This is a genomic window from Alkalithermobacter paradoxus, from assembly GCA_002029295.1.
Lineage (GTDB): Bacteria > Bacillota > Clostridia > Peptostreptococcales > Peptostreptococcaceae > Alkalithermobacter > Alkalithermobacter paradoxus.
This window is the reverse complement of sequence record MZGW01000011.1, coordinates 1-47,247: the sequence shown is the minus strand read 5'-3', so window position 1 is coordinate 47,247 and position 47,247 is coordinate 1. Positions and strand designations below refer to the sequence as shown.

Below are 47,247 nucleotides of genomic sequence, written 5' to 3'. Positions count from 1 at the left end.
TTAGGCACGCCGCCAGCGTTCATCCTGAGCCAGGATCAAACTCTCAAAAATAATTTGGCTCATATGAGCTGACTTTATGGTTAATTGAATTACTATTCGTCTGCTGTTTAGTTTTCAAAGTTCATTTCGTTTGTCTTAGCGACAAGTAATAATATATCATTTATTTTTCTTAATGTCAACAAGTTTTTTCTCAATGTTTTGTTTTTTTCTTGTCTCTCGTCAACATGTAATACTATATCATTTCATTTTATTATTGTCAACAGTTTGTCCTAAAAATTATTTTGCAATCTTATATTCTTCATAATAGTTAGGTGTGCTAACCCTTCTAGTTCTAATAGTTTTCTTAACTTTAAAATCTGATACCGCACTCACATAGAAAAACATCATAAGCTGTGCAACAAGTAGCAGTATTGAAATTAAACATATCCAATTTAGTATCATTTTAAATAGTTCCCCCTAATTTTTGTAAATTGCCCCTACTACAAATTATAAACGGTTTTGAATAAAAGTCAATTAATTTCATTTTAACCAATATATATATTATTTTGTATTCTACTTTATACCTATTTTATCCTTTTTTATTTTCACAATATTTAAAAAGAACCTAGAGATATCTCTAGGTTCCTATATTTAATCTTCTTTATTATCAACAATAGGTTTCATAGTAGGGAAAAGTATTACATCTCTTATAGATGGCGAGTCAGTTAAAAGCATCATAACTCTATCCATACCTATTCCAAGTCCTCCCGTTGGCGGAAGTCCTACTTCTAATGCATTTAGGAAGTCCTCGTCAAGCATTTGAGCTTCTTCATCTCCTAGTTCTCTTTGTCTTAATTGGTCCATAAATCTTCCTTTTTGGTCTATTGGATCATTAAGCTCAGAGAATGCATTAGCTATCTCCCAAGTATTTACAAATGCCTCAAATCTATTAGTTATACTTGGGTCATCTGGATTACGCTTAGCAAGAGGAGATACTTCCACTGGATGATGTGTTATAAATGTTGGCTGAACAAGATGCTTTTCTGCATATTCTTCAAATAAAGCATTTATAACATGCCCTCTTTTCATTTCAGGAGTTATTTCTATATGTTTTTGCTTTGCAACTTCTAATGCTTCTTCATCAGTTTTTATATTATCGAAATCTACTCCTGCATATTCCTTAACAGCTTCTTGCATGCTCATTCTCTTCCATGGAGGAGTAAGATCTATTTCTTTTCCTTGATATGTTATTTTCGTAGTTCCTAACGCCTTTTCTGCCATATATGCAACTACATTTTCAGTAATTTTCATCATTTCTTCATAGTCAGCGTATGCTTGATAAAGTTCTATAGCAGTATATTCTGGGTTATGTTTTATTGACATTCCTTCATTCCTAAACATTCTTCCCATTTCATACACTTTATCAAATCCACCAACTATAAGTCTTTTTAGGTATAACTCATTTGCTATTCTAAGATACATATCTATATCTAGTGTATTATGGTGAGTTATAAATGGCCTTGCCGAAGCTCCACCAGCTATTGTATTTAGTATCGGTGTATCAACTTCTAAGAATCCTCTTTCATCTAGATACTCTCTTATAGCTTTTATAGCTTTATTTCTTATAATAAATGCTTTCTTAACTTCTGGATTTACTATAAGGTCAACATATCTTTGTCTATATCTTAAATCTTGATCTTTAAGTCCATGCCATTTCTCTGGTAAGATTTGAAGTGATTTAGTAAGCAGTGTAACTTCGTTAGCTTTTACAGATATCTCACCTTTTTGAGTTTTGAAAACCTCTCCTTTAATACCTACTATATCTCCTATATCATATGTAACAAATAAATTGTAATCTTCTTCATTTAATCTATCTTTTCTAACATATGATTGTATTCTTCCTTCTTGGTCCTGAACATCTATAAATCCAGCTTTACCTTGAATTCTTTTGCTCATTATACGTCCAGCTATAGATACTTCTTTTCCTTCTAAATCTTCAAAGTTTTGTTTTATATCTTGGCTATAATGAGATACATCATATTTTTCAATTTTGAAAGGGTCCTTTCCCATTTCTTGAAGTTTAGCAAGTTTTTCTCTTCTTATCCTCAACATCTCATTGAGGTTTAATTCTTCGTTTATCATTTCGTACCTCCAGATTGTCTTCTTATATCTAATATCTCAAATTTAGCAATTCCATCTGGAACTTGAACTTCAACTATATCTCCAGCTTTTCTTCCAAGTAATGCTTTTCCTACAGGAGATTCATTTGAAATTTTAAATTCGTATGGATCTGCTTCTGCTGCACCAACCATAGTGTATTCTAACTCTTCATCGTAATCTAAGTCCTTAACTTTAACTATAGAACCTATCATAACAACGCTTGCATCTATGTTACTTTCATCTATTATAACCGCGTTTCTTAACATATTTTCAAGCTTTATTATTCTTTCTTCAAGTTGTGCTTGCTCATTTTTAGCTTCATCATACTCTGCATTCTCAGATATATCCCCGAAAGATATAGCAACTTTAATTCTTTCTGCAACTTCTTTTCTTCTTACTGTTTTTAGAAATTCAAGTTCATTTTCTATCTTCTTATAACCTTCTTCAGTTAATAGTATTTGCTTTTTATTTTCCATTCCCACATCGCTCCTCTAAAAATTATACAAAAATTTTTATCTAATTTTGTTCGCTATATTATAAATTACTATTCAGACTCTGTCAAGGACTCTTTCAAATAAGTATTAAGCTTTTGTAGTACTTCATTATAATCTGTTATTCTATTTATCTCATCTCTAACTTTTGAAGATCCCTTGAGCCCTTTTAAATACCAACCAATATGCTTTCTCATTTCTCTTATACCTACATACTCACCTTTTTCTTTTATATCCATATTTAAGTGCCTAATAGCCATTGTAACTCTTTCTTCTAATGTAGGTTTAGGTAGTAATTCATTGTTTTTTAGAAAATGAGCAACTCTTTTAAATATCCAAGGATTTCCCTGTGATCCTCTTCCTATCATTACAGCATCACAATTAGTTTCTTTTATCATGTCTAGTGCATCTTCAGCTTCAAATATATCCCCATTTCCTATTACAGGTATACTTACTGCTTCTTTTACTTTTCTTATTATATCCCAATCTGCTTTTCCTGAGTAAAATTGCTCTCTTGTTCTTCCATGTATGGCTATAGCACTTACTCCACAGTCCTGTGCTATTTTTGCAATTTCTACTGCATTTACGTTATTTTCGTCCCAGCCTTTTCTTATTTTTACACTTACAGGCTTTTGAGAATTCTTTACAACTTCTTTTAGTATTTCTTCTACAAGCTTAGGATTTTTCATTAGGGCTGATCCATCTCCATTTTTTACTACCTTAGGAGCAGGACATCCCATATTTATATCTAGTATTTCATTTTTATAATCGTTTAATATATATGCAGCCTTTGCCATAAATTCTACTTCAGATCCAAATATCTGTACAGATACAGGATGCTCTCTTTCATCTATTTTAAGCATAGATTTTGTTTTTTCATCATCGTAACAAAGAGCTTTTGCATTTATCATTTCAGTATACAAAAGTCCGCATCCCATTTCCTTGCATAGTAATCTGAAGGAAAGGTCTGTAACTCCTGCCATAGGAGCTAAAAATACATTGTTTTCAAGTCTTACATTTCCAATATTCATGCAATCACCTTCCATAATACAAAAGCCAGGTTTCCCCTGGCTTTATTCTTTATTCATATCGTGAATAAGTCTTAGTCCTTCTAGTGTCAAATCTTTATCTACATAATCTATGGATTTACTTTCACTAAATATAAGACTTGCTAGTCCCCCTGTTGCAATAACTTTAACGTTTTTGTTTTTTAGTTCTTTTTTCATCATATTGACTATATTGTCTACAAGTCCTGCATATCCATATATTATACCTGCTTGCATAGCAGATACTGTGTTTTTACATATTACCATTTCAGGTTTTATAAGTTCAACTCTCGGAAGTTTAGATGCTTTTTGAAACAGTGCTTCACTAGAAATCTTTATACCCGGTGATATTGTTCCACCTAGATACTCTCCGTTTTGAGATATCGCACAAAATGTAGTAGCTGTTCCAAAATCAACAACTATAATAGGGCCTCCATATTTATCGTATGCAGCTACAGCATTTACTATTCTATCTGCTCCTACTTGTTTTGGATTGTCATATTTGATGTTTATTCCTGTTTTTATTCCAGGTCCTACTACCATAGGCTCTTTGCCGCAATATTTTCTAGCAAAGTTTTCTAAAGAATGCATTACATTTGGAACTACAGATGATATTATAACGTCATCTATTAATTCTAATTCTAGATTTTCATATCTAAATAACTGTCTTATAAGCATTCCATATTCATCAGATGTTTTGTCTTTGTCAGTACTGATTCTCCAGTCTTTTATAAGTTTTTTTCCATCATAAACGCCTACCACAATATTTGTATTTCCGACATCAAACACTAATAACATATTTTTACCTTCTTTCTATCTTTTAGTAAGTTTAAGTCCCCTTACTACACCTGTAACAATTATTGTTGCAACTATCATTTCTGGTATACCGTTAGTTATTCCTATTCCTAATATTATTTTTCCGGCACTTGTAGGATCTGCTCCTATTTTCTCAACAAATCTAGCTCCATATAACATATATATCATAGAAAGTACACCTACAGTATTTGTAAGCGTTCCTAATGCAGCTGCAGACGCTATTGATACAGTTTCATTTTTTGTAGTTTTTCTTAAAGCAGTATAAGCATAATACGAAGTAATTCCTATAAGTATCCTTGGAAGTATAGAAACTAAAGGATTCCAGAACACAAACGAAACCGGAGTAGGCGTTGTTATACTTCTTATTAAACTAAACACACCAAATATCAAACCTACCATAATTCCTGCAATTGGCCCTTCTAGTATCGCCCCAATTATAACAGGTATATGCATTATCGTTGCGTTTACAGCTCCAACAGGTATAATTCCAAGTGGAGTCATTCCTAATATCGCAGATATTGCCCCTAACATTCCTATAGTTGTAATTTTCCTAATTCCAAAAGCTTTTCTTGATTCAATCATAATTGCACCTCCGCTCCAGCTCACTAGGATGCTGGTCATTAAAATTATATATTCTCGTTTGCAATAGTCAGGCTCTGTCTGATGCCAGCTACAACGATTTTATTTTAGCAATATTATATATAAGTTTCAACTAAATTTTTGTACACAATACTCATTATGTTTCTTATGAAACGTTATAATTTTCTGAAAATGTCTTTGTACGAAAGTATATCTTGCACACTCTCACTATTTTTAACAGCACTTATTATACTTTTTTCTACAACATCTGCTGCAAGTGTTCCTAGTAAATTTATGTCACATTCTACTTTACCTGTTGCTAAAGTGAATATAGTATCTCCATCGTACATTGTGTGTATTGGAGATATTGCTCTTGCATATCCATCATGTGCCATTTGAGATACTTTAGTAGCTTCAGTTTTATTTATTTTTGCATTGGTTATGACTATTCCTATTGTTGTATTAGTTATTTCAAATCCTCCAGATTTTATTCCTTTTTTCATTACTTCATTAGTATTAGCAAAGCTCTTTTTATCACTTGTAAGAGCCCCTGCTATTATATTCCCATTTTCATATATGTCTCCAAATGGATTTGCAGCTACCAACGCACCTACAATAAGTCCGTTTTCTAAACTTATACAATAGCTTCCTATTCCTGATTTTGTAGCATTTAAAGGTCCATTTATTTTGCCAGCAGTAGCTCCACACCCGGCACCATAATTACCTAAATTTAAAATATCTTTATTTGCCAGTTTGCAAGCGTTGTATCCCATATCAAAATCAGGTCTTACTCTATAATCTCCTATATGAAGATCAAATAGTACTGCACTTGCAACTATAGGTACTTTAGTTACTCCAACGTCAAATCCTATATTATTTTCTTCTAGGTATTTCATAACACCACAAGATGCATCAAGTCCAAATGCAGATCCACCTGATAATACTACAGCATGAACTTTATCAACTAAGTTTAGTGGATTTAGAAGATCTGTTTCCCTAGTTCCTGGGGCTGAACCTCTAATATCAACTCCGCAAACAGCTCCATTTTCACAAATTACAACAGTACATCCTGTAAGTGCATTCGTATCTTGTGCTTGTCCAATCTTTATTCCTTCAATATCTAATATACTTTTATTACACATAGCCATTTTCTCCTCTTATAGATACTTCTCCAGATACTAGTTCTTCACTAGACCCGTCTTCATATTCAACTATTAGATTTCCATTTTTATTTATATCTATTCCCCTTGCTTTTCTTCTTTTATCACCTTTTATTACATAAATATCCTTTCCTATTATTGCTGAATATGTTTTGCACATGTTAGCTATTTTTTCTATGTCGTTATTGCTTACATAATCTGTATAAAATTCTTCAAACTTTTCTAGTATACGGCTTAATATATCTAATCTATTTAAGCTATATCCTTCTTTTAAAATAGATGTAGCCATATTTTCTATATCATTTGGAAAGTCTAAAGTCTTAACGTTCATTCCTATACCTACTACTATGTGATCTATTCTATCTATCTCAATACTCATTTCTGTTAGTATTCCACATATTTTTTTATTATTTATAAGTATATCATTAGGCCACTTTATAGAAGATTTAACACCTAATTCATTTAGTGCAATTACAACGCTCAATCCTGCTATTTGAGTTATTATAGGTGCATGATATGGAGGAATATCTGGCTTTAGTATAATACTTAGCCATATCCCATCTCCTTTTATAGAGTGCCATACCTTGCCCATCCTACCTCTTCCTTTTGTTTGTTCTTCTGATAGGATTATTGTTCCTTCTTCACTTTCTTTAGCTATTTTCTTTGCATGATCATTGGTTGATCCTATAGTTTCAAAACATAAAATTTTCTTACCTATTATATTTGTATTTAATTTACTTTTTATTACTTCAGATACAAATAGATCTGGATATTGATTAAGTCTATAGCCTTTTTTAGTTACTGATTCTATCTCATAACCTTCCTCTTTTATACTTTTAATGTGCTTCCACACAGCACTTCTAGATATTCCAAGTTTTTCTGATATATATTCTCCTGATATAAATTCTCCTTTTGCTTCTAAAAGAAGTTTTAGTATTTTATCTTTCAATGCAATCCCTCTTTCACAGTTTTATATATCTTTAATATATCAAAAAAAGACGGCTAATGCCGTCTTTTTTATCCGAATAATGCTAAAAGTACTCCTGCTGCTACTGCTGAACCTATAACTCCTGCAACGTTAGGTCCCATAGCGTGCATTAATAAGAAGTTTGATGGATTAGCTTCTTGTCCTACTTTACTAGCAACCCTAGCTGCCATAGGAACTGCAGAAACCCCTGCTGCACCCATTAATGGATTTATTGGGTCTTTTAAGAACTTGTTTAATACTTTGGCAAGTACTACTCCAGATCCTGTTCCTACTCCGAATGCAACAATTCCAAGTACTATTATTTTAAGTGTTTCAGATACTAAGAAGTATTCCGCTTTAGCTGTAGCTCCAACAGATACCCCTAAGAATATAGTTACTATATTTATAAGCTCATTTGTAGCTGTCTTTGATAGTCTATCAGTTACTCCCGATTCCTTAAATAAGTTTCCAAGCATTAGCATACCTATTAAAGTAGCTGCTGAAGGAAGTAGTAATGATACTAATATTGTAACAAGTATAGGGAACACTATCTTCTCTTTCTTTGAAACAACTCTTAACTGCTTCATTACTATTTGTCTTTCTTTTTCCGTTGTAAGTGCCTTCATTATAGGAGGCTGTATTATAGGTACAAGTGCCATATAAGAGTATGCTGCAACAGCTATAGGTCCAAGTAATTCAGGCTTTAGCTGTGTAGTTAAAAATATAGCTGTAGGACCATCAGCTCCTCCTATTATACCTATAGCAGATGCTGCCTGAGCATCAAATCCTAAAAGTATAGCCCCTAAGAATGTGAAGAATATTCCAAACTGTGCTGCTGCACCAAGTAATAAACTCTTTGGATTTGCAATTAAAGGACCAAAGTCTGTCATAGCCCCTACCCCTAAGAATATAAGAGGTGGGAATATACCAAGCTTATTTCCTTGGTATAGGTAGTGAATTAATCCTCCAGGAATATTAGTTATATATCTTGCATTAAACAATCCGTTTTGTGCATTTATGGCTGCTTCCTGTGTTTGTATAGCTTGAAACTGAAGTGAAGTATCTGGATAATCCATAACCCCCGCTAAAGGAAGATTAGTAAGAAGCATTCCAAATGCTATCGGAACCAATAGTAATGGTTCAAATCCTCTACCTATAGCTAGGTAAAGAAGTATGCACGAAACTATTATCATCACTAGCTGCTGCCATGTCATCGCAGCAAATCCGGTATTTTGTAAAAACTCAACTATAATTTGTCCCATGGGTGCATCACCTTTCCTTTATTTTGTTTAGCTTAAAGATACTAGTACGTCTCCTGCATTTACTGATGCACCTTTAGTAACATTTACAGAAGCTACTACTCCATCTTGAGAAGCCATTATCTCATTTTCCATTTTCATCGCTTCAAGTATAACTAAAACTTGTCCTTTTGTAACTTTGTCTCCTTCTTTTACTCTTACATCATTTATAGTTCCAGGCATTGGAGCTGTTATTGTAGTTGCTCCTGCAGGCGCCGCTTTTGGTGCTGCTGGTGCTGCCTTTGGTGCAGGTGCCGCTTTTGGTGCTGCTGGTGCAGGTGCTGTAGGTCTTGGAGTAGCTACCCCTCCTTCTTTTATTTCCTCAACTTCAACATCATAAGTAACTCCATTTACTGTAACATTAAACTTTTTAATCATGGTATTATCCTCCTAGTATTAGTGTATATTTTTCATCTGTTCTATTCTTCCAGCTTTTGCCCAAGCTGGATCTACTGAATTAGTTCTTATTATATTTCTCACTATTATGTTGCTAGTAGAAGTTCCCAAAGATTCTGCTATTGCACTACTTATAACAGCTATAAGCTCTTTGTCATCAGCTTCTTCTACCACTTCTTCTACTTGTTGTGTAACTACTTCATTAACTTTAACAGTTTCTTTTTCTGCTAACATTTTAGTCATGAGATTAACCGTAAACAATAACAAAATAAGAACTACTGCAACTATAACCATAGCAAGAACTGTCGCTACTAGTCCCCCAGTAAGTCTTTCCATCCAACTTAGGGAAGCTATATCAGTACTCATTCTTTCTAACAAAGTTGATAAATCCATATATTTTCACTCCCTTAGGCCTATAGAGGTATGTTTCCGTGCTTCTTAGATGGTCTGCTGTCACGTTTAGACTGAAGCATATCAAGTGCATCGCAAAGTCTAATTCTAGTAAGTGCTGGCTCTATAACATCATCAACAAATCCTCTTTCTGCTGCTTTATATGGAGTTGCAAATTCAGATTTGTACTCTTCTATTTTCTGAGCTCTCATTGCTTGAGGATCCTCTGCATCTTTGATTTCATTTCTAAATATTATGTTTGCAGCTCCTTCAGGACCCATAACTGCAATTTCTGCACTTGGCCATGCATACACCATATCTGCTCCTAAATCTTTAGAGCACATCGCAAGGTAAGCTCCACCATATGCCTTTCTAGTTATTAATGTTATTTTAGGAACTGTAGCCTCGCTATAAGCATAAAGCATTTTAGCTCCATGTCTTATAATACCGCCATATTCTTGTGAAGTCCCTGGTAAGAATCCTGGAACGTCAACAAAGTTTATTATAGGTATATTGAATGCATCACAAGTTCTAATAAATCTAGATGATTTATCAGATGCATTTATATCTAAACATCCAGCCATAAACATAGGTTGGTTTGCTATTATTCCAACAGATTGTCCATTTATTCTAGCAAATCCTGTTATGATATTTTTTGCAAAGTGTGGTTGAACTTCGAAAAAGTCAGCATTATCAACTATACTTTCTATAACTTTCTTCATATCATAAGGTTTGTTAGACCCTTCTGGAATTATAGTGTTTAAATCTTCTATTATTTTGTTTGCATCATCTTCGCTATCAAATAAAGGTGCTTTTTCCATATTATTTGATGGTAAGAAGCTTATAAGTCTTCTAATGTCAGCTATACACTCCTCGTCATTTGAAGATATGAACTGAGCAACTCCTGATGTAGTATTGTGAGTCATTGCTCCACCAAGGTCTTCAGCTGAAACTTCTTCCCCAGTAACTGTTTTTATAACTTGTGGTCCTGTTATAAACATTTGACTTGTTTTATCAACCATGAATATGAAATCTGTAAGAGCTGGAGAGTATACTGCTCCTCCTGCACAAGGTCCCATTATAGCTGATATTTGAGGTATTACCCCTGATGATATTGTGTTTTTGTAGAATATTCTACCGTATCCTGATAATGCATCTACTGCTTCTTGGATTCTAGCTCCACCTGAATCATTAAGACCAACTATTGGTGCACCCATAGTTAAAGCAAGGTCCATAACTTTTTCTATTTTCTTTGCATGCATTTCACCTAAAGACCCACCAACAACTGTAAAGTCTTGTGCGAATGCATAAACTAATCTTCCATCTACTTTACCGTATCCAGTAACAACACCTTCAGCTGGTGCGTCAACTTTCTCCATTCCAAAGTTTGTACATCTGTGCTTAACAAATGCATCTATTTCTACAAAAGTACTTTCATCAAATAGAAGGTTTAACCTTTCTCTTGCTGTAAGTTTTCCTGCGCTATGTTGCTTTTCTATTCTTTTTTGACCACCGCCAAGTTCTATAGCTTTTCTTTTTTCCCTTAGTGCTTCTAATTTTTCTAAAGACATATTTGCTACCTCCTATTTTCTTTCGCTCAGTTCTAGAAGTATACCACTTGTACTCTTTGGATGACAGAAAGCAATTTTTGCATTTCCAGCTCCATATCTTGGTTTTTCATCAATCATTTTTATTCCTTTTTCTTTCATTTCTTCTATAGCATTTTCTATATTATCTACTCTTAAAGCTATATGCTGTATTCCTTCACCTTTTTTCTCAATGAATTTCGCTATTGGACCATCTTCTGATGTAGATTCTAAAAGTTCTATTTCTGTATCTCCAACTGGTAAGAAAGCAACCTTAACTTTTTGTTCCTCAACAACTTCAGTTCCCTCACATTTTATTCCAAGAACTTCTTCATAAAACTTTAGAGCTTCATCTAAGTTTTTAACTGCAATTCCTATATGATCTACTTTAGTAACATTCATTTTCTACATCTCCTTTACTAATTTTTTAATTATATTTTCACTTATTGTGTACGGGTCCATTTCTTTTGTCATTGTCTTTTGTAATAATTCTTCCATTTGAGACGATTCTTCTATGTATTTTATTTTTTTCTGTATTTGTCTATATACAATCTCATTTATTTCAATTTTATTTCTTTCAAGTCTTCTTTGGTATAAACTCCCAGTACTTTCTAGGTGTTTTCTATGTTTTTTTATATTTTCTATAAGCTCATCTATTCCTTTATTTTCTTGGGCTATAGCCATACTTACAGGTGGTCTAAAATCCCAGTCTTTCTTAAAGTCTAATGTCATCTCTATTTCAAGAGCAGTTCTTTTCGCTCCATCTTTATCAGCTTTATTAACAACAAATATATCTCCTATTTCCATAACACCGGCTTTTATAGCTTGTATATCGTCTCCAAGACCCGGAACCATAGTCATTACTGTAGTGTCAGCACTTTTAACTATATCTACTTCAGACTGTCCTACTCCAACAGTCTCTACTAATATATAATCACATCCGAAAGCATCAAGTACTTTTATAGCTCCTTGAGTTGCCTTTGATAATCCCCCAAGATGACCTCTAGTACCCATAGATCTTATGAATACTCCTTTATCGAGCATTATATCTGACATTCTTATTCTATCTCCAAGTATTGCACCTTTTGTGAAAGGGCTTGTTGGATCTATAGCTATTACCCCGACCTTATTGCCTTCTTTTCTCAAGGCTTTTACTATCTGATTTGTAAGTGTAGATTTTCCAGCACCTGGTGGTCCTGTTATTCCGACTACATACGCTCTTTGAGTATATTTATAGATACTTCTTAATAGATCTAAATATCCTTCTTCTTCATTTTCTATAAGTGTTATAGCTCTAGCGCAAGCTCTTTTATTTCCATTTAATAGGCTTTCTATTATATCCATATTATCCCGCCTTAGAAACTATTAGTTAGAACAAATTCTTTCCTTAGAAATGTATTCCTTGCCCCTTAGGGCAAGGTATTATTTTCTTTTTATATTTGCTTTAATAAACTCTATAGTGTCTCCAGTAGGTGTTCCTGGCGTAAATATTTCTGCTATTCCATTTTCCTTTAAGAAAGGTATATCATCATCTGGAATAACTCCTCCACCTATTATAAGGATATCATCAGCAACACCTTCTTCTTTTAGAAGCTGCACAACTTTCGGAAGTAAAGTGTTGTGCGCACCTGATAATATACTCATAGCTACAACGTCAACATCCTCTTGTACTGCTGCTGCAACTATTTGTTCTGGAGTTTGTCTAAGCCCTGTATAAATAACTTCCATTCCTGCATCTCTTAAGGCTCTAGCAATTACCTTAGCTCCTCTGTCATGACCATCAAGGCCAGGCTTTGCAACTAATACTCTTATAGGTCTATCCATTATATTTCCTCCTCAATTAGATGGATTTTAACTTTTGTTTTTTTTATAATTGTACAGATTGTTTGTATTCACCAAATACTTCTCTCATTACTCCACAGATTTCTCCAAGTGTAGCATAAGACTTAACTGCATCTAATATATATGGCATTAAGTTTTCATCTGATTGACAAGCTTTTCTTAACTTCTCAAGGTTTTCGTTAACTAAGTTGTTATCTCTTTCAGCTCTTAACTTAGCTAATTTTTGTTTTTGTAGTTCTCCAACAGATGGATCAACTTTTAATAGGCCTTTCGGTGCTTCTTCTTGTATTTGGAACTTATTCATACCAACTATTATTCTCTTATTGTCTTCGATTTCTCTTTGGTATTTGTAAGCTGCATCCATTATTTCTTGTTGGATATATCCTTTATCTATAGCTTTTGGAGCTCCACCCATTTCATCGATCTTTTTGATGTACTCCATAGCTTTTTCTTCTATTTCTTTTGTCTTAGCTTCAATATAGTATGATCCTGCTAGTGGGTCTACAGTATCTGCAACTCCACTTTCATAAGCTACTATTTGTTGAGTTCTAAGAGCTATTCTAACTGATTCTTCTGTTGGAAGAGCAAGTGCTTCATCTTTTGAGTTAGTGTGAAGTGATTGAGTTCCTCCAAGTACAGCTGCAAGCGTTTGTATAGCAACACGAACTATGTTGTTGTCTGGCTGCTGAGCTGTTAGTGTAGATCCTCCTGTTTGAGTATGGAATTTAAGTGCCATAGATTTAGGATCTTTAGCTTTGAATCTTTCTTTCATTATTCTTGCCCAAAGTCTTCTTGCGGCTCTATATTTTGCTACTTCTTCTAAAAGGTCATTATGTGCATTAAAGAAGAATGAAAGTCTAGGAGCAAATACGTCAACATCAAGTCCTGCTTTGATTGCAGCTTCAACGTATGCTATACCATCAGCTAATGTAAATCCTACCTCTTGAGCAGCTGTTGATCCTGCTTCTCTGATGTGGTATCCAGAAATACTTATTGTATTCCATTGTGGAACTTCTTTTGAACAGTATTCAAATATATTAGTTATAAGTCTCATAGATGGCTCTGTTGGGAATATATATGTTCCACGAGCTATGTATTCTTTTAATATGTCATTTTGAATAGTACCTCTTAACTTATCTGCACTTACACCTTGCTTTTCTGCAACTGCTATGTACATAGCAAGAAGTACTGCTGCTGGTGCATTTATAGTCATAGATGTAGAAACTTTATCAAGTGGTATACCATCAAATAATATTTCCATATCTGCAAGAGAGTCTATTGCAACCCCTACTTTTCCAACTTCACCTTCTGCTAGTGGATGATCTGAGTCATATCCTATTTGTGTTGGAAGGTCCATTGCAACTGAAAGTCCCATAGATCCTTGCTCTATTAAGTATTTGTAACGCTTATTTGATTCTTCAGCCGTTGCAAATCCAGCGTACATTCTCATTGTCCAAAGTCTACCTCTGTACATATTAGGTTGAACTCCTCTTGTGTAAGGGTAGCTTCCTGGCATTCCTAAGTCATTCATATAATCAAAGTTTTCAATATCAAGTGGTGTGTAAAGGGCATTTACAGTTTCTCCTGATCCACTTTCAAATACATCTTTTCTTTCTGGACGTTTCTCAAGTGATCTTTGCATCTTTTCATTGTACTTTTCTACGTTTTCTTGAATTGCACTTAACTTTTCCTTTTCAAACATGTAAAGTTTCCTCCCTAATTTAGAATCTCATCTTTTGAAGCTAACAGATTGGATTTCGTTTTATGAAATTTACATTTCAAAAAATTTCATTTTTGACATTAAAGTTGCATATATTCCTTTTCTACATTTTTGGTGAAAATCCTTCTTTATTTTTGTATTTTTTAAATTTTCATTTTTTTCTCCAACCTTGAATATTTTCCATACTATTATAACACTTTTGGTATAATTTATCTAGAAAACGTTTTTACAGTATATAAAAAAGTCTTTCTTTGAAAGATTAAATTCATAACGGAAATTATAAAAAAAGACTGAGAATTTCTTCTCAGTCTTAGCTTAGTTCATCATCTTGTTTTGTTATTGCTTCTTCCTCTAAAGGAAGTTCTCCTTTGAATGCCTTCTCAAATTGATCAGCATCTAGTGTTTCATATTTTAGTAGAGCTTTAGCTACTAAGTGTAAGCTAGTTATATTATCTTGTAGCAATTTTGTAGCCATTTCATAAGCTTCATCTACTATTCTTTTTATTTCTTTATCTATTTGAGATGCTACTTCTTCTGAGTAGTTTCTCTTTGTTGTTAAATCTCTTCCTAAGAATACTTCATCAGAAGAATCACCAAATGTCATAGGCCCAAGTCTACTCATTCCATATTTTGTTACCATAGCTCTAGCTGTATGTGATACTCTTTCAAGGTCATTTTGTGCTCCTGTTGATATATCTTCAAGAACAAGTTCTTCAGCTATTCTACCACCAAGAAGTACTATTAGATTTTCTTTCATTTGAGTCTTTGTAGCATAGTACTTATCTTCTTTAGGAAGCTGCATAGTAAATCCTCCTGCTCTTCCTCTTGGTATTATAGTAACTTGATGTACTGGATCTGCAGTAGGTAAAAGTTTAGCAGCTACAGCGTGACCCGCTTCGTGATATGCTGTTAACTTTCTTTCTTTTTCACTAATAACTCTAGACTTTTTAGCAGGTCCTGCTATCACCTTAGTTATAGCTTCCTCTATAGTATCCATTTCTATTTTATTCTGTCTTTTTCTAGCCGTAAGTATAGCAGCTTCATTCATAAGATTTTCTATATCTGCTGGAGTAAATCCAGGAGTTCTTCTTGCTAATACTTTTAAATCAACATCTGGAGATAGTGGTTTTGATTTTGAGTGAACTTTAAGTATTTGTTCTCTTCCTTTTACATCAGGAGGTCCAACAGTTACTTCTCTATCAAATCTACCTGGACGTAAAAGTGCTGGATCTAGAATGTCTGGTCTGTTTGTTGCAGCCATTATTATAATGCCTTCATTAACTCCAAAACCATCCATTTCAACAAGCAATTGGTTTAGAGTTTGCTCTCTTTCATCATGTCCTCCACCAAGACCTGCTCCTCTTTTTCTACCTACAGCATCAATCTCATCTATAAATATTATACATGGTGCGTTTTTCTTTGCTTGTTCGAATAAATCTCTTACCCTAGATGCTCCAACTCCTACGAACATCTCAACAAAGTCTGAACCACTTATACTAAAAAATGGTACTCCTGCTTCTCCAGCTACAGCTTTTGAAAGATATGTCTTTCCTGTTCCTGGAGGTCCTACCATTAGAATTCCCTTAGGGATTCTAGCTCCAAGCTCTATATATTTCTTAGGATTTTTAAGAAAATCTACAACTTCTTGAAGTTCTTCTTTTTCTTCATTTAATCCTGCAACATCGTCAAATGTAACTTTATTTTTTTCATCTCCTTTATGCATTTTGGCTCTTGATTTACCAAAATTCATAACTCTACTTCCTCCACCTTGTGATTGTTGCATAAACACAAACCAAAATACTATAAATATAAGTATCATGAATATAGATGGAAGTATCTCAAAGAACCAAGGAGTTGCAGGTTCTGGATCACCACTTAAAACTAATTTTCCTTTCGAAACTTGCTCTAGTAAAAGGTCTGAAATATTTTCCTTACTTACTGGATAAGGAAGATAAGATCTGAAGTTTTGTCCTGTACTTTTTATTTTTCCTTCAATAACCTCGTTAGTAAAGTGAATTTCGGCTACGTCCTCTTGCTCTATTTTTTGATAAACTTGAGAAAAATCAAGCTGTATAACCTCCTGTGCAGGCTTTCCATAGAACTGGACAATAGACACTATTATTATGAATATTAATAAGTAAAAACTTGCTCCTCTAAAAAATTTCTTCAAAAAGAGTCCTCCTCTCTCGGCTGAATATATTATTTTATTTTATCATACATGTCAACACGGCACAACAAGCTACAACTTCTTAATACTTATCCTCAATACTTTCTTAGTATTAGTATCGATTTTATAATCTTCGCTCATTCTATACCCAACAACCCACATTATACCTTTTTGATCACATAAAATAGGTACTTTATCTCTTTCTTCTTTGCTAACCTTAAAATCAATAAAAATGTCTTTTAACTTTTTAGTCCCCCCTAACCCTAATGCTTTTATTTTATCTCCATTTCTTCTATTTCTAATTTCAAGTTCCCCTGAAATTTTATCGAGATCAAAATACTTTGTATATTTATCATCTGAGCATAAATTAATATCTTCTTTATTTAATATTTTAGTCTCAACTAATGTATTCAATTCTTTTATTTTTATGTATCCACTCTTTGGTATTTTATATGTGTAATTTATAGACTCACTTTTAATTTCTTCATCTGTAAATATTATACTACTGTTCTTTTTATACAGTATTAATCCTTTTGGAAGATTTATTTTTAGATCATTTTTTTCTGTATGAATTAATGCCATAACATCTTCTATATGCTTTTGCTCTATTCCCTTTAAATCTCCAATTACAAAACTAATACATTTTCTTATTATTCTATTTTTAATGGCATTATGAATATGACTAAATGTTTGCGTGTTTATTTTTATAGTTCTTTCGCTTTCTTTCTCGCATAAATTATCGAATGCTTTATTCGCTTCATTATCTATAAAGTCACTATCATCTCTTAATAAGTTTGCCATTCTACATACAGATTCCTTTAAATTAGGATTAAAATTTTCCTCCATATAAGGTATAAGTTTTAGTCTTATTTTGTTTCTTGTATATATATCCTCTAGATTTGTATAATCTATTCTTGGGTTTAGATTGTTATCATAACAATATTTTTCTATTTCTTCTCTTTTTATATCTAGAAGTGGTCTTATTATTGTATTGTCTCTTTTGTATTCTATTCCTTTTAGTCCATCTAGTCCTGTACCTCTCATAATTCTCATAACTACAGTCTCAGCTTGGTCGTCTAAGTTGTGTGCTACTGCTATTTTAGTTGCATTTACTTTTTCTTTTATTTCAAAGAACATATTATATCTTAAAATCCTTGCACCTTCTTCTATAGATAGTCCATTTTCTTGACAGTATTTAGGTACATCTATAGCTCTTATAAAACAAGGGATTTTCATATCATCGCATAAATCTGCACAGTAAATTGCATCTTTTTGTGCCTCTATTCCTCTTATTTTGTGATTAAGGTGAGCTGCATATATTTTTAGAGAATATTCTTCTTTTAGCTCATTTAGCACGTGTAAAAGACAAACTGAATCAGGTCCTCCCGATATCCCTAGAACAATAGTGTCATTATAATCTATTAATTTATGTTTTGTTATAGTTTGTTTTACTTTTTCTAATAGCATATTTTTACCTCTTATAATATAGATTTTAGGTAATAAGTGTATATTTTCTTGTATTTATTTAGGTTCTGTATAGCATTTGTAGAAAATTCACTTCTATATGTACTATTTCTTCTTAGATATTCCACCGTTTCATAGTATCCCATATTATACTCTGTGAATAATCTATGTAAATCACTTTGATACCTTTGACTTAGGTAGTTAAAGTAAAGACCTCTTATGTATGTATTTTTGTATTCTTGACTTTTATTGCTAAGATTTGTATTTATATTTTCTTTATATTCACTGAGTATAATCTTTGTTATATCAGATTCATTTATAAATGTGTGCAAACTCTCAGTAAGTATAGCACAGAGAAAGTAATCATATCTAAAGTGAAAATCATTCATTAAATCTATTATAGCTTGTATCTGTCCATGATTTATATTGCCCATTTTCATCATTTTATAATAAAGTATTTTGTTATCACGACTTAGATTAGATATATAACTTGATGAACTTTCATCAAATATACTCAAATAAGGAATTTCTCTGATTTCTTCTTTAATTTCTTCTATTCTTTTATGGTTTTCATTATATCTTGTTTCGATTTTGAAATTTCTAAATAAATTCGTAAAACTATCTTCTCCATGAAAATTAAGAATTAACACCAATGAAGATGCTATTATAAGCATACTGATAATAGTATTCAAAATTATAAATACTTTCAGTTTGTTTTCACTTATAACCAATTTATCACCTCAAATATCTAAGATACATTATTATCCATATTAAATATAATAACAAATAAAAATTATAAAAGGTAGTGAAAGTTCACTACCTACAAAAATAATTCTGCTATTTTGCTTCCTATCAAAACTCCTAATATACCTACAACTCCTGGAAAGACAGGTGGTGCAGGCAAAGGTAATTTCATTTTTTGAAATATAGCTCCAAGTATAGCTCCTGCAACAGTTGCTTTAATCGCTAACATGATGTCCATTTTTTCACCTTCTTTAATTTATTTTATAAACTTACTTACAATTGCAGCTCCACTCCATACTCCGAATATACCCATGAACGCTTCAAAAGTTGGAGGTGCTGGTAGAGGAAAGTTTAATACTGTAAATATTATTCCAACTATAATTCCTGTAAGCAGCGATGCAAGTACTATTTTTGTGTTTTCCATTTTAGTCACTTCCTTTAATTAACTGTAATATTCATTATATTTTTTCCTTCAAACAGACCTGATATGTTTATATCGTAATTTATATTCACTTCTATTTTCTTTAAATCTTCTTGTACATTTATTTCTATATGTTGAGTTACTATCTCCATCTTTAGATCACCATATGCTGTTTTATATTTAGTTGTGAATCTTTTTCCTTTTTCAAATACCATTTGTGAATTATTATTCCCAAATCTCTTCATAATAACAGATTGATTACCTATCTTAAGTGTTGTAGTAGTTCCATTCATTCCTGATAATTCTGTTTCTTCGTAGGTTATATATATATGTTCATTTTTTAAGAATATTTTGCCTTCAGTTACAAGCTCTATTTCTTCTTGTTCTCCTTTTGAATCTATTTGGATCGTTTTGATTTTTATTATTCTTTTATTATCCATAGCTCCACCTCTTTTGAAAATCCATTTCAAAAAAAATTAGACTACCAACTACGGTAATCTAATTTTTATGTGTGATTATTCTATCATTAATATTTATGAATTTCAACAAGATTTATATTATCTATTTCTTTTTTGAGGAAGTTCTCACCTATTTGTTTAAATTTATCAGGTCCGTCTGATACGTAATACTCATATTTAGGATTATCATTTTGATCTCTAAGTAAATTCTCTTTCATAAGAACATTTTTTAGATCTTTAGCTGTTTCTCTTGCTGGGTTAACAAGTGTTACACTGCTGCCCATCACTTTAGATATAGTATTCATAAGAAGTGGATAGTGTGTGCATCCAAGAACTAAAGCATCTATATTCTTATCTTTCAAGTCATTTAGATATCTACTTGCTGCCATATAAGATATATCTGTATCAGCCCACCCTTCCTCAACTATCGGAACGAATAGCGGACATGGCTTCCCAATTGTATTTATATTAGAATCTATCTTTCCTATTTCAGTTTCATAAGCTTTTGAATTTATAGTTCCTTCAGTACCTATAACCCCTACTCGCTTATTTTTCGTAACATTAACTGCAGTTTTTGCTCCTGCTTCAACAACTCCTATTATCGGCACATCGTATTTTTCCTGTGCTAGCTTTAAACTTCTAGCAGTTGCTGTATTACAAGCTATTACTATAGCTTTTATATTCTTTGTTAACAAGAAATTTATGCACTGAAAAGTATACTTTGTAACTGTTTCTTTTGACCTAGGTCCATAAGGAACTCTAGCAGTATCTCCAAAATAAACTATGTCTTCATTAGGAAGTACTTCCATTATTTCCTTTAGTACAGTAAGTCCTCCTATACCTGAATCGAAGACTCCTATTGGTTTGTTCTCCAATGTTTACACCTCTTTGTTCTTTTTTTGCTCAAATTTTTCTACAGCAAGAGTTATAAGTTTATCTATTAAATCTTTATATTCTATTCCTGATGCTTCCCAAAGTTTTGGATACATACTTATATTAGTGAACCCTGGCATAGTATTTATTTCATTTATATATATTTCAGTAGTATCTTTATCTATAAAGAAATCTACTCTTGCAAGTCCACATCCATCTATTCCTTTGAATGCTTTTATAGCCATATCCTGAACTTTCTTAATAATATCATCGTCTATAGGAGCTGGTATAAGCAATTTTGAAGAAGCATTTATATATTTTGCTTCATAATCATAAAACTCCTTAGCAGGTATTATTTCTCCTACTATAGAAGCTGATACATCTTCATTTCCAAGTACTGATACTTCTATTTCTCTTGCATTTATACCTTCTTCTATAATTACTCTATAATCATATCTAAGAGCTTCATTTATTGCAAGTATAAGTTCGTCTTTATTTTTAGCTTTAGATATTCCAACGCTAGACCCAAGATTTGCAGGTTTTACAAACATTGGGTAATTTATATTTCTTTCTATATTATTTATAGAGTCTTGTACATTTTTAACAAATTCATATCTAGTAACATATTCAAACTTAACTTGCGAAAGTCCCATTTCTTTGAATATTTTTTTGCATATAATTTTATCCATTCCTACACTAGATGATAATACTCCACATCCAACATACGGAATATTACTTATTTCAAATAATCCTTGTATAGAGCCATCTTCTCCATAAGGACCATGAAGAACAGGAAATATTATATCTATCTCATGAAAAACTCCATTTGAAAGACTTATACCTATTTTTTCCCCTTGCGTAGGTATTAAATTTATTTTAGCATCTTTATTTGCTAACTCTACCCATTTTCCATTTTTTATATTTTCACAGCTTCCTTCATAATATAGCCAATTTCCTTCTTTTGTTATCCCTATAGTATATACATTGTATTTTTCCTTATCTATATGATTGTATATAGAAGAAGCAGAAGATAAAGAAACTTCATGTTCTCCAGACTTTCCACCGAATATAATAGCTATATTCTTTTTCATAAATGCACCTTCTCTCAAGATATATTAATTTATATTATATGAAATTTTCACTTTATTGATTATATTCCATTTCAAAAAAAAAATAAAGAAGCACGATGCTTCTTTATATAGTTAATGTTCCATTTTTATTTCTAATAAGCTCTAGTATTTTCATTTGTTTTCCAGTATTAGCATCAACGTATATAAGGAAATCCTTTCCTTCGTATTGAACCTGATATTCGTAGCATAATCTTTCACTTTTACCTTCTGTAGGAATTATCACAAGCTTTGTCTTTGTGATTTTAGATCCCTCAATTATGCTCTTAGCACCTTCTTCTTTAGATATCTTAGGTTTTTCTATATTTCTTTTATAGTGGCTTGTCAAATACCCTCTAGATTCAAAACCTACTATTTCTCCATTATCTAGTGCAACTTTAACTTTTATAAGATCTGGATAAACCGTAACATTTCCTTGCTTATAAGCAAAGTTTATCGTTGTTTCTCCACCTACAGTTAAAGCATACGTAGGAGTCATATTTTTGTATCCCTTTTTTTCTAGGAATTCTTTGGCTTTTTTTAATCCTTCCTGTCTAGAGAGTTTAGGCTCTTTTATTTCTCTTGAATCTATCATTAATTCTACTTTCCCAGCTTTTTCAGTTATAGTTATACTCACTGTTCCCTTTGTGAATACATAACCTGGGATACTTGTATTTTTTATTTTTCCACTATAAACTAAGTCAGATATATTTTTTTCTTTCAGAAACTCTAGTGCTAAACTTTTAGCCTTGTCCTTGTCTACTGTTTCTCCTTCTAATCTAGGCTTTATTTTTCCTATATGTTCTGAGAAAGGACCATCATATATAAGCTCAGGATATTCCTGCATTCTTTCTTCTATCCTTGCAGCGGTTGTTGCTATCATATCGTTATTAACTTTTTTTATTCCTCTTTTTGCCTTTTTAGCTACCTCAAAAGGACTAATCTTTCCTGATGATACATTCTGTGCTAACTCTTGAAGTTCTACTCCTAATTCTTCTGCGTGTGTCTGCAGCTTATATAGCTTTTGTCTTTCTTCATCAGATAGTGCTTTATTGTCTATAGCATTTTTAGCTAGAGCTGTTGCATAGTCTCCAACCTGATTTAAGAATTTTTCTGTCTTGCTAAGTGTCATATGTTCAAATGGAAGCTGTGACATCTTTTCTTGAGCCCAATAACACTGTCCAGTAGTGCTTGTTAAAAGCATTACATTTTGTCTTGTAGATGTACTTACATTTATTTTTGCTAAATCTGCTTGAATATTTTCTACATGACCTACTAAATCAAAGAACATTCTTTGATACTGATTATCTAATTGAGTTCTGTATTCTATCTTTTGTGAATACTCATTTATTCCCCACAAAAGAGATACTATTAAAATTCCAAGTATTATATTAAATCTAGTTTTTGCACTCAAAGTATCACCCCTTTAGTACGGACCTACTGCAAACCAGTGCTTTCCTATCTTCAAAGTAGGTTTTAATCTCCAAATCCATTGACTTGTTGATGTTGCTGGATTCCAAAAATACAATGCTCCTCCAGTTGGATCCCATCCATTGAGTGCATCTCTTGCAGCTCTCATGCAAGACTCTACTGGTTCCATGTTTATTTGTCCATCTGCAACAGCAGTAAATGCTCCTGGCTGATATATAACTGATGCTATTGAATTTGGGAATCTTGAATCTCTTACTCTGTTTAGTATTACAGCTCCTACTGCTACTTGTCCTGTATAAGGCTCTCCTCTTGCTTCTCCTGTTATTGCTCTTGCAAGTAAGTAAACATCATCTGATCTACTTATTCCTCTAGACGCTGGTTGGCTTACAACCATACCTAGAGCTTTTCTAGTTTGTGGTCCTACTATTCCATCTACTTGTAGTCCATTTTTACTTTGGAAGCTTCTAACAGCTAAAAATGTTCTGTATCCATATATTCCGTCTACACTTCCATCGTAATATCCCCATCTTTTTAATTTATCTTGAACTACTCTTACTTCTTCACCTCGTGAACCCCAAAATATATTACCTTGTGCATACGCTATATAATCACTTACAAATATAGTGACTACAGAAAAGCACAGTATGAAAAATATAGATACTACTATAAAGGCTTTTCTCATCTATATTCCTCCTCATTTGATAGTCTTATCTTTCATTTAATGTCACCTGAAAAGCACTATTTCTAACTGCCTCTATTATTTCAACTATTTTGAACTTAAGCTTAACTTCATTTGTATCAACTACAATCATGTTATATTCTTCTTCTGAAAGTACATTTTTAAGATTTTCTTCCGTTTTTTTGTCAGTTATTCCACGGTTTATATCTATGAAGCAAAGTGGAGGAAACATAACGCACCACCAGTTTTGACCAGTACCTTCTCCTACTATAATTTTTAGTGTTTGATAGTTTCCTGCTGGAAGTACTATATTTGAATATCTTCTTGTTGGAAAATTGCTATATCCAAGCTGTGCTCTTACTTTGTACTCCATATTGTTATTTAAAATTTCTTGTCTAGATATCTCTTCTATCTTGTCAATATTGCTTTCTATTATATTTTTGGTTTCTTCTATGCTTTTAGATTCTTCTAGCATAGGCGATAGATACTCTATAACTTTATCTCTTATTTTAAGTTTTAGATCTTGATCTTCTTTAGAATCGCTGTTTGCAATCACGTGAAATCTTATAAGCTTTACTTGGTAGCTGTCCTTGTTTGCGTATATATCTCTTAGATACATTCCTAAAGATGCAAACATTAATATAGGTATAATGATAATAAGTACACTTTTTTTCATAAATTATTCCCCCCTGAATTGTGTTATATTATCATTATTTCCTATTTTTATCTAACTATACCTATTCTTCTAATTTTAGCATCGATTTTTATATTTACTTTCATAGAGCTATAGTACTCATCAAAATCATCAGCTATTTTTTTATAGAGCTTTGGATTAAATTTTCTTATATATCTTTTAACTCCAAATACATCTACTCCATATTCTTTTTGAAGCTTTTCAACTACCGACTCTAATCTACTCATAAGCTTTTTTTCAATCATTTTTTCCATTTCTTTTATTGCTTCATCATCAAGTGTGAATCCTCTTATTCCTATCTTGTGCTGAACTATATCTCCTTCTGACTCAAGCTCTATATTCAAAATTAAATTATCGTTTTTTTCTTCTACTGATAGTTTTTGTTTTGTATTATAAACTTCATAAGAAACCAATGTACCTTTGTATATTATATCTACATCTCCTAATTCTTTGTTTCCTTTTATCATTGAATTGAATCTTGATACTTCTCTATTATCTAGACTTCCCATTAGTTTATTATCTTTTAGTACATATGCTCCTGCAAGCTCTGCACCAGTATTATCTTTATTAGCCTTTATATATGGCCATATAGATGATCCATCTTCATGTATTTGATACATTATTCTGTTGAGTGTTCCATCTACAGCTCTTCCATCTCTCATTTCAAGATCTAATATTCCTTTAAGATACATTCCTATTAGTGGGTACTCTTTAGGCTCTATCTTTACAATTTGAGATGCATCTTCATGTGCTCCTAAAAGAAGTACTTTTCTTGAAAAACTACTTTCTCTTTCTATAGCGTCTAAAGCTTCTCTTACAAGATTGCAATCTTCTAGAAGGCTTTTCCCAAATACTATTACCTTTGTATGATCAAGTGTTATACTAAATGGAGCTTTAGATGTTATTCTTTCTATTATTGATGCAAGATTTGATCCTTTTTCTTCATAATAAAAGCTAGTTTCTGTAACTAGTGGACTTTTTCCTGATATAAGCCCAACATTTGGAACTCTAGTTGAAACCTTTATTCTATCAAGTTCATTTTCTTTTTCATCACCTTCTAATTTATCTATGCCTATTATTAAAGGAAAGCCCCTCTCGTTTATTTCCATCTTATCCCAGCATCCAGTTAGTAGCTGTGTACTTAAAATTATAAAAATCAATAGCATAGCTTTTCTTTTCATATCTTTTTCACCCTCTTTTTTATAAGAAAAACTAAATACAACAAAGTAGGGGTAGCAATTATGAGTATACTTTCTCCTATAACAGCTATTGGGTGAGAAAACATATCATAAACCTGAGCTAAATTACTAGGATAAAGAGCTATAAAATATATTATAGGTGCAAGCAAAAGAACTATGAAATTAGCTTCTCTTAAGCTGAACATATCACATATTAACAAATTTGAACTATACATAGTTAAAACTATACTCATAAATATAAGAATAACCCAAGAAGCCATAACTATTGCATCTAAGTTCTGCATAAATGCCCCTGGAACGTCTACTAACTTTACTAAAGTTAAGGTGGGCCAAACTGTATGAGAAGTTTCAACTTGACCAAACAGGCCAATAGTTACTATAAATATAAATATATAAAGCAAACCAACAGGAATTAGTGTTTTATATTGAATTTCAAATCCTCTAGATGGCCTTGATAAAAATACTCCTATAAGTATCATTATTTCAAATCCTGCAAATGAAAATAAAGTGCTTTGAATTGATGGTATTATCTTAGAAGGATCTGTCTGAAATAATGGAAGTAAATTTGTAATATCAACATGCCTCATTTCAGGAATTAATACTAATACTATAGGAATTATGCTAAGTGGAATAAATATTTGAGATAATCTTGCTATAGATTCTATACCACTTCTTATTGCATATATACAAACTATTAACATAGTTATTATTATAACTTCTGTAGGTGTATTTCTTAGCATATACATCTTTGTAACTTCTGCTAATATCCTGAATATCAATCCACCTAGCAATGTATATTGCATAGTTAATATAATCGCTAGTATATACGCTATTGGCTTAGTCAGGAGTATAGATGATATTTCCATAAAGCTTCTGTTTGGAAAGTAACTTACAACCTTATACAGAAAATATCCTAATATTATACTTAATAGTGTAGATATAATCAGGATAAATAAACCATCTCCACCAACTTCATCTACTAAGTTTCTTGGAAGAGTTAGTGTTCCAGCTCCAATTATGCATATCATAAGAAATGTAATGGCTTGTGATGTCGTTATTTTTTCTTTACTGGAAATCATCTATCGATATCATCCTCTCCGTATTGTTCTTTTCTTTTATCATTTAATCTATTTAGGTTCTTAATTCCAAATGACTTTGGTCTAAGCTTCATAGATTGTGTAGGTGCTCTAAATATTGTATCTTTAAGGTCAGTAAAGTGCTCACCCATGGCAGTAAATGGCTCAAGATATGGAATTCCAAAACTCTTTAGATTAGCTAAATGAATTGATATAGCTAAAAAACCAAGCATTATACCGTATAATCCAAGTATAGATGCTAAAATCATAAATATAAATCTTAATATCCTAAATCCTATTGCCATATTATAGCTAGGAGTCGCAAATGATGATATTGCAGTAATTGCAACTATTATAACCATAAGTGGACTTACAATACCTGCCTCAACTGCTGCCTGACCTATTACAAGACCTCCTACTATACCAATAGTAGATCCTATTGGACCTGGAAGTCTTATTCCTGCTTCTCTTAAAAGTTCTAGTGTTCCTTCCATTAATAGTGCTTCTGTAAATGCTGGAAAAGGAACTCCCATTCTAGTTCCTGCAACGTAAAGTGCAAGTCCTGTTGGCATCATTCCCGGGTGATAAGAGGTTACTGCTATATAAAGTGCAGGAAGAAAAAGTGATGCAGTTGTTGCAAATACTCTAAGAGCCCTTATTATTGTAGATATTATCCATCTTTCGTAGTAATCTTCTGGAGATTGTAAAAATGTGTTAAGAGTACTTGGCACAATAAGTGCAAATGGAGTATTATCAACCATTATAGCAACTCTTCCTTCATATAATGCTGCTGCTACAACGTCAGGTCTTTCTGTATTTTGTATCTGAGGAAATAAGCTAAGCCAGTTATCTTCTATAAGCTGCTCAACATCTCCACTTTCTTTTATTGATGTTACGTCTATAGTATTTAGTCTATCTTCTACTCTTTTTAGCACTCTTTCATTTACCAAGTCCTCTATATACATTATTACTGTATCTGTCTTAGATCTTTCTCCTAGAGATATCGTCTTTATCTTAAGATTAGTATCTCTAATTCTTCTTCTTACTAAAGATGTATTTACTCTCAAAGTTTCTGTAAATCCATCTCTTGGACCTCTTATAACAGTTTCTGTTTGAGGCTCTGAAACAGATCTACTAGGCCAACCTCTTGAAGCTATAACTATCATTTCTTTTACTTTATCTATCAAAAGAACTGTTTCACCAGATAGTATGTTGTCTATTGCTTCATTTATATCTTCTATTTCTTTTATGTCTGTTATTGCTATTGTCTTGTTTTTTATAAGTTCTTTTATATCTTCTTTTATTTCATTTGGCTGTGCAATTCTAGAGTCTATTATCAGATTACTAAGTGTAAAGTCGCTTATAGATAATCTGTCAGCAAGTCCATCTATGTAAATTAGTGCCATCTTACATTCTTTATCTACACCTACTTCAAACTCTCTTACAACTAAATCAGAACAGTCTTTAAATTTATCTTTTATAAATTCTATCTTAGAACTTATTGGCTCTGATTCTTTAATTATTCTCAACTAAATCACCTCCAAAAGCTTGTATATATTAAATATCCAATAGCTCCAATAGAATATGTTATTCCAAGGACTTTGGCTATCTTGTACTCTTTACTTAATCCTTTCTTTTTTAGTGAGTTTGCATCCCAAAAGTATAAAAATAAACCACTGAACAAAATAAGGAAAAAACTATACATATTTATCATCTCCATACTAAATAAATCCTTTTGTATACTTAATTTTCCCAAATTATCTTTTATTATGAATATAAATTTATGCAAAAAAATAAGGCCTAAATTAAGGACCTTATTTTTTTCTTCTAAATCTTTCTATTATGAAGTTTTGTGCATTCTCTATATGGTGCATAGCATGTCTCATAGCCCCTTCAGAATCTCTTTTTATTATTGATTCTAATATCTGTCTATGTTCTTCTCCTAGTGCCTTTGATGTGTCAAAATCAGATATATAAGTAATTCTAAATCTATGAACTTGTTCTCTTAAAGAGTTATTTATTTGTATAAGCTTTTGGTTATTAGTGGATTTAAATATAAGATCGTGAAAATCCACATCTCTTTGAATTACCCCTTCTGTATCTTGTTTTTCTAGGCTTTTCTTAAATTCGTATGATATTACTTCAAGCTTTTCTATATCCTCATCACTCATTCTATCAGCTGCAAGAGAAGCTGCAAGACCTTCAAGGGCTGATCTAATTTCTAATACATCTATTATATCTTTTAGTGATACATCTGCAACATAAGCACCCTTTCTTGGAATCATTACAACAAGTCCTTCAAGTTCTAACTTTCTTATAGTTTCTCTTACAGGAGTTCTACTTACCCCTAACTGCTCTGCAAGTTGCACTTCCATAAGTCTTTGTCCTGGTTCTAATTTTCCACTTAATATAGCTTCTCTTAAATATTCAAATACTATTTCTCTCAAAGGTTTATAATTTTCAAGTTTTAATTTTTCAAGTTTATCGTTCAATTTCAATTCCTCCCCCATAAGGCTTAACTAAATATGTTTCTTCATGTATTAATTTTAGATTTTCTTTTGCGTACTGTCCCTTCTCATAGTCATCAAATATTCCAAACACAGTAGGTCCACTTCCGCTCATCATACTTCCCAAAGCTTTATACTTTATCATCTTATTTTTTATCTCTGATATTACAGGATACTTTTTCTCTGTAACACTTTCTAATACATTCTCCATATTAGTGCATAAACCTTTTATATCTTCTTTATTTATATAATCTAGTAGCATCTGTGTATCTGGTCTTTTTCTAACTTTTGACATATCAAGATTTGTGTATACATCTTTGGTTGAAACGAATATATTCGGTTTACATATAAGTATATGAGTATCTTTAAGCCCTTTTATTTTTGTTAGCTTTTCACCTATACCTTGTGCAAGAGCTGCTCCTCCCATTATACAAAATGGTACATCAGCACCTAGACTTAGTCCTAAATCCATAAGTTCATCTTCTCTTAAATTTAAATTCCAAATATTATTAAGACCAACTAAAACTGCAGCACCATTAGAACTTCCTCCAGCCATTCCAGCAGCCACTGGTATATTTTTATGGAGATTTATTTTAACTCCAGTTTTTATGTTAAACTTTTGTTTAACTAAACTAGCAGCTTTATACATTATATTACTTTCATCTAATGGTACATTTTTGTTTTCACTTTGTATTATTATTTTATCTTCTTTTATTTCTTCTATTTGAATGTTGTCATAAAGATCTATGCTTTGCATTATCATTTCTACTAAATGATATCCATCTTCTCTTTTTCCAACCACATCTATACTTAAATTTATTTTTGCCCTAGACTTTAATTTGATCACCATAATGCCTCCTTATATCGTATCACATTATATTATACTATAAATCAAAAAAAAATATAGGGCAAAGCCCTATATTTCACAAACTACTTTCTTTTCGATTATCAAACATTGACCTTCTTTTAATACAGCATCAACTGATAATTCGTTAGTGCTAGCTATTTCTTCTAAAGTTGCATTGTATCTTTTAGCAACATCCCAAAGAGTTTCTCCCTCTCTACTTATATATATAGTTATACTAGCTCTTTTGCTCGGATCTACAGTTTCTTGAAGCTCTCCATTTACTAAGAATCTATATTTTTTATCTTCTTGTATTTCATATGAGCAAAATCCTTTTATTTGAACTTCTATTTCGTCTTTTGATATGCTATAACTTAAACTACTTACTTGAACCTTGTTATTAGCTCTCATTCCTTCTTTGCACTTTTCTATATCTATAATGTGTTTGAAAGGAATTTCTTCATGCATACTATAAATAGGTCTTAATCCTTCTTCAGGTATATAATCTATATTTAATGATGTAACTCCTTCTATTATGTTTTTTCCATCTAAAACTAAATTACCTGTAACTAGTATATCGCATTGTAAATTTACAATTTCCTTAATTTGAATATCTTCTCTATCTTTTACTACTGTTTCTTTTATTAGGAAGTTGTCTGTTCCTGTAGATACTAGCGTATTTAATGCTATATCCTTTTGCTCTAGCTTAATTCCTCTATGTGGGCAATAAGCATCTTGCAAAATTTCTTTAATTACTGTTTCTGATATTTTAGTTTTTGATCTTACAGAAGCTTCAATTTCTAGTGCAGATATCTTTCCTTCCTCATTTCCTCTTAAATTGAAGTTAAATTCTGTTAGATTAACTACTGTATCTTCTCTCATTCCATCGTAAGCCCCTGGAACTTCTATGAACTGAGTAAAGTCTATATTACTTTTATTTAGCTTTATTACATTTCCATCAGTAGATAAAAATACAGGAGCAACTTCAAGTACGCCACCTAATATAACTTTGTTATCTGAAATTCTTGTTTCTCTTAAAACAACCCTAGGACTTAATGATACTACATCGCTTATATCTCCTATATTTTGATCTATGTGTATAGTTTCTTTAACTGTGCTTTCTCCAGATTCTATTCCAACTATATTTTCATACTCTATATCTTTTCTGTAGCTTTGAACGTCTTCTAAATCGCTTATTTGTCTTATAATGTCTATTTTTTCTCTTTCAAATAATGCTCCTTTTACATTTGCTACAGCTGCTAATTTTAATTTTCTTTCATTTGATATATTACAATCTATGTGTTCTATTTCTGTATCTAGTAAGCTTCTCATTCCAATCTTTACATATTCCTTTTCTATAGCTTGATTAAAATCGGTTTTTCCCATCAAGCTTACTACTTTTCTACTTTGAGTTAAATATACTATGTTGTAATTTAAGTCTCCTCTTAGTATTATCTTCCCTTCCATTATATCTTCTTTCTTTAAAGATATGTATCCTTCTGCTTTAACTATCTCAAATACATCATCCTTTGAGTCTGGAACCACTACATCCCACTCTAAAAAAGTCTTGTGTGTTCCAAAGTCAACTCTATTGTCTACTTTTATAGTATCTTTAATTAATTCCATGTATATCCCCCCCTATAATATATATATTAACTCATGTTACATTTTATTTTAGAAAGTAAAAAAAAATTCCACCAAATTAAATGGCAGAATTTTTATGATACATTACTATTGTTGTGATTTTTGTAAAGTTGTAATTTTACTGTAGAAGTTAATACATCTGAATAGCTATATGAAACTCTAGTCGGGTTATTATTTGAATCGTCAATTCTTACTACAAAAATACTTGGATAAGTATTTTCTATTACTCCTTGCCTTATTACAATTTTCTTTCTACCTTTGTTAGCCTTTAGAATTATTCTTTCTCCTAAATGCTTTTCGATGTTTTTTCTTATTCTGTCTAAAGTATGTTTGGTAGCCAAAAAAATCACCTTCTTCTTTGTGATATGTTTACATAATATCACATTTTGACTCTTTTGTAAATATATAAATGTATTATTTTATACATTTTTAACACTCATGTCAACATTTTATTGCAATAATATTTCAAAATACCTTCGCATATTGATTCTGATAATTTTTGTATAAATTCATCATTAGATAAATTTGATTTTTCACTTTCATTGGATAAATATCCTATTTCAAAATATAATCCACTTATTCTGCATTCTCTTAGTATATAAAAATTCCCCTCTTTTACACCTCTATTTTTTATACCTGTAGTTTTTGATATAGAATCCATTATAACTTTCCCTAAATTTTCTGCATTTGTATCTCCCCAGTAACAAAAAGCTTCTGCACCATTTATACTTTCAAATTTTGATTTGTTTACATGTATACTTATAAGTATCTCGTGTTTATCTTCCTTAGATTTTTTTATTCTTTCATCTAAAGATAAATACTCATCATTTTCTCTACTAAGGTTTGCTATCATACCGTATTTTTTAAGTTCATTTCTTAGCTTTATACTAAGATTTAAGGTAATATCTTTTTCTCTTAATCCATCTTCTGTACAGTTTCCACTGTCATGTCCTCCGTGCCCTGGGTCTATAAATATTTTTTTACCCTTTAGTGGAAATTTGGAATTAAATTCTTCTACTGTACATATATTTATATTAGTGTAGTAGTAGTTTAAAATTTGATCAAAATTCCAATTGTTCTTTGCCTTTTCATTTGCTCCATATTGGCATAACCCAAGACCGTTTCCTGATCCTTTGATATATAGTGTTATTTGAGAAGGCCTAAATCCGAATCTAGTACAATCTAAATTTAGAATATTTATAAAATCTACAGGATCTATACTATTTCCAAAAACCTCCAAAACCTCTATTCTATCGCTATCATCTTTTTTAATAACTTTTAATACCTTATCTATATTAAATACAGTTATTTTATCTAATGGTAGTGAATATCCGAATTTTTGTGCTAATTCTTCTATGTGTAAGTTAATTTGCGTAGTGAAAGTTTCACATCTTTTACACTCTTCACAAGTTACTTTTCTTAAATAGTCTATCTTTCTATTTAATACGCTTTCACTATTTTGGGTACTTCCTCCACACGATATATGGTAATGAGCTATTATAGGATTATCTTTAATCATAATAATTAAGTTTTGAGTATCCTCTACTGCTTTATAGGCTTTAGGGTGTATATCTTCTTTATCTACGTTGTTGTATATATGTTCTCCATCTTTTATTTTTCTAAATAGTATTGTTCTTTCTATTATAGCTTGACACTTTAAGGCTTCTTCATGGTAGTCTAAAGGAATATTTCTAGAAACCATATACGCTATCAAATCTTTATATATACTATCCATAGACTCACTTTTAATCATATGGAGATTTTGGCATTCCCATTCTGTATTTTCCTCTAGTTTCTAGCCCACCTACCCCTTTAGTTCCAGTTATTGTACTTTCTAATATTTCCTTAAGTGATAATACAGTATTTATTCTTGAATATGCTATTTTTTCTACCACAAATACAGGATCTAAACAATGTATAAGTATCCTGTGTGGTGAACTTGCAAAATTTGCTCCATTTTTTAGTAATGCCTCAAAGTGCGATTGACAAGCCCCTGCAAATATTACTAAATCGTCCATATGTGGTTCATACTTTCTAGCTTCTTGAACAGCTTTTATAAAGTTTTGTGAGTTTCTATAATTTGATACATCTTTGAAATCTCCGGAAAAATTTAGTATAGAATCATGGCCTGTAACAACTAATATATCAGGTGAATGCTCATTCAAAAGAGATTTTATAACTTTATGCTGATCTCCTTCTGCAACTACCATTCCTACTGCCTGTATTTGAAGCTTTTGGTATGCTTCAAGACATATCTTCATATACTCAGCATCTCCATCTAAGTGGAGTACTTTCCCGGGATTACCAAACCCTTCAGTATTTCTACTATATCTTCTATTTCTATCTGTTCTCTCCTTTATCACCTTTTCAAATAGTGCTTCTATTCTTTTGCTAAAAACGTAGTTTCCCGCTTCATCCTCTCTTACTTCTTCTAAGTCATCTATAGGAGAGTCTGCTAGTAATCTAAAGTTAATCCCTTTCAGTACTACATTTCTTCTTCCTTTTTCATCTTCTAAAACATCTATTATACGAAATAATACGTCTTTTCCATGCGATTTTCTAACAACTAAGTCCCCTTTTTTCACTATTTATCCCCCCTTTTTTGTGGATTAATATATGTTATGTTCAAAAAAAAATAATGTTCCCTACTAAGGGAACATTAAATTTATATTTTTCATATAAGATTAATCCATTATTAAAGTTCCTGTTTCTCCTTTTATTCCTTTAGCTGCTTTTTCTAAAGAAGTTATTAATGCTTTTCTTCCTTTCTTTGAACTTGCAAACTTTACAGCTGCTTGAACTTTTGGAAGCATAGATCCAGGGGCAAAGTGTCCTTCTTCTATATATGCATTAGCTTCATCTACTGTTAATGTATCTAGCCATTTTTCATTTTCTTTTCCAAAGTTTATGGCTACTTTCTCAACAGCAGTAAGTATTATTAGATAGTCAGCATCCAAAATCTCTGCTATTTTTTCACTAGCAAAGTCTTTATCTATAACAGCAGGAACTCCTATAAGAGAGTTATTTTCTTTTATTACAGGTATTCCACCTCCACCTACTGTTATTACTATATGATTATTATCAACTAAAGTTTTCACAATTTCTTTTTCTGCTACATCTATAGGTATTGGAGAAGGAACAACTCGTCTATATCCTCTTCCAGCATCTTCTTTCATTACATATCCTTTTTCTATCTCTAGCCTCTTTGCTTCTTCTTCACTATAAAATGCTCCTATAGGTTTTGTAGGGTTGTTAAATGCATCATCATTTTTGTCTACTATAACTTGAGTTACTACAGTAGCTACTTGCATTTCTAGATTTCTATTCAATAGTTCCTCTCTTATTGCATTCTGAAGATGATACCCTATGTATCCTTGACTCATTGCTCCACATTCCGGAAATGGCATCTCTGGAGTTTTTGAATTGCACCTTGATGCGGTTTCCATACTTAGGTTTATCATGCCAACTTGTGGTCCATTGCCGTGAGCTATTATTACCTGATTTCCTTCTTCTATTAAATCAACTATAGGCTTTGCAGTATTCTTTACTAATTCTAATTGTTCCTTAGGTGAATTACCTAAAGCATTTCCCCCTAATGCTACAACAATCTTATTTTTCATTTTTTCATCCCCCACTATATATTTCCAATAGTTGCAACCATAACAGCTTTTATTGTATGCATTCTATTTTCTGCCTCATCAAATACAACAGAGTGTTTAGATCTAAATACTTCATCTGTAACTTCCATTTCTTTAAGTCCAAACTTTTCGTATATTTCTTTGCCTACTTTAGTTTCAAGGTCGTGGAAAGATGGTAGACAGTGCATAAATATTACATCTTCATTTTCAGTTTTTTGTATCATTTCCATATTAACTTGATATGGTTTTAGCATATTTATTCTTTCTTCAAATTTATCTTCTTCTCCCATAGATACCCAAACATCTGTATATATTACATCTGCTCCTTTAACATCATTTATATCTTCTGTTAAGGTAATGCTTCCTCCAGTTGTTTTTGCAACCTCTCTCATTTCATTTACTAATTTCTCATCTGGGAATAATTCCTTAGGAGCAAGTGCAACAAAATCCATTCCCATCTTTGCAGATCCTATCATTAAAGAGTTACCCATATTGTTTCTAGCATCTCCAACATAAACAAACTTAACTTTATTTAAAGACTTGTTAACATGCTCTGTTATAGTCAAAAAGTCTGCAAGTATCTGAGTTGGATGATACATATCTGTAAGACCATTCCATACAGGCACGCCTGCATTTCTTGCTAAATTCTCAACTGTTTCTTGTTTAAATCCTCTAAACTCTATACCATCATAGTATCTTCCTAGAACTTTTGCTGTATCTTCTATAGATTCTTTTTTTCCCATTTGGCTATCATTAGATCCTAAGAAAGTAACGTGAGCACCTTCATCGAGTGCTGCTACTTCAAATGCACACCTAGTTCTTGTTGAAGTTTTCTCAAATAAAAGCACTATGTTTTTTCCTTCTAATAAATTCCCTTTTATTCCTGCTCTTTTTTTATTTTTAAGATCTTTAGATAAGTCAAGTAGATATTTTATCTCCTCTGGTGTGAAATCTTTAAGTGTTAAAAAACTTCTTCCTCTTAAATTTACTGGCATTTTAATCCCCCCACATTATTTTAGATTTTCTCTTACAAGTGGCATAGACATACATCTTGGACCACCACGTCCACGAGATAGTTCTGAAGATGGCATTATATGCAGCTTTATTCCATTTTCCTCTAAAATCTTATTGGTTACATGATTTCGTGAATAAACTATAACTTCCCCTGGTGCTATAGCAAGAGTATTTGAACCATCATTCCACTGTTCTCTACCTGCATGCACTGTATCTCCATTGCCGCACCTAATTAGTTTTATATTTTCTACTTCTAGATATTTCTCTAGTATTTGTTCTAATTGCATAGTCTCTTTTTCTATAATTAATTCTTTCTCGGATCCTTTTCTTATGGAATAAAGTGTAAGAGGTCCTTCTATCTCTGGATGTATTGTGAATTTGTCATAGTCAACCATTGTAAATACAGTATCAAGATGCATAAATGCCCTTTTTTTCGGTATATCAAAAGCAAGTATTGTTTCAAAACTTTCATCACTTTTGAATATATTTTTTGCAAATATTTCTATTGCTAGTGGATCTGTTCTTTCTGATATACCTATAGCTATTAATTTATCACTTAAAACTAATATATCCCCACCTTCTATAGGGCAGCTTTCTTCTCTTTTGTACCAAAGCGGAATATAACTATCTCTGAATGCATGATGATACTTAAATATGTACTTAGCAAATAGAGTTTCTCTATTTCGTGTAACTGTTTTCATTTTATTTAAAGATATACCTTTTCCTATAGTTGCAAACGGGTCTCTAGCGAAATAAAGATTAGGCATAGGGTCTATTATGAATGGATGATCACAGTCTATAATATCTATCAAAGAGGTCTTTTTATAATCTTTTATTTCTTCTTTTCTTATTCCTTCTATCATCTTATCTATCATTTGTCTGTTGTCATGAAATTCTAGTAGGTATTCTTTTATTAACTCTATCTTCTTTTGGCTTTGTACATTTGCTTCATTGATAAAATCATCTAAAAACATGTTCTTAACTTCATTATCAGTCATACATTCTGAAATTAGGTCTTCTACATATAAAACTTCAACTCCATTATTTCTGAATATATTTGCAAATGAGTCATGTTCTTCTCTTGCAACTTTCAAATAAGGTATGTCATCGAATAGCAGTCGTCCCATAAGGTCAGGTGTTAAATTTTCTATTTCTTTTCCTGGCCTATGAAGTAATACAGTTTTTAGTTTTCCTATTTCTGAATAGACATTCATACTTTTCCTATCCATTTAACTCCCCCTTTGTCCGCTTTTAATACTATGATATGAGATTATACCTGTAATAATGACAGATAAGATATATTCTTTGTGAAAACGTATTCAAGCTTGAAAAGTTCATAATAATTTTATATGATATAAAAAGGAGTTTTTATGAGTAAATATAAAAATATAAAGGGGGATGAAAGATGGATTTCAAGAAAAGAATCGATGAATTAAAAGATGAGATGATATCGTCTATACAGGAATTAGTTAGAATTCCTAGTGTGCTTTCAGATGGATGTGAACAGTTTCCATTTGGAGAAAATATAGATAAAGCTTTGAGATATACTCTATCACTTTGTGAGTCTTTAGGATTTAGAACATTCTATGGAAATGGATATTATGGATACGCTGAAATTGGACAAGGTGATGAAATGATAGGTATATTAGGTCATCTTGATGTTGTTCCTGAAGGTGAGATAGAAAGCTGGATATATCCTCCTTTTGATGCTGTAATTGATGATGGTAAAATATACGGTAGAGGAACTCAAGATGATAAGGCTCCAACTTTAGCTGCTATATATGCAGTAAAAGCACTTATGGACTTAGGTTTTGAGTTTAATAAAAGGGTTAGATTCATATTTGGAACTGATGAAGAAAATCTATGGAGAGATATGACTAAATATCTCGAGAATGAGGAAATTCCATCTTACGGATTTACTCCAGATTCTACATTCCCTATGATAAATGCAGAAAAGGGACTTCTTCAAGTTATATTAAGATCTAATAATTCATCTGAAATAACTTTCTCTGGAGGAACTGCTTTCAATTCTGTTCCAGATAAAGTAACTTACTCTGATGTAAAAATTGATGAATTATGTAAGGAACTTGACAGATTAGGATTTGAATACGATTCAAACAAAGAAAGCGTAACTGTTATAGGAAAGGCTTCTCACGCTGCAAAGCCTGAATATGGAATAAATGCTATCTCAAGACTACTTATAGCACTTAACAACCTTGGAATAAAATCTAACGTTGTTAAATTTGTTGCACAGGTTCTTAAAGAAACTTATAACGGAGAAACTATAATTCCAAATTGTGAAGATAGTGCCTCTGGAAAATTAACTATTAATGTAGGAAAAGTAAATATTAATAAAGATATGGAAGAAGTTGGATTAGATGTAAGAATTCCTGTTACTTTTGATAAGAAAGTAATAGAAGATGCTATAAAAGAAAAAGCAAGTGCTTACAATCTTGAGTACATAGAGCACGACTTCCTAAAATCAATATATCTTCCTGAAGATCATGTGCTTATAAAAACATTAAAAGAAGTATTTGAAAGAGAAACAGGACTTGATTCAACTCCTTTATCTTCTGGTGGTGCAACTTACGCAAGAGCTATAGATAACTGCGTTGCATTTGGATCTGTGTTCCCAGGAAAGCCAAAAGTTGAGCATCAAGCTAATGAGTACATCGTTATCGATGATTTAATTAAGGCTTCAAAAATATATGCTAGTGCAATATATGAATTAACAAAAAAATAGGAGGGATTAAAGTATGAAAAAACTAAAGATGCCAACTGCTTATACTATTTTATTTTCTATAATAGTAGTAGTTGCAATAATGACATGGATCGTTCCTGCTGGTCAATACGACTATGTAGATCCAAATGCTTCTAGAAAGGAGCCTATTCCTGGTACATACCACTCAGTTGAAGCAACTCCACAGGGAATTACAGATGTTCTCATGGCCCCTGTTAATGGATTTTATGACGCTAAAGATGTGGCATTATTCGTTATAATTATAGGTGGATTCTTAGGTGTTGTTATGAAAACTGGAGCTATAGATGCCGGAATTGCTAAAATTACTCAAAAGCTAAAGGGTAGAGAAAAGTGGATGATTCCTGTTCTTATGATATTCTTTGGACTTGGTGGAAGTACATTTGGTATGGCTGAAGAAACTATAGCATTCTATCCATTATTATTACCTGTATTTATCGCAGCTGGTTACGACTCTTTAACAGCTGTTGGAACAATACTTTTAGGTGCTGGTGCTGGTGTTTTAGGTTCTACAGTTAATCCTTTTGCTACTGGTATAGCTTCTGGGTTTGCTGGGATATCACTAGGACAAGGTATTGGATTTAGATTATTGATATTAGTAGTTGCTGAAACTGTAGCTATTTTATACGTTATGAGATATGCAGAGAAGGTTAAGAAAGACCCTAGCAAATCTCTTGTATATGATATGATGGAAGATAATAAAAGACACTTTGTTTCTACAAGAGGTCAATCAGAGTTCCCAGAACTTACTTCAAAAAGAAAACTTATACTTGCTTTATTTGGACTTACTTTCGCTATAATGATATTTGGAGTTATTCCTTTTGAGGACTTAGGTGTTACTGCTGTTCCTACTTTATGGTGGTGGTTTGGAGAGCTTACTACACTATTCTTAGTTGCAGCTATTGTAATTGGACTTGTTTATGGAATGAAAGAGCAAGAACTTATATCTTCATTCGTTGCAGGAGCTAGAGATTTACTTGGTGTTGCTCTTATAATAGGTTTGTCTCGTGGTATCACTATAGTAATGAATGCTGGTAAAATAACAGATACTATACTTAGTATAGGTGAGCAAGCTCTTACTGGAGTTGGTTCTTTAACATTTGCTATATTAACATATTTATTCTATATACCTATGGCATTCTTAATTCCATCAACATCTGGTCTTGCTACTTTGTCAATGCCTATAATGGCTCCACTTGGAGATTTTGCTGGAGTTGCTAGACATTTGGTTATAACTGCTTACCAATCTGCATCTGGTACAGTAAACTTCCTTACTCCAACAAGTGCAGTAGTTATGGGGGCACTTGCTATAGCAAGAGTTCCTTACGATAAATGGTTAAAATTCGTTGCTAAATTCATAATAATGGTTATGATAATAGTTATATCTGTTTTAAGCTTAGGAGTTTTAGTTGGATAATAGATAAGCTGACACATTTTGTGTCAGCTTTATTTATTCTGTAACTACTTTTATTTCACCTTTTTGTTTTCTAGGTTTTTGGACTAAATATACCCCAAATAATATAACTACTGTAGATACAACAACACTAAATGATAAAGGCTCTTTTAGTATAATGGCTCCTAAAAATACTGCAACTATAGGGTTTACATATGCATAAGTGCCTGCTTTAGATGCTGGCCACTTTTGAAGTACATATATATAAGATCCATATCCTATCATAGATCCTATAAATATTAAATAAATCATAGCCCACATAGCACTTTTGCTAAAGCTAACTTCAGATAATTCTCCTAAAAGTATTCCTGTTATACAAAGTCCTATACCACCTGATAACATTTGTATTCCTACATGAGTTACTATAGATCCAGATGGTTTGAAGCTCTTAGAGTATATAGATCCTATACCCCAAGATAATGATCCTATAAGAAGTATTATTCCACCTTTAATATCTATAGATCCAGCACCTGCTCCTGAAAATACCAAAAACACAACTCCAGCAAATCCAACTATAAGCCCTACCCAAGTCAAATAATCACTATCTTTTTTCTTATTAACTATAAGGTCAACTATGGCAATAAATAGTGGTACTGTAGCAACTAGTATAGATACAGCTCCTGAATGAACCCATTGACTAGCAAAAACAACAAGGCCATTTCCACCTAATAGTAAGAAAAGCCCTACTATCGATATCTTCCCTACATCTGATAATTTATTAGGAAAATCCATCTTCTTAAACTTTGCAAATCCTAAGACTATAAGTCCTGCTATTAAAAATCTTATTCCAGCGAAAAGCTCAGGAGGAAAACTTTGAACTCCTATCCTTATAGCAAGATAAGTAGATCCCCAAATAATACATACTGATATATACGCTATTATTACTTTCAATTCTTCTTTTTCTATTTTAGTGTCCATATAACACCTCCCTTAGCTATTATACTACACCAAGTGCTCTTTTTAAATCATACAAAATATAAAGGTGAGCCTACTTAGGCTCACCTTCATTATATAGTCTCTATTACTTCTTCTTTAGTAACAGCTTTTACTTTTTCTTTTATAGAAAATATTATAAACATAAATCCTATAGCAGCATATCCTAGAACATATTGATAATCAGTTACTATAGATAACTTAGGAGCATGCATAAATCCAACTAAAGATAATAAACTTCCAACTATCGATACATAAGCTGCCTTATCAAATTCATAATCAATTATATAAACTAGTATTGCACCCCATATAAGGCCAGTAAACATAGCCCCTTGCCCTAAAGGAACAATTGCTGTAGATAAATTATTTACAATTTCTCCTGCTCCACCATTGAATCTAGTCATAATGTAATTTGCAAAGTAAGGGAACATAGCTATAACTACTGCTGGGTAATGCTTTTTATTAACTGATGAAAAGGCTTGAGATACCATTGAAATTCCAACAAATACTAGTATAGGAGCTATAACGGGAACTGGAATAATTTTTGACATTGCAGCTATAATACCAAATGTTGATGCAATTAAGAATACTATTCCATTTATTATACAATATCCTCTTCCTGCATTCATCCATTTAGATCCTATAGAAGCTATATAAACAGTAGTAGGAAATACTCCTCCAAATAAGCTTCCAATCATAGTTCCAACTCCATCTGCAAATTGAGCTTCCTGCACATTGTAGCTATCTCCTGCAGCTGACATTGCCTCAACATTATTCATAGTTTCAATAAAGTTATATATTGATATAGGAATAAGTATTGCAAACAATCCCATCATAGGTCCCATTAGATATGATATTCCAGCTAAGAATCCTAAAGTTGGTATAGGAATATAAAATCCAACAGTTGAAAATCCTTCTGATATTTGGCTAGGATCAGCACTTCCTATGATATAAGCTAAGGTAGTTCCTATTATTATTGCAAATAAAGATGCAGGTATCTTAAAAGGCATTGATTTCTTTCCTATAAGTCCTATCAATATAAAAGATAACACTACCATACCAACTACTGGCATCTCATAAGTTTTGAAAAATAATTCTCCTCCTATAAATGCAAAAGCTACTCCTGCTAAAGCCCCTAGCATTGATGCTCTTGGAAGATGATCTCTAATCCACTTTCCAACAATACTTCCTGCTGCCTCTACTACTCCACCTAAAAAACAAGCAGCCATGCCTATTTTCCATGCAGTTTCTGGATTACCTGTCATATCTAATGCAGGTCTTAAAACTCCAAATAAATATATAAACATAACTGGTGTACTTATCCCGTAAGAAAGTGCAGTAACATCTGATCTATTTTCCCTTTGAGAAAGCTTCTTCGCCATATGAGCATAATAAAGATTACCGCAAAGAACAGATATAGCAGCGCCTGGAATAACTCTCTTATAAACAATCGATTCAGGATATCCCATTCCAATCATAGCAACTGCAATTAGTACAAAATTAGCAAGATTATTTTGAAATAGTGCAAAAAAGCCATCAATATCTTCTTTTTTAAACAATGGATAATTTACTTTACTCATCTAGAGTTCCTCCCTTTATAGTCCTTAATTTATCTGAATATAATCTGCCCTTCACTCATAGAATCTACAATTGCCAATGATTCAATATTAATTCCAGCTTCTCTTAACAACTTTCCTCCATCTTGGAATCCTTTTTCTATTACTATTCCTACTCCTACAAGATTAGCATTAGCTTTATCAACTATTTCTTTCAGACCTAATATTGCCTGACCATTAGCTAAGAAATCATCTATTATAAGTATATTTTCTCCGCTATTTATATACCTTTTTGATATCCTTATTTTGTACATTTTATCCTTAGTGTACGAAAAAACCTCACCCTCATAAGTTTCACTATCTAAATTCTTAGACTCAGTTTTCTTTGCAAATACTACTGGTACATTAAAGTACTGAGCAGCTATAGTCGCAATTGCAATACCTGAAACCTCTGCAGTGATTATTTTGTCTATTTTAGAGTTTTCAAATCTTTTCTTAAATTCCTTTCCTATTTCATTTAGAATATCAATATCTAATTGATGATTCAAAAAGCTATCTACTTTTAATATGTCATTTCCGATTACCCTTCCATGCTCTATTATTTTTTCTTTTAATAGATTCATCTTTGCCTCCTAATTTTCTGTAGTTAGTAAAAACAAAACCCTGTGGTCTATGACCACAGGGTTTAACAAATTCAAAAACATATAAATACAATAAGTAAACTAGCAAATTTTAGCTAGAAGAATACAATTGTACTATACTTAGTTAAACACCCGTAGTCAGACTATTTACGGTAGCCTGGTAGAAACTATTGGTCCATATTACCAAAATTATACGAGTTACTTATACAATTTTCTACAAAATACATCTAAAACTTAGTGATAATTGTAACTCAAGTTCTAATAAAAAGCAATAGTTTTATTTTAGGTGTTAAACTAATTCTACAAAAGTCCAAATAAGTTAACTATTTGGGTAAGCGTAAAGCATACTATAATTCCTATTGTAGTTGGCATTATAGCTGAAACTGCTGCCCATTTGAAACTTCCACTTTCCTTTCTTATAGTCCAAAGTGTTGTTCCACAAGGGAAATGCAATAGTGAAAATAGCATAACATTAAGAGCAGTGAGATAGGTCCATCCATTTGATATAAATAATTCTTTCATAGCCTCTAAACTGTCAAGCTCAAGCATTGCTCCTTCTGACATATAACTCATTATCAGTATAGGAATTACTATTTCGTTAGCAGGCATTCCTAATATAAAAGCCATTATAATAAAACCATCAAGGCCTATAGCTTTCGCAAAAGGATCTAAAAATAATGCTGCATGAGATAATATACTAATTCCTCCTATATGAGTATTTGCAAGTATCCATATAATTAATCCTGCTGGAGCTGCTACTAATATTGCTCTTCCTAATACAAATATGGTTCTATCTATAAGTGATGTATATAATATCTTTCCTACTTGAGGTCTTCTATAAGGAGGAAGCTCTAGAGTGAATGAAGAAGGTATACCTTTTAGCATAGTTTTAGAAAGTATCCAAGAACTTATAAGTGTAATAGCTATACCTATCAGAACTAAAAATGATACGAATAGTGCGGATAGTATAGTGTCGTATTTGCTTGATGCTACTATAAAAATACTAGATAATGCTATTAAAAGAGGAAACCTACCATTACAAGGTACAAAGCTATTTGTTATCATAGCAATCAATCTTTCTCTAGGTGAATCTATTATTCTACATGCCATGACTCCTGCTGCATTACACCCAAATCCCATACACATTGTTAATGACTGTTTTCCATGAGCTCCACATTTTTTGAATAGCTTATCAAGATTGAAAGCAACTCGAGGAAGGTATCCTAAATCTTCTAGTAGTGTAAAACATGGAAAGAATATTGCCATAGGTGGGAGCATTACGGCTACTACCCAAGCTAATGTTCTATATACTCCTAACACTAGAATTTCATGTATCCAATTAGGAGCATTTATACTAATGAATATATTTGTAAGTTTATCCTCTATGTTAAACAAGAAAGTTGCAAGCATATCTGATGGATAATTAGAACCTACTATAGTTATCCAGAATACTAATCCTAATAGAATAAACATAATAGGAAATCCTGTTAATTTTGATGTTAATAAATCATCTATTTTGCTATCTATATTGATTTTTTTGCTTTCATCTTTTGTTACAACCTTTCTAGCTATATCCTCTGCACTATTATAAATACTTTTTACCATTTCATCTCTTAAGTTATGTTGATTATCTACTTTTATTTCATCTATAAGCACTAATAATTCATCAAAATTATCCATATAACCACCTCTAGCCTAAGACATATTCTCTTTGCATAAATATTTATTTATAGAATCAATAACAGTTTTATCTCCTTCTATAATCCTTAGTGCTACCCATCTAGAATTTAATTTACCTTTGAGAATAGGATCTAATATTTGAGTTATATTTTTTATTTCATTTTCTATATTCTGAGGATATATCAATTTTCTAGGATTAGTGCTATCTATTCCAAGTGCTATATTATAAACCTTGTCAATTAATTCATTAAGACCTTCACCACTTCTAGCAGTAGTTGCTATCACTGGTATACCTAGCTCATTTTGTAGTAAATCAATATCAACATTTATACCTTTTCGCTTTGCTTCATCCATCAAATTAACACATAGAACTACTTTATCTGTAAGTTCCATAACTTGAAGTGCCAAATTTAAATTTCTTTCAAGACAAGTTGCATCTGTAACAACTATTGTAGCATTAGGCTTTCCAAAGCATATAAAATCTCTGGCTACTTCTTCTTCTACTGAATTTGCTAAAAGAGAATATGTTCCAGGTAAATCTACTAAAGTGAACTTTTTATCTTTATATGTGTAGTTTCCACGAGCATTAGATATGGTTTTTCCAGGCCAGTTTCCTGTATGTTGATTAAGACCTGTCAAAGCATTAAAAACAGTACTTTTTCCTACGTTTGGGTTTCCAGCTAGTGCTATTACAAGCTCATCAGGGCTTCCTATTTTTATATTGAATTTTTCACTTAGTAGCGATGTTCCACAAGATTCATGCGTTAATCCCATATCACTTCCCCCTTTACCTTACATATCAATCCTTTTTACGAGTATCTTGCTAGATTCTTCACTCCTAAGTGCTATTACTGCACCTCTTATATCGTAAGCTACAGGATCTCCGAGTGGACTTTTTCTTAAAGCTTTTATTATAGTTCCTTGTGTGATCCCTAAGTCGAGCATTCTTCTTCTTGATGATCCTAAACTTAATAAATTTAGGACTTGAGCTCTTTCACCTATAGGTAACTCTGAAAGTGGTATTATATTTTTCATAACTTACCCCCTTTATATTAGCCTAGGCTAACATAAGCCTAGAAAATAAGAGCATTTTTTTCTTATAATTTTCTCTATATAATGATATGAAATCTCTAATTTTTTTGTTCCACGCAAAAAAAGAAATATATACTTATATAAGCATATATTTCTTATTCATCATAATCTCCTAAAATAGTTTCTATTTTGTAATCATTAAATTTTTTCAAAATATCATCATTTTCTTTCAAAAAAATAACTAATTTTTCTATGCGTTTTATACTAGATAAGCTAAGGTAATGTTCTATAGCTTCTGCTTCATTATCAATATTACAATCAGATTCTATAATTCTAAAAAAATCCTTTAGTATTGAATTTCTATTTATAAGAAATTTACCTTTATTCATTCCTTTTTCTAATATATCTATTTTTTCATATGCTCTGTATTTAATATATCCTAAAGCGTCTAATCTTTTTAATCCTTTAACAACAGATGGCATAGATACATTTAAGCAGTCTGCTATATCTTTTATTCTTATGTCTTCGTTTTTTAAAGATAATCTATACAATTCTTCTAAATAATCTTCTAAGCTTGGAGATAACATAGCCTCATCCTTTATACTTTTTTATATAATTGTATTAGATAAGCTTTGTTTGTATGACAATATACTTGCCAAAAAACAAAAAAAGATTACCTGGCTACGTCCTACTCTCCCAGGAGGCTTCCCTCCAAGTACCATCGGCGCAAAAGAGCTTAACTTCTGTGTTCGGAATGGGAACAGGTGTATCCTCTTTGCTATAGTAACCACATAATCTTAATTGT

49 protein-coding genes, 1 rRNA gene and 1 riboswitch are annotated in these 47,247 nt (G+C 31.9%); of the genes, 2 read left to right on the top strand and 48 right to left on the bottom strand.

What is annotated here, in order from left to right; all coding sequences use genetic code 11:
* Positions 1-276: 276 nt before the first annotated feature.
* The 40 genes from CLOTH_RS10640 to arcA all read right to left on the bottom strand — a co-directional run bounded on the left by CLOTH_RS10640 (position 277) and on the right by arcA (position 37,618).
* Positions 277-441 (bottom strand): hypothetical protein, encoded by a 165-nt coding sequence (locus CLOTH_RS10640; protein ID WP_158080502.1) that lies wholly within the window; start codon positions 439-441, stop codon positions 277-279.
* A 189-nt stretch (positions 442-630) separates the two neighbouring features.
* Entirely contained in the window at positions 631-2,121 is a 1,491-nt protein-coding gene (gene lysS, locus CLOTH_RS09680) for a lysine--tRNA ligase (protein WP_079413535.1), read from the bottom strand.
* Positions 2,118-2,615 carry a transcription elongation factor GreA gene (greA, locus tag CLOTH_RS09675; protein ID WP_079413533.1) on the bottom strand — a complete coding sequence of 166 codons (498 nt, stop codon included), beginning with the start codon at positions 2,613-2,615 and terminating at the stop codon, positions 2,118-2,120. The genes lysS and greA overlap by 4 nt, the downstream gene beginning before the upstream one ends.
* Positions 2,616-2,683: 68 nt before the next feature.
* Positions 2,684-3,661 (bottom strand): tRNA dihydrouridine synthase DusB, encoded by a 978-nt coding sequence (gene dusB, locus CLOTH_RS09670; RefSeq protein ID WP_079413539.1) that lies wholly within the window; start codon positions 3,659-3,661, stop codon positions 2,684-2,686.
* Positions 3,662-3,703: 42 nt separating this feature from the next.
* The gene (locus tag CLOTH_RS09665; RefSeq protein WP_079413531.1) at positions 3,704-4,474 is read right to left on the bottom strand and encodes a type III pantothenate kinase; all 771 of its coding nucleotides are present in this window, start codon (positions 4,472-4,474) and stop codon (positions 3,704-3,706) included.
* Between the two features lie 15 nt (positions 4,475-4,489).
* Positions 4,490-5,074: an ECF transporter S component gene (locus tag CLOTH_RS09660; RefSeq protein WP_079413529.1), complete on the bottom strand. Its 585-nt coding sequence runs from the start codon at positions 5,072-5,074 to the stop codon at positions 4,490-4,492.
* Positions 5,075-5,247: 173 nt separating this feature from the next.
* A complete protein-coding gene (locus tag CLOTH_RS09655; protein ID WP_079413527.1) occupies positions 5,248-6,213 on the bottom strand; it encodes a P1 family peptidase in 966 nt (321 codons plus the stop codon).
* A complete protein-coding gene (locus tag CLOTH_RS09650) occupies positions 6,206-7,180 on the bottom strand; it encodes a biotin--[acetyl-CoA-carboxylase] ligase (RefSeq protein ID WP_079413525.1) in 975 nt (324 codons plus the stop codon). The genes CLOTH_RS09655 and CLOTH_RS09650 overlap by 8 nt, the downstream gene beginning before the upstream one ends.
* Positions 7,181-7,248: 68 nt before the next feature.
* A complete protein-coding gene (locus CLOTH_RS09645; RefSeq protein ID WP_079413523.1) occupies positions 7,249-8,460 on the bottom strand; it encodes a sodium ion-translocating decarboxylase subunit beta in 1,212 nt (403 codons plus the stop codon).
* Between the two features lie 27 nt (positions 8,461-8,487).
* Positions 8,488-8,874 (bottom strand): biotin/lipoyl-containing protein, encoded by a 387-nt coding sequence (locus tag CLOTH_RS09640; RefSeq protein ID WP_331722080.1) that lies wholly within the window; start codon positions 8,872-8,874, stop codon positions 8,488-8,490.
* A gap of 18 nt (positions 8,875-8,892) precedes the next feature.
* Positions 8,893-9,285 carry an OadG family protein gene (locus CLOTH_RS09635; RefSeq protein ID WP_079413521.1) on the bottom strand — a complete coding sequence of 131 codons (393 nt, stop codon included), beginning with the start codon at positions 9,283-9,285 and terminating at the stop codon, positions 8,893-8,895.
* A gap of 20 nt (positions 9,286-9,305) precedes the next feature.
* Positions 9,306-10,853 (bottom strand): methylmalonyl-CoA decarboxylase subunit alpha, encoded by a 1,548-nt coding sequence (mmdA, locus tag CLOTH_RS09630; protein WP_079413519.1) that lies wholly within the window; start codon positions 10,851-10,853, stop codon positions 9,306-9,308.
* A gap of 12 nt (positions 10,854-10,865) precedes the next feature.
* Positions 10,866-11,270 carry a methylmalonyl-CoA epimerase gene (mce, locus tag CLOTH_RS09625; RefSeq protein ID WP_079413517.1) on the bottom strand — a complete coding sequence of 135 codons (405 nt, stop codon included), beginning with the start codon at positions 11,268-11,270 and terminating at the stop codon, positions 10,866-10,868.
* 3 nt (positions 11,271-11,273) lie between these two features.
* On the bottom strand, positions 11,274-12,212 hold the full coding sequence (gene meaB / locus CLOTH_RS09620; RefSeq protein WP_079413515.1) for a methylmalonyl Co-A mutase-associated GTPase MeaB: 939 nt from the start codon (positions 12,210-12,212) through the stop codon (positions 11,274-11,276).
* A gap of 78 nt (positions 12,213-12,290) precedes the next feature.
* On the bottom strand, positions 12,291-12,692 hold the full coding sequence (locus CLOTH_RS09615) for a cobalamin B12-binding domain-containing protein (RefSeq protein WP_079413513.1): 402 nt from the start codon (positions 12,690-12,692) through the stop codon (positions 12,291-12,293).
* Positions 12,693-12,735: 43 nt separating this feature from the next.
* The gene (locus CLOTH_RS09610) at positions 12,736-14,412 is read right to left on the bottom strand and encodes an acyl-CoA mutase large subunit family protein (RefSeq protein WP_079413511.1); all 1,677 of its coding nucleotides are present in this window, start codon (positions 14,410-14,412) and stop codon (positions 12,736-12,738) included.
* A 328-nt stretch (positions 14,413-14,740) separates the two neighbouring features.
* The gene (gene ftsH / locus CLOTH_RS09605) at positions 14,741-16,600 is read right to left on the bottom strand and encodes an ATP-dependent zinc metalloprotease FtsH (RefSeq protein ID WP_079413509.1); all 1,860 of its coding nucleotides are present in this window, start codon (positions 16,598-16,600) and stop codon (positions 14,741-14,743) included.
* 69 nt (positions 16,601-16,669) lie between these two features.
* The gene (gene tilS / locus CLOTH_RS09600; RefSeq protein WP_079413507.1) at positions 16,670-18,064 is read right to left on the bottom strand and encodes a tRNA lysidine(34) synthetase TilS; all 1,395 of its coding nucleotides are present in this window, start codon (positions 18,062-18,064) and stop codon (positions 16,670-16,672) included.
* Positions 18,065-18,075: 11 nt separating this feature from the next.
* Positions 18,076-18,792, bottom strand: coding sequence for a hypothetical protein (locus CLOTH_RS09595; RefSeq protein WP_079413505.1), 717 nt, complete (start codon positions 18,790-18,792; stop codon positions 18,076-18,078).
* 89 nt (positions 18,793-18,881) lie between these two features.
* Positions 18,882-19,043 (bottom strand): DUF1427 family protein, encoded by a 162-nt coding sequence (locus CLOTH_RS09590; protein WP_079413503.1) that lies wholly within the window; start codon positions 19,041-19,043, stop codon positions 18,882-18,884.
* Between the two features lie 18 nt (positions 19,044-19,061).
* Complete coding sequence (locus tag CLOTH_RS09585; RefSeq protein ID WP_079413501.1) at positions 19,062-19,229, bottom strand: XapX domain-containing protein; 168 nt, start codon at positions 19,227-19,229, stop codon at positions 19,062-19,064.
* A 14-nt stretch (positions 19,230-19,243) separates the two neighbouring features.
* Entirely contained in the window at positions 19,244-19,666 is a 423-nt protein-coding gene (locus CLOTH_RS09580) for a DUF1934 domain-containing protein (RefSeq protein WP_079413499.1), read from the bottom strand.
* 86 nt (positions 19,667-19,752) lie between these two features.
* Positions 19,753-20,559 (bottom strand): glutamate racemase, encoded by an 807-nt coding sequence (murI, locus tag CLOTH_RS09575; protein ID WP_079413497.1) that lies wholly within the window; start codon positions 20,557-20,559, stop codon positions 19,753-19,755.
* 3 nt (positions 20,560-20,562) lie between these two features.
* Positions 20,563-21,648, bottom strand: a complete 1,086-nt coding sequence (locus CLOTH_RS09570; RefSeq protein WP_079413495.1) for a D-alanine--D-alanine ligase — start codon at positions 21,646-21,648, stop codon at positions 20,563-20,565.
* A 103-nt stretch (positions 21,649-21,751) separates the two neighbouring features.
* The gene (gene ypeB / locus CLOTH_RS09565) at positions 21,752-23,077 is read right to left on the bottom strand and encodes a germination protein YpeB (protein ID WP_079413493.1); all 1,326 of its coding nucleotides are present in this window, start codon (positions 23,075-23,077) and stop codon (positions 21,752-21,754) included.
* A gap of 12 nt (positions 23,078-23,089) precedes the next feature.
* On the bottom strand, positions 23,090-23,776 hold the full coding sequence (sleB, locus tag CLOTH_RS09560; RefSeq protein WP_079413491.1) for a spore cortex-lytic enzyme: 687 nt from the start codon (positions 23,774-23,776) through the stop codon (positions 23,090-23,092).
* Between the two features lie 25 nt (positions 23,777-23,801).
* A complete protein-coding gene (gene spoIIR, locus CLOTH_RS09555) occupies positions 23,802-24,449 on the bottom strand; it encodes a stage II sporulation protein R (RefSeq protein WP_079413489.1) in 648 nt (215 codons plus the stop codon).
* A gap of 47 nt (positions 24,450-24,496) precedes the next feature.
* Positions 24,497-25,648, bottom strand: a complete 1,152-nt coding sequence (locus tag CLOTH_RS09550; protein ID WP_079413487.1) for a Ger(x)C family spore germination protein — start codon at positions 25,646-25,648, stop codon at positions 24,497-24,499.
* On the bottom strand, positions 25,645-26,745 hold the full coding sequence (locus CLOTH_RS09545) for a GerAB/ArcD/ProY family transporter (RefSeq protein WP_079413485.1): 1,101 nt from the start codon (positions 26,743-26,745) through the stop codon (positions 25,645-25,647). Before CLOTH_RS09545 ends, CLOTH_RS09550 begins: the two co-directional genes overlap by 4 nt.
* On the bottom strand, positions 26,742-28,271 hold the full coding sequence (locus CLOTH_RS09540; RefSeq protein ID WP_079413483.1) for a spore germination protein: 1,530 nt from the start codon (positions 28,269-28,271) through the stop codon (positions 26,742-26,744). The genes CLOTH_RS09545 and CLOTH_RS09540 overlap by 4 nt, the downstream gene beginning before the upstream one ends.
* 5 nt (positions 28,272-28,276) lie before the next feature.
* Complete coding sequence (locus CLOTH_RS10905) at positions 28,277-28,447, bottom strand: CLC_0170 family protein (RefSeq protein WP_408605837.1); 171 nt, start codon at positions 28,445-28,447, stop codon at positions 28,277-28,279.
* 109 nt (positions 28,448-28,556) lie between these two features.
* Positions 28,557-29,252: a GntR family transcriptional regulator gene (locus CLOTH_RS09535; protein WP_079413481.1), complete on the bottom strand. Its 696-nt coding sequence runs from the start codon at positions 29,250-29,252 to the stop codon at positions 28,557-28,559.
* Complete coding sequence (gene ispE, locus CLOTH_RS09530; RefSeq protein WP_079413479.1) at positions 29,224-30,099, bottom strand: 4-(cytidine 5'-diphospho)-2-C-methyl-D-erythritol kinase; 876 nt, start codon at positions 30,097-30,099, stop codon at positions 29,224-29,226. The genes CLOTH_RS09535 and ispE overlap by 29 nt, the downstream gene beginning before the upstream one ends.
* Before the next feature lie 66 nt (positions 30,100-30,165).
* On the bottom strand, positions 30,166-31,719 hold the full coding sequence (locus tag CLOTH_RS09525) for a DUF3794 and LysM peptidoglycan-binding domain-containing protein (protein WP_079413477.1): 1,554 nt from the start codon (positions 31,717-31,719) through the stop codon (positions 30,166-30,168).
* 92 nt (positions 31,720-31,811) lie between these two features.
* The gene (locus tag CLOTH_RS09520) at positions 31,812-32,087 is read right to left on the bottom strand and encodes a Veg family protein (protein WP_408605834.1); all 276 of its coding nucleotides are present in this window, start codon (positions 32,085-32,087) and stop codon (positions 31,812-31,814) included.
* Between the two features lie 86 nt (positions 32,088-32,173).
* Positions 32,174-33,490, bottom strand: a complete 1,317-nt coding sequence (locus tag CLOTH_RS09515; protein WP_079413473.1) for an N-acetylmuramoyl-L-alanine amidase — start codon at positions 33,488-33,490, stop codon at positions 32,174-32,176.
* Complete coding sequence (yabG, locus tag CLOTH_RS09510; protein ID WP_079413471.1) at positions 33,483-34,322, bottom strand: sporulation peptidase YabG; 840 nt, start codon at positions 34,320-34,322, stop codon at positions 33,483-33,485. The genes CLOTH_RS09515 and yabG overlap by 8 nt, the downstream gene beginning before the upstream one ends.
* A gap of 99 nt (positions 34,323-34,421) precedes the next feature.
* The gene (arcC, locus tag CLOTH_RS09505) at positions 34,422-35,357 is read right to left on the bottom strand and encodes a carbamate kinase (RefSeq protein ID WP_079413469.1); all 936 of its coding nucleotides are present in this window, start codon (positions 35,355-35,357) and stop codon (positions 34,422-34,424) included.
* A 14-nt stretch (positions 35,358-35,371) separates the two neighbouring features.
* Complete coding sequence (argF, locus tag CLOTH_RS09500; RefSeq protein ID WP_079413467.1) at positions 35,372-36,370, bottom strand: ornithine carbamoyltransferase; 999 nt, start codon at positions 36,368-36,370, stop codon at positions 35,372-35,374.
* A gap of 15 nt (positions 36,371-36,385) precedes the next feature.
* Positions 36,386-37,618: an arginine deiminase gene (arcA, locus tag CLOTH_RS09495; RefSeq protein ID WP_079413465.1), complete on the bottom strand. Its 1,233-nt coding sequence runs from the start codon at positions 37,616-37,618 to the stop codon at positions 36,386-36,388.
* A 176-nt stretch (positions 37,619-37,794) separates the two neighbouring features.
* On the opposite strand from arcA, the gene pepV reads away from it, so the two are divergent.
* A complete protein-coding gene (gene pepV, locus CLOTH_RS09490) occupies positions 37,795-39,132 on the top strand; it encodes a dipeptidase PepV (RefSeq protein ID WP_079413463.1) in 1,338 nt (445 codons plus the stop codon).
* A 13-nt stretch (positions 39,133-39,145) separates the two neighbouring features.
* Positions 39,146-40,564: a YfcC family protein gene (locus CLOTH_RS09485; protein ID WP_079413461.1), complete on the top strand. Its 1,419-nt coding sequence runs from the start codon at positions 39,146-39,148 to the stop codon at positions 40,562-40,564.
* A 33-nt stretch (positions 40,565-40,597) separates the two neighbouring features.
* Here CLOTH_RS09485 and CLOTH_RS09480 read toward each other — a convergent pair whose 3' ends face one another.
* The 8 genes from CLOTH_RS09480 to rrf form a co-directional block, all read right to left on the bottom strand.
* Positions 40,598-41,518, bottom strand: coding sequence for an EamA family transporter (locus tag CLOTH_RS09480; protein WP_079413459.1), 921 nt, complete (start codon positions 41,516-41,518; stop codon positions 40,598-40,600).
* 89 nt (positions 41,519-41,607) lie between these two features.
* Positions 41,608-43,113 (bottom strand): solute carrier family 23 protein, encoded by a 1,506-nt coding sequence (locus CLOTH_RS09475; RefSeq protein ID WP_079413457.1) that lies wholly within the window; start codon positions 43,111-43,113, stop codon positions 41,608-41,610.
* 29 nt (positions 43,114-43,142) lie between these two features.
* Entirely contained in the window at positions 43,143-43,712 is a 570-nt protein-coding gene (locus CLOTH_RS09470; protein WP_079413455.1) for a xanthine phosphoribosyltransferase, read from the bottom strand.
* 133 nt (positions 43,713-43,845) lie between these two features.
* A riboswitch (purine riboswitch) is annotated at positions 43,846-43,947 on the bottom strand.
* An 83-nt stretch (positions 43,948-44,030) separates the two neighbouring features.
* Positions 44,031-45,410, bottom strand: coding sequence for a nucleoside recognition domain-containing protein (locus CLOTH_RS10755; protein WP_079413453.1), 1,380 nt, complete (start codon positions 45,408-45,410; stop codon positions 44,031-44,033).
* 15 nt (positions 45,411-45,425) lie between these two features.
* Positions 45,426-46,184: a FeoB small GTPase domain-containing protein gene (locus CLOTH_RS10750; RefSeq protein ID WP_079413451.1), complete on the bottom strand. Its 759-nt coding sequence runs from the start codon at positions 46,182-46,184 to the stop codon at positions 45,426-45,428.
* Positions 46,185-46,202: 18 nt separating this feature from the next.
* On the bottom strand, positions 46,203-46,445 hold the full coding sequence (locus CLOTH_RS09455) for a FeoA family protein (protein WP_079413449.1): 243 nt from the start codon (positions 46,443-46,445) through the stop codon (positions 46,203-46,205).
* A 152-nt stretch (positions 46,446-46,597) separates the two neighbouring features.
* Complete coding sequence (locus CLOTH_RS09450; RefSeq protein WP_079413447.1) at positions 46,598-47,029, bottom strand: metal-dependent transcriptional regulator; 432 nt, start codon at positions 47,027-47,029, stop codon at positions 46,598-46,600.
* Between the two features lie 88 nt (positions 47,030-47,117).
* Positions 47,118-47,234 (bottom strand): 5S ribosomal RNA (rrf, locus tag CLOTH_RS09445).
* Positions 47,235-47,247: the final 13 nt, after the last annotated feature.

Excerpts from the sequence above, each read along its gene's own strand:
- CLOTH_RS10640 (WP_158080502.1), bottom strand. The coding sequence starts at position 441 with ATGATACTAAATTGGATATGTTTAATTTCAATACTGCTACTTGTTGCA.
- lysS (WP_079413535.1), bottom strand. The coding sequence starts at position 2,121 with ATGATAAACGAAGAATTAAACCTCAATGAGATGTTGAGGATAAGAAGA.
- greA (WP_079413533.1), bottom strand. The coding sequence starts at position 2,615 with ATGGAAAATAAAAAGCAAATACTATTAACTGAAGAAGGTTATAAGAAG.
- dusB (WP_079413539.1), bottom strand. The coding sequence starts at position 3,661 with ATGAATATTGGAAATGTAAGACTTGAAAACAATGTATTTTTAGCTCCT.
- CLOTH_RS09665 (WP_079413531.1), bottom strand. The coding sequence starts at position 4,474 with ATGTTATTAGTGTTTGATGTCGGAAATACAAATATTGTGGTAGGCGTT.
- CLOTH_RS09660 (WP_079413529.1), bottom strand. The coding sequence starts at position 5,074 with ATGATTGAATCAAGAAAAGCTTTTGGAATTAGGAAAATTACAACTATA.
- CLOTH_RS09655 (WP_079413527.1), bottom strand. The coding sequence starts at position 6,213 with ATGTGTAATAAAAGTATATTAGATATTGAAGGAATAAAGATTGGACAA.
- CLOTH_RS09645 (WP_079413523.1), bottom strand. The coding sequence starts at position 8,460 with ATGGGACAAATTATAGTTGAGTTTTTACAAAATACCGGATTTGCTGCG.
- CLOTH_RS09640 (WP_331722080.1), bottom strand. The coding sequence starts at position 8,874 with ATGATTAAAAAGTTTAATGTTACAGTAAATGGAGTTACTTATGATGTT.
- CLOTH_RS09635 (WP_079413521.1), bottom strand. The coding sequence starts at position 9,285 with ATGGATTTATCAACTTTGTTAGAAAGAATGAGTACTGATATAGCTTCC.
- mmdA (WP_079413519.1), bottom strand. The coding sequence starts at position 10,853 with ATGTCTTTAGAAAAATTAGAAGCACTAAGGGAAAAAAGAAAAGCTATA.
- mce (WP_079413517.1), bottom strand. The coding sequence starts at position 11,270 with ATGAATGTTACTAAAGTAGATCATATAGGAATTGCAGTTAAAAACTTA.
- meaB (WP_079413515.1), bottom strand. The coding sequence starts at position 12,212 with ATGGATATAATAGAAAGCCTATTAAATGGAAATAAAAGAGCTTGCGCT.
- CLOTH_RS09615 (WP_079413513.1), bottom strand. The coding sequence starts at position 12,692 with ATGGATAGACCTATAAGAGTATTAGTTGCAAAGCCTGGCCTTGATGGT.
- CLOTH_RS09610 (WP_079413511.1), bottom strand. The coding sequence starts at position 14,412 with ATGTTTGAAAAGGAAAAGTTAAGTGCAATTCAAGAAAACGTAGAAAAG.
- tilS (WP_079413507.1), bottom strand. The coding sequence starts at position 18,064 with ATGCTATTAGAAAAAGTAAAACAAACTATAACAAAACATAAATTAATA.
- CLOTH_RS09590 (WP_079413503.1), bottom strand. The coding sequence starts at position 19,043 with ATGGACATCATGTTAGCGATTAAAGCAACTGTTGCAGGAGCTATACTT.
- CLOTH_RS09585 (WP_079413501.1), bottom strand. The coding sequence starts at position 19,229 with ATGGAAAACACAAAAATAGTACTTGCATCGCTGCTTACAGGAATTATA.
- CLOTH_RS09580 (WP_079413499.1), bottom strand. The coding sequence starts at position 19,666 with ATGGATAATAAAAGAATAATAAAAATCAAAACGATCCAAATAGATTCA.
- CLOTH_RS09570 (WP_079413495.1), bottom strand. The coding sequence starts at position 21,648 with ATGAAAAAGAATATAGCTATTATATTCGGTGGAAAGTCTGGAGAACAT.
- sleB (WP_079413491.1), bottom strand. The coding sequence starts at position 23,776 with ATGAGAAAAGCCTTTATAGTAGTATCTATATTTTTCATACTGTGCTTT.
- spoIIR (WP_079413489.1), bottom strand. The coding sequence starts at position 24,449 with ATGAAAAAAAGTGTACTTATTATCATTATACCTATATTAATGTTTGCA.
- CLOTH_RS09550 (WP_079413487.1), bottom strand. The coding sequence starts at position 25,648 with ATGAAAAGAAAAGCTATGCTATTGATTTTTATAATTTTAAGTACACAG.
- CLOTH_RS09545 (WP_079413485.1), bottom strand. The coding sequence starts at position 26,745 with ATGATTTCCAGTAAAGAAAAAATAACGACATCACAAGCCATTACATTT.
- CLOTH_RS10905 (WP_408605837.1), bottom strand. The coding sequence starts at position 28,447 with ATGTATAGTTTTTTCCTTATTTTGTTCAGTGGTTTATTTTTATACTTT.
- CLOTH_RS09535 (WP_079413481.1), bottom strand. The coding sequence starts at position 29,252 with ATGGGGGAGGAATTGAAATTGAACGATAAACTTGAAAAATTAAAACTT.
- ispE (WP_079413479.1), bottom strand. The coding sequence starts at position 30,099 with ATGGTGATCAAATTAAAGTCTAGGGCAAAAATAAATTTAAGTATAGAT.
- CLOTH_RS09525 (WP_079413477.1), bottom strand. The coding sequence starts at position 31,719 with ATGGAATTAATTAAAGATACTATAAAAGTAGACAATAGAGTTGACTTT.
- CLOTH_RS09515 (WP_079413473.1), bottom strand. The coding sequence starts at position 33,490 with ATGATTAAAAGTGAGTCTATGGATAGTATATATAAAGATTTGATAGCG.
- arcC (WP_079413469.1), bottom strand. The coding sequence starts at position 35,357 with ATGAAAAATAAGATTGTTGTAGCATTAGGGGGAAATGCTTTAGGTAAT.
- argF (WP_079413467.1), bottom strand. The coding sequence starts at position 36,370 with ATGCCAGTAAATTTAAGAGGAAGAAGTTTTTTAACACTTAAAGATTTC.
- arcA (WP_079413465.1), bottom strand. The coding sequence starts at position 37,618 with ATGGATAGGAAAAGTATGAATGTCTATTCAGAAATAGGAAAACTAAAA.
- pepV (WP_079413463.1), top strand. The coding sequence starts at position 37,795 with ATGGATTTCAAGAAAAGAATCGATGAATTAAAAGATGAGATGATATCG.
- CLOTH_RS09485 (WP_079413461.1), top strand. The coding sequence starts at position 39,146 with ATGAAAAAACTAAAGATGCCAACTGCTTATACTATTTTATTTTCTATA.
- CLOTH_RS09480 (WP_079413459.1), bottom strand. The coding sequence starts at position 41,518 with ATGGACACTAAAATAGAAAAAGAAGAATTGAAAGTAATAATAGCGTAT.
- CLOTH_RS09475 (WP_079413457.1), bottom strand. The coding sequence starts at position 43,113 with ATGAGTAAAGTAAATTATCCATTGTTTAAAAAAGAAGATATTGATGGC.
- CLOTH_RS09470 (WP_079413455.1), bottom strand. The coding sequence starts at position 43,712 with ATGAATCTATTAAAAGAAAAAATAATAGAGCATGGAAGGGTAATCGGA.
- CLOTH_RS10755 (WP_079413453.1), bottom strand. The coding sequence starts at position 45,410 with ATGGATAATTTTGATGAATTATTAGTGCTTATAGATGAAATAAAAGTA.
- CLOTH_RS10750 (WP_079413451.1), bottom strand. The coding sequence starts at position 46,184 with ATGGGATTAACGCATGAATCTTGTGGAACATCGCTACTAAGTGAAAAA.
- CLOTH_RS09455 (WP_079413449.1), bottom strand. The coding sequence starts at position 46,445 with ATGAAAAATATAATACCACTTTCAGAGTTACCTATAGGTGAAAGAGCT.
- CLOTH_RS09450 (WP_079413447.1), bottom strand. The coding sequence starts at position 47,029 with ATGTTATCTCCAAGCTTAGAAGATTATTTAGAAGAATTGTATAGATTA.